Annotated in this window: 43 protein-coding genes (1 of these 43 running past the window's edge); 14 read left to right on the forward strand and 29 right to left on the reverse strand. The window is 49.8% G+C overall.

The genetic code is table 11. The features are described 5' to 3' along the window. Positions 1-96: 96 nt before the first annotated feature. The 4 genes from FFM79_RS05490 to FFM79_RS05505 all read right to left on the reverse strand — a co-directional run bounded on the left by FFM79_RS05490 (position 97) and on the right by FFM79_RS05505 (position 4862). Positions 97-399, reverse strand: coding sequence for a type II toxin-antitoxin system YafQ family toxin (locus FFM79_RS05490; protein ID WP_137642472.1), 303 nt, complete (start codon positions 397-399; stop codon positions 97-99). Continuing rightward, positions 389-667: a type II toxin-antitoxin system RelB/DinJ family antitoxin gene (locus tag FFM79_RS05495; RefSeq protein WP_137642473.1), complete on the reverse strand. Its 279-nt coding sequence runs from the start codon at positions 665-667 to the stop codon at positions 389-391. Before FFM79_RS05495 ends, FFM79_RS05490 begins: the two co-directional genes overlap by 11 nt. A 169-nt stretch (positions 668-836) precedes the next feature. Then, entirely contained in the window at positions 837-2792 is a 1956-nt protein-coding gene (locus tag FFM79_RS05500) for a sugar MFS transporter (protein WP_137642474.1), read from the reverse strand. An 18-nt stretch (positions 2793-2810) separates the two neighbouring features. Next, a complete protein-coding gene (locus FFM79_RS05505) occupies positions 2811-4862 on the reverse strand; it encodes a beta-galactosidase (RefSeq protein WP_137642475.1) in 2052 nt (683 codons plus the stop codon). Between the two features lie 248 nt (positions 4863-5110). Between FFM79_RS05505 and FFM79_RS05510 the strand changes: the two genes are divergently transcribed. From FFM79_RS05510 to FFM79_RS05525, 4 genes are all read left to right on the forward strand, one after another. Continuing rightward, a complete protein-coding gene (locus tag FFM79_RS05510) occupies positions 5111-6112 on the forward strand; it encodes a LacI family DNA-binding transcriptional regulator (RefSeq protein ID WP_137642476.1) in 1002 nt (333 codons plus the stop codon). 666 nt (positions 6113-6778) lie between these two features. Then, positions 6779-7231 carry a GNAT family N-acetyltransferase gene (locus tag FFM79_RS05515; RefSeq protein ID WP_137642477.1) on the forward strand — a complete coding sequence of 151 codons (453 nt, stop codon included), beginning with the start codon at positions 6779-6781 and terminating at the stop codon, positions 7229-7231. A gap of 104 nt (positions 7232-7335) precedes the next feature. Continuing rightward, on the forward strand, positions 7336-7596 hold the full coding sequence (locus tag FFM79_RS05520) for a type II toxin-antitoxin system Phd/YefM family antitoxin (RefSeq protein ID WP_137642478.1): 261 nt from the start codon (positions 7336-7338) through the stop codon (positions 7594-7596). Next, positions 7593-7856 (forward strand): Txe/YoeB family addiction module toxin, encoded by a 264-nt coding sequence (locus tag FFM79_RS05525; protein WP_137642479.1) that lies wholly within the window; start codon positions 7593-7595, stop codon positions 7854-7856. The genes FFM79_RS05520 and FFM79_RS05525 overlap by 4 nt, the downstream gene beginning before the upstream one ends. A 73-nt stretch (positions 7857-7929) precedes the next feature. On the opposite strand, the gene FFM79_RS05530 is transcribed toward FFM79_RS05525, so the two are convergent. From FFM79_RS05530 to FFM79_RS05545, 4 genes are read right to left on the reverse strand one after another with little or no spacing between them, the layout of a single operon-like run. After that, the gene (locus FFM79_RS05530) at positions 7930-8928 is read right to left on the reverse strand and encodes a LacI family DNA-binding transcriptional regulator (RefSeq protein ID WP_137642480.1); all 999 of its coding nucleotides are present in this window, start codon (positions 8926-8928) and stop codon (positions 7930-7932) included. A gap of 27 nt (positions 8929-8955) precedes the next feature. Beyond that, positions 8956-10422 carry a UDP-glucose--hexose-1-phosphate uridylyltransferase gene (locus FFM79_RS05535; RefSeq protein WP_137642481.1) on the reverse strand — a complete coding sequence of 489 codons (1467 nt, stop codon included), beginning with the start codon at positions 10420-10422 and terminating at the stop codon, positions 8956-8958. Next, on the reverse strand, positions 10422-11426 hold the full coding sequence (gene galE, locus FFM79_RS05540) for a UDP-glucose 4-epimerase GalE (protein WP_137642482.1): 1005 nt from the start codon (positions 11424-11426) through the stop codon (positions 10422-10424). The genes FFM79_RS05535 and galE overlap by 1 nt, the downstream gene beginning before the upstream one ends. Before the next feature lie 42 nt (positions 11427-11468). Continuing rightward, complete coding sequence (locus FFM79_RS05545; RefSeq protein ID WP_137642483.1) at positions 11469-12635, reverse strand: galactokinase; 1167 nt, start codon at positions 12633-12635, stop codon at positions 11469-11471. 299 nt (positions 12636-12934) lie between these two features. On the opposite strand from FFM79_RS05545, the gene FFM79_RS05550 reads away from it, so the two are divergent. Both FFM79_RS05550 and FFM79_RS05555 read left to right on the forward strand, forming a co-directional pair. After that, complete coding sequence (locus tag FFM79_RS05550; protein ID WP_137642484.1) at positions 12935-14827, forward strand: glycoside hydrolase family 2 TIM barrel-domain containing protein; 1893 nt, start codon at positions 12935-12937, stop codon at positions 14825-14827. Beyond that, positions 14811-15773 carry a beta-galactosidase small subunit gene (locus tag FFM79_RS05555; RefSeq protein WP_137642485.1) on the forward strand — a complete coding sequence of 321 codons (963 nt, stop codon included), beginning with the start codon at positions 14811-14813 and terminating at the stop codon, positions 15771-15773. Before FFM79_RS05550 ends, FFM79_RS05555 begins: the two co-directional genes overlap by 17 nt. Before the next feature lie 415 nt (positions 15774-16188). On the opposite strand, the gene FFM79_RS05560 is transcribed toward FFM79_RS05555, so the two are convergent. After that, the gene (locus FFM79_RS05560) at positions 16189-17226 is read right to left on the reverse strand and encodes an aldose epimerase family protein (RefSeq protein WP_371852204.1); all 1038 of its coding nucleotides are present in this window, start codon (positions 17224-17226) and stop codon (positions 16189-16191) included. Positions 17227-17596: 370 nt separating this feature from the next. Between FFM79_RS05560 and FFM79_RS05565 the strand changes: the two genes are divergently transcribed. Beyond that, complete coding sequence (locus tag FFM79_RS05565) at positions 17597-27835, forward strand: mucin-binding protein (RefSeq protein WP_137642487.1); 10239 nt, start codon at positions 17597-17599, stop codon at positions 27833-27835. 177 nt (positions 27836-28012) lie between these two features. On the opposite strand, the gene FFM79_RS05570 is transcribed toward FFM79_RS05565, so the two are convergent. Then, on the reverse strand, positions 28013-29029 hold the full coding sequence (locus tag FFM79_RS05570; protein ID WP_137642488.1) for an aldo/keto reductase: 1017 nt from the start codon (positions 29027-29029) through the stop codon (positions 28013-28015). A gap of 142 nt (positions 29030-29171) precedes the next feature. Here FFM79_RS05570 and FFM79_RS05575 point away from each other — a divergent pair, with 142 nt between their 5' ends. Next, entirely contained in the window at positions 29172-29543 is a 372-nt protein-coding gene (locus tag FFM79_RS05575; protein ID WP_137642489.1) for a pyridoxamine 5'-phosphate oxidase family protein, read from the forward strand. Positions 29544-29768: 225 nt separating this feature from the next. On the opposite strand, the gene FFM79_RS05580 is transcribed toward FFM79_RS05575, so the two are convergent. Beyond that, a complete protein-coding gene (locus FFM79_RS05580; RefSeq protein ID WP_137642490.1) occupies positions 29769-31481 on the reverse strand; it encodes an FAD-dependent oxidoreductase in 1713 nt (570 codons plus the stop codon). 225 nt (positions 31482-31706) lie between these two features. Between FFM79_RS05580 and FFM79_RS05585 the strand changes: the two genes are divergently transcribed. Then, positions 31707-32636 (forward strand): LysR family transcriptional regulator, encoded by a 930-nt coding sequence (locus FFM79_RS05585; protein WP_137642491.1) that lies wholly within the window; start codon positions 31707-31709, stop codon positions 32634-32636. 466 nt (positions 32637-33102) lie between these two features. Here FFM79_RS05585 and FFM79_RS05590 read toward each other — a convergent pair whose 3' ends face one another. The 5 genes from FFM79_RS05590 to FFM79_RS05610 all read right to left on the reverse strand — a co-directional run bounded on the left by FFM79_RS05590 (position 33103) and on the right by FFM79_RS05610 (position 38054). Then, positions 33103-34347, reverse strand: coding sequence for an MFS transporter (locus FFM79_RS05590; protein ID WP_137642492.1), 1245 nt, complete (start codon positions 34345-34347; stop codon positions 33103-33105). Between the two features lie 2 nt (positions 34348-34349). Further along, positions 34350-35234 (reverse strand): shikimate dehydrogenase, encoded by an 885-nt coding sequence (gene aroE, locus FFM79_RS05595; protein ID WP_137642493.1) that lies wholly within the window; start codon positions 35232-35234, stop codon positions 34350-34352. 21 nt (positions 35235-35255) lie between these two features. Continuing rightward, the gene (locus tag FFM79_RS05600) at positions 35256-36140 is read right to left on the reverse strand and encodes a shikimate dehydrogenase (protein ID WP_137642494.1); all 885 of its coding nucleotides are present in this window, start codon (positions 36138-36140) and stop codon (positions 35256-35258) included. A gap of 194 nt (positions 36141-36334) precedes the next feature. Further along, complete coding sequence (locus tag FFM79_RS05605; RefSeq protein ID WP_137642495.1) at positions 36335-37174, reverse strand: SDR family NAD(P)-dependent oxidoreductase; 840 nt, start codon at positions 37172-37174, stop codon at positions 36335-36337. 28 nt (positions 37175-37202) lie between these two features. Beyond that, the gene (locus FFM79_RS05610) at positions 37203-38054 is read right to left on the reverse strand and encodes a sugar phosphate isomerase/epimerase family protein (protein WP_137642496.1); all 852 of its coding nucleotides are present in this window, start codon (positions 38052-38054) and stop codon (positions 37203-37205) included. Between the two features lie 228 nt (positions 38055-38282). On the opposite strand from FFM79_RS05610, the gene FFM79_RS05615 reads away from it, so the two are divergent. Both FFM79_RS05615 and FFM79_RS05620 read left to right on the forward strand, forming a co-directional pair. Further along, positions 38283-39188, forward strand: a complete 906-nt coding sequence (locus FFM79_RS05615) for a LysR family transcriptional regulator (RefSeq protein ID WP_137642497.1) — start codon at positions 38283-38285, stop codon at positions 39186-39188. Between the two features lie 229 nt (positions 39189-39417). Beyond that, entirely contained in the window at positions 39418-40644 is a 1227-nt protein-coding gene (locus FFM79_RS05620) for an MFS transporter (protein WP_170177391.1), read from the forward strand. 379 nt (positions 40645-41023) lie between these two features. Here the strand turns inward: FFM79_RS05620 and FFM79_RS05625 are convergent, their stop codons facing one another. Beyond that, positions 41024-41824: an alpha/beta hydrolase gene (locus FFM79_RS05625; protein WP_225424388.1), complete on the reverse strand. Its 801-nt coding sequence runs from the start codon at positions 41822-41824 to the stop codon at positions 41024-41026. 94 nt (positions 41825-41918) lie between these two features. Beyond that, the gene (locus tag FFM79_RS05630) at positions 41919-43382 is read right to left on the reverse strand and encodes a glycoside hydrolase family 1 protein (RefSeq protein WP_137642498.1); all 1464 of its coding nucleotides are present in this window, start codon (positions 43380-43382) and stop codon (positions 41919-41921) included. Between the two features lie 226 nt (positions 43383-43608). On the opposite strand from FFM79_RS05630, the gene FFM79_RS05635 reads away from it, so the two are divergent. Then, positions 43609-44232, forward strand: coding sequence for an HAD family hydrolase (locus FFM79_RS05635; protein WP_137642499.1), 624 nt, complete (start codon positions 43609-43611; stop codon positions 44230-44232). A gap of 252 nt (positions 44233-44484) precedes the next feature. On the opposite strand, the gene rhaD is transcribed toward FFM79_RS05635, so the two are convergent. The 5 genes from rhaD to FFM79_RS05660 form a co-directional block, all read right to left on the reverse strand. Further along, complete coding sequence (rhaD, locus tag FFM79_RS05640; protein WP_137642500.1) at positions 44485-45330, reverse strand: rhamnulose-1-phosphate aldolase; 846 nt, start codon at positions 45328-45330, stop codon at positions 44485-44487. Positions 45331-45383: 53 nt separating this feature from the next. After that, positions 45384-46655, reverse strand: coding sequence for an L-rhamnose isomerase (locus tag FFM79_RS05645; protein ID WP_137642501.1), 1272 nt, complete (start codon positions 46653-46655; stop codon positions 45384-45386). A 16-nt stretch (positions 46656-46671) separates the two neighbouring features. Beyond that, positions 46672-46986: an L-rhamnose mutarotase gene (gene rhaM, locus FFM79_RS05650; RefSeq protein ID WP_137642502.1), complete on the reverse strand. Its 315-nt coding sequence runs from the start codon at positions 46984-46986 to the stop codon at positions 46672-46674. Then, positions 46987-48459 (reverse strand): rhamnulokinase, encoded by a 1473-nt coding sequence (rhaB, locus tag FFM79_RS05655; protein WP_137642503.1) that lies wholly within the window; start codon positions 48457-48459, stop codon positions 46987-46989. A gap of 390 nt (positions 48460-48849) precedes the next feature. Further along, positions 48850-49830, reverse strand: a complete 981-nt coding sequence (locus FFM79_RS05660) for an AraC family transcriptional regulator (RefSeq protein ID WP_137642504.1) — start codon at positions 49828-49830, stop codon at positions 48850-48852. Between the two features lie 160 nt (positions 49831-49990). Here FFM79_RS05660 and FFM79_RS05665 point away from each other — a divergent pair, with 160 nt between their 5' ends. Beyond that, positions 49991-50830 carry a sugar phosphate isomerase/epimerase family protein gene (locus FFM79_RS05665; RefSeq protein WP_137642505.1) on the forward strand — a complete coding sequence of 280 codons (840 nt, stop codon included), beginning with the start codon at positions 49991-49993 and terminating at the stop codon, positions 50828-50830. Between the two features lie 10 nt (positions 50831-50840). Next, positions 50841-51515 carry an SGNH/GDSL hydrolase family protein gene (locus FFM79_RS05670; RefSeq protein WP_225424389.1) on the forward strand — a complete coding sequence of 225 codons (675 nt, stop codon included), beginning with the start codon at positions 50841-50843 and terminating at the stop codon, positions 51513-51515. A gap of 104 nt (positions 51516-51619) precedes the next feature. On the opposite strand, the gene FFM79_RS05675 is transcribed toward FFM79_RS05670, so the two are convergent. The 6 genes from FFM79_RS05675 to FFM79_RS05700 form a co-directional block, all read right to left on the reverse strand. After that, positions 51620-51850 carry a hypothetical protein gene (locus tag FFM79_RS05675; protein WP_137642507.1) on the reverse strand — a complete coding sequence of 77 codons (231 nt, stop codon included), beginning with the start codon at positions 51848-51850 and terminating at the stop codon, positions 51620-51622. 45 nt (positions 51851-51895) lie between these two features. Further along, positions 51896-52741: a GRP family sugar transporter gene (locus FFM79_RS05680; protein WP_137642508.1), complete on the reverse strand. Its 846-nt coding sequence runs from the start codon at positions 52739-52741 to the stop codon at positions 51896-51898. A gap of 75 nt (positions 52742-52816) precedes the next feature. Further along, positions 52817-54223 (reverse strand): MFS transporter, encoded by a 1407-nt coding sequence (locus tag FFM79_RS05685; protein WP_174795728.1) that lies wholly within the window; start codon positions 54221-54223, stop codon positions 52817-52819. Positions 54224-54382: 159 nt separating this feature from the next. After that, positions 54383-55480 (reverse strand): glycoside hydrolase family 88/105 protein, encoded by a 1098-nt coding sequence (locus tag FFM79_RS05690; RefSeq protein ID WP_137642510.1) that lies wholly within the window; start codon positions 55478-55480, stop codon positions 54383-54385. Positions 55481-55880: 400 nt separating this feature from the next. Next, positions 55881-56957 carry a mannonate dehydratase gene (gene uxuA, locus FFM79_RS05695; RefSeq protein ID WP_137642511.1) on the reverse strand — a complete coding sequence of 359 codons (1077 nt, stop codon included), beginning with the start codon at positions 56955-56957 and terminating at the stop codon, positions 55881-55883. Between the two features lie 24 nt (positions 56958-56981). Next, positions 56982-57671, reverse strand: the 3' end of a protein-coding gene (locus tag FFM79_RS05700) for a mannitol dehydrogenase family protein (protein WP_137642512.1). The gene runs 927 nt beyond the window's last position; the window shows 690 of its 1617 coding nt (coding positions 928-1617); the start codon falls outside the window, past its right edge; the stop codon is at positions 56982-56984.

Here is a 57671-nt window from a genome sequence, read left to right on the forward strand (position 1 = left end):
CGAAGCTGTATCTATGCAAATTGTAGCTACTAGGTCGAAGGTCTGATCTAGCACTTACAAGCCACGGACTTTAGTCCATGGTAGTTGACTATTTGCTTATTGATTCAACACTTCATGGGAACCTGTCGCGACTAATAGCAAGATTAATTCATCTCGTTCTAAACGATAAATAACAATCCAGCCATCATACGCTTTACCGTAATGACCGTACCTTGCAGGATGAAATTCACGATACCCATGCCATTTGCCGTTCAATGCATGGTCCTTAATCCGCTTTAAGACAGCGTCATCACGTTCAATGATTGCCTTTACACAAGCTTTTAAAACCACAACCGGAAAATGTTTCTTAGCTAACTTTTTCAACTGCCGTTCGAATGATGCGGTTTGTTTAATTTTCATCTAATTTGTCTATCCAATCGTCAAAGTCGCTTAAGGTCCCAATTGTTTTCACCTGCCCTGTTTCAGCCTCCCTCTTTGCTGCGAGTGCTTCCGTAGAGTCTAAGAAGCTAACTAACCGGACTTCGTTGTTCGCGGCCTTGACCAAGGACAAGCGAATATACTCAGAAATCGTCAGTCCCTGTTTAGCCAAGTTTTTTTTGGCCCGTTCACTAATATCCGCAGTTACGCGCGTTGAAACGGTTTTGTTCTTAATTACCTTCGTACTCATTATATTCCTCCGTTCGTTTACCATCGTATTACATTATATCCTATTGAGACAAAATTGGCTCGGATGATGCATCACACTAAAATAAACTTCCCCTAATAAAAAAGTGCCCAGCACGCTAGCACCAGACACTTCCTACTCAGCCGCAGCTGAATAACCGTTTCTCAATTTCTTATTTAAACGTTACTTTCATCGCTTGATCGCCGTGCGTGACTTGTGCCGGTGCCATCAACGTTTGGTCAACGACCCGCGTTGGTTGCGTCAAGAAGGTGATCACAACGTCGTTGTACCCGCTCTGCCGAATCAGGTCGCGGTCAAAGGTCATCAACAGGTCACCCTGGTGAATCGTTTGCCCGTCTTGGTAGAAGGTCGTAAATCCGGCCCCCCGCAAGTTTACGGTTCCTAAGCCGACGTGAATAATCGCTTCGAGGCCGTCCTTGGAAACAATGCCGACCACGTGCTTCGTCGAGAAGGTAAAGCGAATCGTGCCGTCAAACGGTGCGTATAACCGCCCGTCACTTGGCTGGATCGCAAACCCAGTTCCTGGTAACCCTTGGTGGTCCGCCGTTGGGACGTCTTTAAGGGCTGCCAATTGACCACTAACTGGTGCGGGGATGGCCGTGGTAACGGTCGCCGTCGCGTTCGTTGCTTGAACTTGTTCCGGTGCGACCGCAATGTCGCCAGCCGCTAACTTGGTTTGAAGTTCGTCAACGATTTCCGCGTGCTTCTTTTCCGTAATCTTAACTTTAAGACTAAAGACGATTAGGGATAGGATAGCGCAAGCTAACGGTAAGTAAAAGGCTAAGAGTTGGAACGTGTGAATGTTTTGCGCCGTCATATCGGCAGCGGTCGCACTCCCAGTCATCCCAGCAACTAATGCAATCGATCCAACGATTCCGTTTGAGAAGGCTCCGGTAATCTTATCAAGCATTGGCCGAACTGCCAGTACCACCGCTTCGTTCCGGTTACCGTTCTTCAATTGCCCGTATTCAATAGCATCGGTCATTGAAAGCACCGTGACCAATTGGGCAAAGTTAATGTTGAACAGAACCAATCCAATCGTTAACAAGGTCATGTTTTGGTTGGCAATGATGAAGATAATGTAGGACACAATCATGAAGATTTGGCCGATCGCAAACAATACTTTTCTAGGAATAAATTTGTTTAAGATTGGGAACAGCGGTGAAGTGACAAAGCCAATCACGGTCGCAACCGCCCCGGCAATCCAGAATTCACCCGGCTTACCAATCACAAACTTGAATAGGTAGAACAGAACCCCGTTAGTTGTAACGTAAGCTAATGAGTAGAATAAGTAGCCCAGGCTGACCCACAAAATTTGGTCGTTTTTGATGATGCCCATGAACACGTCCTTGATCGACGTCTTTTGTTTGGCCGCCGCTTGCCGAATAGCGTTATTCTTTTCGGTCGTCCCGAAGGCCACGCAGAAAGCTGACAAAACGGCAATAATTCCAATAATAATGGCAAATGCTAACCAGCCTTGCGGACCCTGAGTATGTTTACCGGTGGCTAAAAAGGTAAAGTAAGTCGTAATTGGAACCACGATCATGGTCAACCCGTTCCAACCGATCGTGCCGGCGAAACTTCCTAACGAGGTGAAAATCCCACGGGCATGACTGTCTTCACTAATCGCTGGTACCATGCCCCAGTAAGATACGTCGGTCAGTGAATAGAAAACGTCCAACGTAATGAAGAGAATGACGAAGACCACGGCAAAGAGAATCCAGTTAACCTTCGCTAAGCCAAAGATCCCCGTAAAGATAACGACTAACAGAACCGAACTAACGATACTCCCAATCACTTGCCAGGGCGTAAACTTCCCCCAGCGGGTCTGGGTGTTATCCACGATATTCCCTAAAATGGGATCGACGACCACTTCCGCTAACCGAATGACCACGACTAACCCAGTGATTAACCCAATCAGCCGGTTGGCAATCTGCGGAGCGACCCCGCTAAACATGCCACTCGTGACAAAGACGATAAAGTAGGTACTCAGGGCGCCGTAAAACGCGGAGTGCCCGAGGTTCCCAAGTCCGAAGGCAATCCCTTCGTTGACCTGGTGCCAGGATAATTTCTTTTTGGTTGCTGGTTGTTCAACATTTTGTTCCATACTTTTCACCCCATTTTTCTAATTAGTTGCCATCAAGACTTGGACGCCGTAACCCGCGATTGGCTGGTCACCCGTGACCGTTTGCCCACTAAAAACGTTGGTCAACGCGGTCGTTAAGTGCACCGTTGTTGGTTGGTGACTAAAGTTAATCACAAAGTAATACTGATGATGGGCATCCGCCCGCGCTTGGATTGAGACGTGCGCATTAGCCTTCGTCATTGGCAGGCTCGGCCGCAACTGCAAGCGCGTCGTCAATTGTTGGTAAAAGTCGGCTAGAAAGTCGACGCCGGTCCGGGCCCCCAGATAGTATGCCGTTCCCCAACCACACTGATTTTTCGTGATGGCGGGGGTTCCCACGTAGAAATCCTTCTGATAGTCACCGAGCGGTTGCGCCGTCGTTACATCTAAAACGTCGCAATAGTCGTTGACCTGGTACAACTGCCCGTTAACCTTCACCGCGTTATGCTGCTGCGGGTAAAGCGTATCCGTTTCCGAAACGGTTAACCCATAGGTGCGTTCGAGGGCGGCGAGCCCGTTTCCTTCGTAAGCTAGGAAATTGTCGTCAACCACGCCGGTAATGTAAGTGCCGACGAGGTGGCCGCCCTGCTCAACGTACGCTTGTAATTTCGCGGCAAACGCGGGCGTCATTAGAAAGTGCATCGGGTCGATAACTAGGTCATAGGCCGTTAAATCGGCGTCGGTGCCGACGATTTCGACGGGAATATCGTGTTCCCAGAAGAATTGGTAGTGTTCCTGAATCGTCCGCCAGTACTTCTTGGTCTCGTTGGCGTAAGCGCGGGCATCGTCTAGGGCCCACATGTTGTCATAGTCAAAGACGATCGCCACTTTGGCCGCCACCCGTTCGGTTGACAACGCCGGTCGCAGGGCGGTCAGGTCTTGGCCGACCCGGGTCACATCGGCAAACGCCCGGGTGTGACTGCCGCCACGGTTGGTCACGACCGCGCCGTGGAACATTTCGGAAGCACCCTTCGACTGGTGTAACTGGAAGTAGAGTACCGAGTTAGCGCCGTGAGCCACTTGTTGGAGGCTACCCATTTCGTGCATTCCCGGCCGCTTAGCGCGGTTATACGGGTGCCAGTTGACCTGCGACGGCGTGCTTTCCATAATCAAGTACGGTGCGTGCTTCAAGCTACGCATCACGTCGTTCATCAACGCGGTCTTCATGGCTAAGTGAGCGGTACTCTCGTAACCGTTAGCCCAGTTAGGATAGGAATCCCAGCTCACAACGTCAACGTGCTTCGCAAATTCCTGGTAGTCCAAGTCGGTGAAAACGTGCGATTCGGACGGGTTACCACCCATGAAGTTAGCCGTCACTGGCACGTTGGGCGTTAACTCCCGGAACGGCTTGATTTCATTTTCAAAGAAGTCAATCGTCCGGTCGGTCACGAAGCGGTGCCAGTCAAGGTTTAAGGCCATCACGTTGGAATCGCCGCGAGCTGATGGCGCTTCGACCTGGTCCCAACTGGTATAATCATGGCTCCAAAACGCGCCCCAATAAGCTTGGTTCAACCGATCCAGTGTCTGGTACTTCGCTTTGACCCAGTCGCGAAAAGCGGCTTGGCATTGGTCACAGTAACAAGCGCCCCCATATTCATTGGAAACGTGCCAGAGCACCAGTGACTTGCGGTGACCGTACCGTTCTGCCAGCTTGCGGTTGATGGCTTGGACCTTTTCCCGGTAAACCGGTGACGTGTAACAGTGATTATGCCGTTCACCGTAGTGGTTACGTTGGCCGTCTTCGTTGACCCGCAACACTTCCGGGTACTTTTCCGCTAACCAGCGGGGCCGCGAGCCACTCGGCGTTGACAAGATCACCCGCATCCCGTTGGCTTCCGCCCGGTCAAAAATTTTATCAAGCCAGCTAAAATCATAGTGGCCCTCTTCGGGTTCCAACTTATCCCACGCAAAGATGCCTAGCGTTACGGTATTGATATGGGCCTGCTTAAAATGCTCAAAATCATCATCGATAACGGTGGGCCGCTGTAACCATTGATCGGGATTGTAGTCACCCCCGTGTAAAAATTCAGTCGTTTGGATTGGATTTGCCATACTAGTCACTCACTTTCACTCAATTAATTCCGCTTACTTAACGGTTCTTATCATAACGGCAAATTCGGCTGAATGAAAGCGCTTTAATAAATTAATTACTAAAAATTGGTAAACAAGTTTAGCAACGTTTACTAGTGATTAAACCTTTATTTATCAGCGATGTAAGCGTATTATTGATGCTATAGGAATTCGGTAACTAGTTAGTTTTAAACGTCCGGCTTAGTAAACAACGTTTAGGAGGCGCACCCATGACGACCATTCGTGAAATTGCGGCGAAGTCCGGTTATTCACCGGCAACAGTCTCACGTTTATTAAATAATGACCCGAGTTTTTCCATCTCAGACACCGCCCGCAAGAAGATTCTGAAAACGGCGCAAAGCTTAGATTATCAACGACCCAACGTCACCCACGGACTGGCCTATCAAATTGCCGTTTTATTCGCGGTGCAACCCCAAAAGGAACTGGAAGACGTTTACTTTAGTAACTTACGTAAAAGTATCGTTAAAAACGGCGAACGCGCCAACTTTACGTTAAATTTTTATCACAACATTGACGCCGTCCCGAACACGGTTGACGGCCTGATGGCGGTTGGCGAGTTTAGCCCGGCGGATTTGGAACGCCTAGCAGCCCGTTCACCGCACCGGATTTTTGTGGACTCCAACCCCGACCCGCACCACTTCAGCTCGGTTCAGCCCAATTTACAGGCCATCACCGAACGGGCCATCGACCTCTTCGTCCAAGCGGAGAAACAGCCCATCGGCTTCATTGGGGGCGGTTATTGGGACCTTCAATCCGCTAAGGTTCACAAAATTGACTCCCGGCAAAAATACTTCGAAAGCCACATGCGCGAACTCGACCAATTCGACCCCCGCTTCATGTTCATCGGCGGCGACTTCTCGGTTGCTAGCGGCTACGACCTCGGTAAAAAAGTCGTCGCTTCGCTCGCCCACCAACCGCTTCCGGCTGCCTTTCTGATTGCTTCGGACCCGATGGCAATTGGCGTCTTGCAAGCCTTCAATGAAAACAAGATCACCGTCCCAATCGATACCGCCATCATCAGTATCAACGACATCGACATCGCCCAATATGTATCCCCACCGCTCACGACCTTCCGAATCGACACCAACGAGCTGGCCCGGCAAGCGGTCAACACGCTCAAAGACCTTCTGATTTTTGACCGTCCTCAGGCCCGCTCGATTTTGTTGGATGCTGACTTGATTTACCGGAAGAGTTTTCGAAAACCCGTGTGAATAGCAAGCGTGCAACAAAAAGCGGTCCCAATTAGCGTTGATATTGCCGCCAGCAGCGGGGATAACCGGTTGGCTGGAACACTGCGGGCATCGATTTGAGCTCACTCAGCAAACCACTGAGCAATCTCAAATTCGAGCCTTATTCTAAGCCGGAAGCAGCCCACTTCCGACTAAGAATAATTTCGCAGTTGAGCCATGGTTATCCCCGCTACTGGCTAGACTAGCTTTAACATTGAATACCGCGGCTTACTATAATTAGTTAGCTTTGACGAAGATGGTTATGCGAGGTGCTACTAAGTTAGGAGTAGCTTCCCCGCTTATTTTGATAGTCATCAATAATTTGTTAAAAATTCAACCGGTACTTTTTTAACAGTTCAACATCAATTGTCATATAACCATTATGACAGATTACAAAAAACGCCTTATCCCAAATAGGATAAGGTCGCAGTGGTGGCTTGCTTGGCTTAAAGTCGTGTCCACCGCGCTCCAGCCGCTTTTTATTTAGGTTCGGTACCAATTGGCTTTTTTGTTACCAGATTAACATCACATATCATAGACCCCTTATTTGTTGCCGTTTAGCACGCGTATTCGTATACTAATCCTAACCTAACGAATCCAACCAAGTAGCGCCTACTTGAACAAATTAGATTTTTTGGAGGAATAAAATTGAAAATTACAGTGGTTCAAAACCGAACCAGTCCGTTGTTGGAACAATTATTAGCGGTGTGGGAAGGCGCCGTCAGAGCAACCCATTCCTTCTTATCAGAGCACGAGCTTCAGCAGATTAAAAAAATCGTTCCACAAGCCCTTGCAGAAGTGCCACGATTAATTATCGTAGAAACCGACCACCAGGCCCCCGCGGGATTTATGGGAATTAATGGTCAACACCTTGAAATGCTCTTCATTTCCCCTCAAGAACGGGGGACCGGTCTTGGAAAAGCGTTGCTCGAATACGGTCTCGCCAACTATTCAATCAATGATTTAGCGGTTAATGAACAGAACCCACTTGCTAAAGGCTTTTACGAGCACATGGGGTTTGTTGAATATAAAAGAACGGCGCATGATGAACAGGGTCAGCCTTACCCACTAATATACATGCAACCCGGTGCTAAAAACTAAGCGGTCCCGATTAACGACTCATGACCAGCTTAAACACTTATATTTAACGTACGTTAACAGCGTACGTATACTAATGTCAGCTAAACGAAAGTGAGGAAGCCAGCATGCAAGAATCCTATACACCCACTAGCGCACGCAAAAATTTATACCAGCTGTTAAAACAAGTTGCAGAAGAACATCGCCCGATAACGATTCAACAAAAAGACGCCGCTTTAGATACCGTGATTGTGCCAAAAGATGATTGGGATGCGATTCAAGAAACCCTTTATCTCTATCAAACTGGGACATTAGCCAAAGTCGCTGAACGCGAAAACGATCAAAGTGGGACAACTAATATCGATGACATTGATTGGGATAACTTATGATCTATCAAGTGGAAATCAAAAATTCAGCAAAATCAGATTTGAGAAAAATTAAAAAATCCAATTTAGTCGATTCATTTCAAAAAATTATTACCCAGTTAAAGACGAATCCCTTCGCACCCAATCAAAGTTTTGAAAAGTTAACGCCGCCAGCAGCCGGTAAATATTCTAGAAGGCTTAACGGCCAGCATCGCGTCGTCTACGCTGTTAACAAGATCGAACAACACGTAACGATTTACTCGGCTTGGAGTTATTACAACTAATACCAACACCAAAAAGTCCCCCTTTTCGTCGGCGCAACGCCGCACGAAAGGGGGACTTATTTTTACTTCGATTTTATTTTGTACTATCACGGGCCACTAAATTGGTTCCCAGCTCAATTCGTTGCGGAATCTTCCGCCCGGTTTCAAGCTGGTTTACAATCAAGTCCACGGCCGTTTCACCCATTAACTCGGTCTCAACGTTGACCGCACTAAGTTCGGGATAGACGTACGTCGCCAACGACGTATTGTTAAAACTAAATAACTTAACGCGTTCGGGCACCTTGATGCCGGCCGACTGGAGGGCCTTGAGCGCCCCGGCCGCCATCGGATCGTTCGTGACAAAGAAGGCTCGCGGTAACTGGTCACCCAGCTTCTCGATGGCCGTCTTCATCATGACAAACCCCGATTGACTCGTATAGTCGCCTTCAAAAACCCATTCCGGATGATACCGGTGCTTGGCTTCCATCACGGCTTGGTAGTTGAGCATCCGCTGATCAGGAACCGTAACGGTCCGATCGGTCGTTCGCTCAACCCCGTGAATTAACCCAACGTCTTGAATGCCCTGCCGGTCAAAATAGTCTAAGACGTGTGCGGTTGCGTACTTAAAATCAGTTAAGACGCTGTCAAACCCCGCCGCAAATTGGTCATCATCCACAAAGACCAGTTTGTTCGTCAAGTCCTGCATGGCCCGCACCTGCCGCGGACTAAACTTCCCAATCGCAATGATTGCGTCGACGTCCGGGTTTAATTCCGCCATGTTGTTTTGGAAAATCCGAATGACTTCGAACTGGTGGGCCTGGCCGCGCCGCTCGATGCCCATCCGAATCGCCATGTAATACAAATCATCCTGTTCCTTTGACTCGGAGTACCACTGCACGATCGCCAGCTTCTTTTTGGCAAGCGCCGCATTGTGACGCTTCCCCTTTGTATAGTTAAGCGCCGCCGCGACGTCTAAAATCCGTTGGCGGGTTTCGTCGCCGACCGATAAGGACCGGTCGCGGTTGAGTACCCGTGACACCGTCGCTAACGAGACGCCGACCTGATCCGCAATGTCTTTTAACGTTGTCGCCATTCCATGGTCTCCCCTATCATTTTAAACTTACACTGCTTGCACCGCGGTAATGAAGCGGTTGAACGCCGCTTCGCCATCTGCGTCCCACTTGAAGACGCCGGCGTCCGCTAACACGCGGGCAAAGACTTTCCCAGTTTCCTGGTTAACAATGTCCATGACGTTGTCCGCCGTGAAGTCGTACTGACGCTTCAACTCGTCGGCCCACGGTTGGTGCATCGCTGCCATTTGATTATGCTGGCCTAAGAGATATTTTGCAACCTCTTGAAGCTCAGTTTTAAGCCGGGCGGGTAAAATTGCCCGACCCATGACTTCAATCAAGCCGATGTTTTCTTTTTTAATGTGTTGAACGTCCTGATGCGGATGGAAAATCCCGTCCGGAAATTCAGCCGACGTCTGGTTATCCCGTAACACGAGGTCCAAGACGTACTGGTCGCCGACTTTACGCGCAATTGGCGTGGTCGTGTGGTGGCGAGTTTCATCCGTATACGCCCGGACATCGACCCGTTCATCCGAATAATTTTTCCAAGTATTGTGAATCTTAACGGCCGCGTCAACTAAGGCGGTCGAATCCGTACTCGTCAAGCGAATGGTGGACATCGGCCACTTGACAATGCCCGCAGTGACGCCCGCAACGCCTAAATCAACTGGACGCGCAATCGGAGCCTTCATCATTGGAAACTCATGGCGACCACCTTGATAATGTTCGTGGGCCAGCATTGAGCCCCCCACAATCGGTAAGTCGGCGTTACTACCAACGAAGTAGTGCGGGAACTGTTTGACGATTTCCAACAAGTTACTGAAAGTTTGCCGGTTGATCACCATTGGCCGGTGCACTTCGTCCAAGAAAATCGAATGTTCATTAAAGTAAGCGTACGGTGAATATTGGAAGCCCCACGTTTCGCCGCCGAGCGTCATTCGAATAATCCGGTGGTTACTCCGGGCCGGATAACCTAAGCGCCCCCGGTACCCTTCGTTTTCCATACAAAGTTGGCACAACGGATAACCGTTTTGCGGTTGGTTACGCGCCGCCGCAATCGCCTTCGGGTCCTTTTCCGGCTTGGACAAGTTGATCGTGATTTCCAGATCACCAAAATCGGTCGGCGTATCAAAAGCAACGTTCTTCGCAATCGCCCGCGTCTTGATATAATCGTTAGCGCGGCTCAGTTGGTAAAAATAGTCGGTTGCGGTTTTCGGGCTAGTTTGGTATTTATTCCAAAAAGTTTGGTTTAAAACCGATGGTAACGGCGTCACGAGGTCCATCAACTGGTCCGCTAAAATTTCGCGGGCCGACTGGTTGTCCTCGATACGACCGTTTTGAATCGCCGTGGCCACCAAGGCATCGGTCAGGCTAGTCAATTGGTCGTCGGCCGCCGCAACCGGTGTGTCGTCCCCAACTAAACCTAACACCCGGTTTTGGACGTAAATTCGGTCTAATTCCGTATATTGTGATGGTGATGCAATCACCCGTTCAACGAATTGTTCTACCGTCGTCATTACGCTTGACCTCCTTGGTCTTCGTAACCGTGCGGATGACTTTGTTTCCAGTTCCAAGCGGTCCGAATAATTTCCTTCACGTCGTCGTACTGGGGTTCCCAGCCGAGAACTTTGCGGGCCTTATCACTAGCCGCAATCAGGGTGCTTGGGTCACCCGCACGACGTGGTGCCATGACCGCTGGAATTGGCTTGCCAGTGACTTCACGGGCCGCGTCCAACATCTGCTTATTTGAAAAGCCGGTCGATGACCCTAAGTTGAAGGCCGCACTTGCCTGCCCCTGCTTCAAGTATTCTAAGGCTAAGATGTGCGCATCCGCCAAATCAACGACGTGCACGTAGTCGCGGACGTTGGTGCCATCCGGCGTTGGGTAATCGTCACCAAAGATTTGTAACTGGTCGCGTTCACCAGCGGCTACTTGTAAAATGATTGGGACTAGGTGGGTTTCGGGATGGTGGTCCTCACCAATCGAACCATCGGGCTTGGCACCGGCCACGTTAAAGTAACGAAGGGCAACAAACTTAATCCCGTAAGCAACGTCGGACCAGTGCATGATCTTTTCCATTGCTAACTTGCTTTCACCGTAAGGGTTGGTTGGCACTTGCGGGTCAGTTTCCTTGATGGGAACTTGCTTAGGTTCGCCGTAAGTTGCGGCGGTCGACGAGAAGACGATCCGTTTCACGTCGTGCTTGGCCATGACTTCCAACAATTTCACCATGCCGGCGGTATTGTTATCAAAGTACTTCAACGGGTTTTTCATTGATTCGGGAACCACTGAAAAGGCCGCAAAGTGAATGACCCCGTCAATTTGTTCCTGATCAAACACCCCGTTCATAAAGTCCGTATCGCGGACGTCGCCTTCGTAAAAACGCGCCGCTGGATTGACGGCTGCCCGGTGGCCGGTCACTAAATTATCCACGACGGCCACGTCGTAACCCTTTGCAACTAACCGATCAACTGCGTGGGAGCCGATGTAACCGGCGCCCCCTAAAACTAACACTGCCATTTAGAATCCCTCCGATTTATCAATTCTACTAAACTAATCTGATTAAGCTAATTCTTGTGGACCGTCCGCAATTTCAGCGATGTAGAAACTAGCATCGTAGCCAACGGCATCGCGGTAGGCTTGGCCCACGTTGGTCTTAAAGTTTTCAACCTGGTCTTTTTGAACGATCGCGATGGCGCACCCACCGAAACCGGCCCCGGTCATCCGCGCACCAAGTACGCCCGGTTGCTTCCAAGCGGTTTCCGCTAAGGTATCCAGTTCCAGGCCGGTCACTTCGTAATCAAAGTGCAAGGACACGTGAGACGCAGTCACGAGACTCCCGAATTCTTCAAGGTTATTAGCGGCTAAGGCCTTCGTCGCCCGAATGGCGCGTTGGTTTTCAAAGACCGCGTGCCGGGCCCGTTTAATTAAGGTTTCATCGTTGATTAAGTAAGCCGCTTCGTCAAATTGATCGTTCGTTAAGTCGCCTAACGACTTAATATCTAACTTAGTTTGAAGCCGTTTTAAAGCTTCTTCACATTCGGAACGCCGTTCGTTGTACTTCGAGTCTTGGAGTTCGCGGCGCTTGTTGGTGTTCATGATAACGATCACGTGGTCGCCCAACTTAACGGGCGCGTAATCGTAATCCATGGTGTTGGTATCAAGCAGGATGGCTTGGTCACGCTTCCCCATCCCAACGGCAAATTGGTCCATGATGCCGGAGTTAACACCGATGTAGTTGTTTTCACACTTTTGACCCAACTTAACGAGTTCCAATTGGGAAATATCTAAGTTAAAGCCGGTTTTAAGGACGATCCCCGTTAACATTTCAATTGAAGCGGAAGATGAGAGCCCCGCACCATCTGGTAAGTTTCCGTGAACGTAAAGGTCGAACCCGTGATCAAATTGAACCCCGGTCTTGGCTAATTCGTTCATCATCCCTTTAGGATAGTTAGTCCAGCCAGCGGCTTTTTCATAGGCCAAGTCGTTCACATCAAAACTAACGACGCCCTGACTCGGGATGTTTGCTGAAAACATCCGAACCGTTTGGTCTTTTCGGGCTGCGTAAACCCCGTAAGTCCCGATACTAATGGCACACGGGAAAACGTGCCCACCGTTATAATCCGTATGTTCACCAATCAAGTTGATCCGTCCTGGTGAGAAGAAAACGCGTTCTGGCTCGCGTTCAAAGACCTTCGTGAATTCTTGCTTTAAGTCGTTCGTTTGCATGTGAAACTCCTCCGTTCAAAGTTAGTTTAAAGTTGTTTTACTAAAATTTTATTAACTTGAATATAAGCCCAAATGTAACCGTTGTCAACCATCGCACTAAAGTTATTTTATCTAGGATGGTAGCGTTTTACAGTCGTGGCGGTGTGCGTGTTCTTTACATCCCTTTTTATTCCCAGTACCCCGCAACAATCAAACCATTTAAGTTTAATTTTTACTAAAATCATATACAAATCGGCCGTTATGTTTTATCATCGTTGTGTAAGCGTTTTATAACAATGCAATTGAAAGGAGCCACGCTCATGCAAGCTAATCTCCAATGGTTAGATGATCCCGAAGTATTCCGGGTCAACCAATTACCGGCCCACAGCGATCATCATTATTACTACGACGCTACCGAACAACAAAGCGGTCGTAGTCGATTCGTTCATTCATTAAATGGTCAGTGGCACTTTAACTTTGCCACCAATCCGGCCGACCGTCCGCTGGACTTTTTCCAGCCGGAAGCCGATCTGAGCAACTTCGACACGATTACCGTTCCGGGCCACATTGAGCTCGCCGGTTACGCGCAAGTTCAATACATCAATACCCTCTATCCGTGGGAAGGCCACCAATATCGGCGGCCCGCCTACACGCTCAATCAGGATAAATTAGCCGTCGGCGTTTTCAGTCAGGCGGCGGACAACTCCGTGGGGTCGTACGTTAAACACTTTGACCTCCCGGCAGCCTTTTTAAATCAGCGGGTCCACGTTCAATTCCAAGGCGTTGAGGAAGCCCTCTACGTTTGGCTGAACGGTCATTTTTTGGGCTACGCTGAGGATAGTTTCACCCCATCCGAATTCGACTTAACACCCTACGTGCAAGCAACCGGCAACGTTTTAGCGGTTCGAGTCTACAAGCGCAGTAGCGCAGCCTTCATCGAAGACCAGGACATGTTCCGCTTCTCAGGGATTTTCCGCGACGTCAACTTACTCGCCCTACCAGCGGTGCACGTTGACGACCTGGATTTAAAACCAACCGTTAACGCGGACTTTCAAGGGGGCGTTTTAAACGTCACGACCAGGTTAAGTGGGTCGCAACTCACCGGCGCCACCCTCCACTTATGCGTTACTGACGACGCCGGCACCGAAATTGCCGAACAAACGCAAGCCGCACAAACCACCGTGACCTTTGAACCGTTGCGGTTCGACGAAGTTCACCTATGGTCTCCGGATCAACCGACCCTGTACCAAGTAACGATTGACGTGCTAGATTCGCAGGGCAACCGCCTCGAAGTCGTTCCGTACCAATTCGGCTTCCGCAAAGTGGAACTGCGCGCCGACCACGTCATCTACGTCAACAATCAGCGCCTGATTATCAACGGCGTTAACCGCCACGAATGGAACGCGCGCACCGGCCGGGTCATCACCATGGCGGACATGCAAGCCGACATCCAGACGATGAAGGCCCACAACATCAACGCCGACCGGACCTGCCACTATCCCGACCAATTACCGTGGTACCAGTTGTGCGACCAAGCCGGCATCTACCTGATGGCCGAAAACAACTTGGAATCCCACGGAACCTGGCAAAAATCGGGCGCCATCGAACCGTCTGATAACGTCCCCGGGGACAACCCCCACTGGTTGGAAGCCGTCGTGGACCGCGCCCGGAGTAACTACCAATGGTTCAAAAACCATCCGGCCATTATTTTTTGGTCACTCGGTAACGAATCCTACGCCGGTGAAGACATTGCCGCGATGCAAGCCTACTACAAGCGCCACGACGACTCCCGCCTCGTGCATTATGAGGGGGTCGTGCACACGCCAAACTTGCGTGACCGCATTTCCGACGTTGAATCCCGGATGTATGAAAAGCCGGCCAACATTGTCGCTTACTTAGAAAGCAATCCGGACAAGCCGTTTTTAAACTGCGAATACATGCACGACATGGGGAACTCACTCGGCGGAATGAAGTCGTATAGCGACCTCCTCGACCGTTACCCAATGTATCAAGGCGGTTTTATCTGGGACTTCATCGACCAGGCCCTTTACGTGCACGACCCCGTCACCGATCAGGACGTGTTACGTTACGGTGGCGATTTCGACGATCGGCATTCAGACTACGAATTTTCGGGCGACGGCCTGCTCTTTGCGGACCGGACACCGAAACCAGCACTTCAGGAGGTGAAATACTACTATGGCTTACAACACTAATCAATTAAAGGTCGTTTATGGCGATGCCAGTCTTGGATTGGGCGGTGCCGATTTCCACTACCTTTTTAGTTACGAACGGGGCGGACTTGAATCGCTCGTGATCGACGGTAAAGAGTGGCTGTACCGCGTTCCAATGCCAACCTTCTGGCGGGCCACGACCGATAACGACCGTGGGAATAATTTTTCCGTGAAGGCCGCGCAGTGGTACGCAGCCGACCGCTTCACGACTTGTCAAGGCGTGCAATTACGCGTTGATGACCACCACTTTGACGAATTACCGGTGGCCCCCCTTAATAATCAGTTTTCGGACCACGAAACGGCGACCACGGTGACGATTACGTTCCAATACGTTACCAGTACCGTACCAAGTACGACCGTTGACGTTAGTTATACCGTGACTGCGGACGGCAACATTAAGGTGACCGTCCATTACGTTGGTCAGGATAACTTGCCTGAATTACCCGCGTTGGGGTTCCGGTTCATCATGCCGACGACCGCAACTGGCTTTGACTACGAAGGTTTGTCGGGTGAGACGTACCCTGATCGAATGGCGGGAGCGACGCACGGGCAGTTCCACGTGGATAGTTTGCCGGTGACGCCGTACTTGGTGCCACAGGATTGTGGTATGCACATGCAAACGAAGTGGTTGACGGTGACGCGGAATCTGACCCAGAATAATGCGGACCGTGACCAGACGCCGTTCAGTTTGCGCGTTGAACAGTCGGGCCAGCCGTTCAACTTTAGTTGCTTGCCATATACGGCGGAAGAGCTGGAAAACGCGACTCATATGGAGGAATTGCCGTTGGCGCGGCGCACGGTTTTGACGATTTATGGTGCGGTGCGTGGCGTTGGTGGTATTGATAGCTGGGGCAGTGATGTCGAGCCGGCGTATCGGATTCAGGCGGACCAGGCGAGGACGTTTGGATTTTGGCTCAAAAGAGTGTGAAACCAAGCGGGTTGACCTTGAGCATTGCCTAGCTAAGATGTTATTGCCCGGGTTTGGCAATGATGGCTTAGCGTAGCAAGCGCAGAGGTCAGCTTGGTTGAACACGTTTCCACTATATTGCAGAGAAGTGCCGAGCTAAGCAGTTATCGCGGGGCTTGCGATGGCTGCTTAGCGTAGCAAGCGCAGAGGCCAGCTTGGTTGAACACGTTTTACAAGAGTGCAAACTCCAGACGGGTTGGTCTGAGGATTAGCCTAACAAGGCGCTGGATGCGGTTTAGGCATCTAGCGCCTTGTGTAGCTAACCGCAGGGCCAGTCTGGCGTGAGCACGTTTCCGCTATATCGTAGAAAAATAACAACCCAAAAAGGACGCGATCCGGATCAAATTCCGGGTCGCGCCCTTTTCATTCACTTAACTTACTTATCTAATCGTTCGTACTGGTAACCAATCGTATACGTCCGGGGTTCGTCTGGCCGCAGTGCAATGTCGCCAAAACCAGCGTGGTTAATCGCATCCGGGAGCGTTTGGGCCTCGGTTGCCAACGCGACGTAATGGTGCGCCGCCTGCTTAGCATTATCAAACGGATTAGCCGTATAGATCACCAGGCCGTTGCGGTCCGAGTACAACTTAATCTGCCGCTTCCCCGCCGTATCACCAAGCGTTGCAATTGGGGCAGTTGCGCTTGGCGTCACTTCATACGCATCGTCAAATTCAATGCCGCCCGTAGTCTGCTTCAAGTCCGCTAACGCCTGCGTTACGGGGCGGGCCTGGTTGAAATCGTAGGCCGTTTGCGCCACCGCGACTTTTTCACCGGTTGGGACCTTTTCCCCGTCAAATGCAAGGTGCTGCTGACTGTTGATTTGGAGCCATTGTTGGTCCAAACTCGTCCGGTCCGCGGTCGTGTTCCAGTAAACGTGGTTGGTCGGGTTAAAGAGCGTCGCCGCGTCGGTATCACCCTTAAAACTGATGGTGACCCGGTCGTTTTCGTCCAACGTAAAGGTAATGGTGACGTCTAAGTTACCCGGATACTGGTCAAGCTCACTCGGCACGTGCTTGGTCAACGTGACGCTCGCCGTTGTGGCGGTGGTACTGAGTTGGCCGTCAAAGTTCAACGTGTTGAAGCCGTGGGCGCCGCCGTGTAGCGAATGCCCCTTTTCGTTCATATCAACGTGGTACGTTTGACCGTCCAAGTCAAACTGAGCGCCGCCAATTCGGCCGGCAACCCGCCCGACTGATTGACACAAGCAATAGCCGACCAGTTGATAATCTTCAATGCTGTCCAAGCCCCAAACGAGTGGTTGTTCGACCCCGTCTTCCACCACAACGAATTCCTGCCAAGTGGCCGCATAACTTAACACCGAAACCCGCGTTTGGTGATCGTTAATCAGCGTAAAGCGGGTCACTGGTTCACCGTTAATTTGCCCAAAAGCCGTTTGTTTTGTTTTCAAAATCAGATGCCTCCATATGTAAAGCGTTTTCATTTAGTATACCAGAAATTCACTTTAACGTAAAAAGTTTACTAAAACCGCACCCGCGCGTGAAACGGCCCTAACCTGATGTAATTCGGACGTTCACTTTAATTGACAAGAATTGCTCCTAATCGGAGCGGCTGCGATTTAGCTCAAACCGCGTGTAATTCCCTTTATTACTGACGCTGGCTAACAAAACCTTTATCGTTTTAATAATTTTATTTATATAGATAAATAATGTACGGCGCATTAAATTATGAAATTTATCATTAATAAGGTATATTAACTATACGAGCTAGTAATTATTCAAGTATTTATTTTCTAATCAACACCGTTCAATAAAGGGGGATGCACCATGCGTAGTAACGAGCAAATTAGACGTTATAAAATGTATAAAACACGTCGGGGTTGGCTCGTCGCGGGGATTACGGTCAGTTCACTAGGCTTTATGCTGACCCTTCCTAACCGGGAAATCACCGCTCAGGCGAGTGAGTCCGCAACTGTCAGCCAAACCAGTTCAACGGCTGCCGACCCGGCCAACACTGCAACTTTAAGCGCACCTAAGCAACCATCAGCTAACACAACTGTTAAAGAAGCTGTACAGCCGGGTGAGGCAACTACCAAGCCGGCTACGTCCACGAGCAACTTAACCACGGAAACGGCGCCTGTAAATTCTGGGGAAGTTACAGAAACCGCGCCGCAGTCGGTTGAAAGTCCAGTCACTGAAACACCAGATACGACTGAACAGCCAACTGAAGCTACAACTAAGCCCATTACTGAAGCCGCGACCGATGCACCGCTTGTTGATACACCAGCAGCTGCGGAACAACCGGGAGCAACTGAACCAACGACTGTGCCGAATGATGCATCTGCTGATGAACAAGCTCCGATTATCACGGACAAAACGTCGGCAACTACCAATCCAGAAGCGGCCTCCGCAACAGAAGTGCCAACGGAAACTGCAGACCCAATCGCTGAGACCATAACACCCGAAGTGGCGCCAACGATGCGGGCCGCCGCTAACGCAGAGCCGGTCACTGATGCTGTAAATGCAAGCGCTGACAGTGCACAAACCGGGGTGGTTATTAAGGATCCGAACGACTTGACGGATAACATTACTGGTCAGTCCAAGTTTAATATTCCAAAGGGTACCCAGCTTCAATACACCCTTGAGCATACCGATGCGAACGGTGTCAGTTCTGATTTGCGCGTTGTCGACGATTACAGCGCTAAATACCAAACGCAAGGCGCGGGCGTCTGGAGAGGACTGTCATACGCTAATAGTATCGCTTTAGATGCGAAGGGGGCCGATCCTAATTACGTTTATAGTGACGGCTCCCATCCATTCTACATTGACGAATGGATGCCAGACTACGCGTTCCAAACTTTCTTATGGCAAACTAGCTTTGACAAAAAGTACGCAACCATTAACGATTTCCGCGCTAACTTTACCAAGGCGGAACTGGCGACCGTTACCTCAATCTCTTCAAGCGATTCCAAGCAAACAACCGGGAGTAACTACGCACCAACCCAGTATTACTATGCTTTAATGGCTATGAAAACATTGGAAGGGCTTCAAAACGCCACTGCGTTAAAATCCATTTATATTTTTCCTAATATTATGGTCAGTCAGCAAGTTTTTGGAAGTGCCATGAAAAATGGTAACTTGTGGGATATTCGCGCGTTAGCGCCCTTACAAAATTTAGAGCGCGTTAGCATTTCACTAACATCGATTAACGACATTTCTGCACTCAGTAACAAAGAAACACTTAGAAATGTTGACCTTCCGTATAACCAAATTACGGATATTTCACCATTAGCAACGAACCCTAACTTAGACGTTTCTCAAGCTGCACTCAGTAACCAACACGTTTTACTTTCGCCAATTACACTGAATACCAAATTGGAAGCCGGTAAAAACGCGGCTGAAGGTGGCGTTTATACCTACACCACCCCGTCCTTCATTATTAAGGATCTCGTTGCCAATAACTTACCTGTTCAAGGATTTGATAATACCGCCGGCTCCCTCTACCCGTCACTATATCCATCCAGCTCAGATGCGGGGAACGTGAATGCCAACACGTTGACTTGGTATAACTTGTTGGCGGACTCCAGTACTAGGTACGGTACCATGTCCACTGTTTGGTCGGATACCAATACGAGTTTTGCCGGCTACGTTATTCAGCCTTACGCCCTATCCGTAAATGCGAGTGAAGTCGTGGTCAACATCGAACTGATTCAGCCAAACGGTGAACAGCTCACTTTGGCACCGGCAACGGTCGTTTCCGGTGAAGTTGGTGACGTCGTGGCGATTTTGACTAATCCAACCGTTGAGAGTCTCTTACAACAACAGTATTCCAAGGGCTATAAGCTTGATTTAACACTAGACGGTACCGGCCGTTATAGTGACTATTTAGCGGGTAACGGGCTCGCCAATATCGTTAGCAACTTGGAAACGGCCACTTTAACGGAAGCAACCCAGAATCTGACAATCATTTTTGGATTACCTTGGCAACTAACCGCCACTTACGGCACAAAGGATGCGGATGGCAATTTTATCGCCATTCCAGACGAAGCCGACGTCGTAGTTGACGCACTAGCGCATGACGAGGTCTCCCTTAATGAGTTTTCTCGTGACTTTCCTGACTACGTCTTCGTTGGCGTCGAGACCAGTGACGGCCACACCTGGACGGACGTCACCGGCGCGGAACTTATTCCGTTCTTAACGGCCAACCAAACGGTGCGTTTCATTTATCAAAACGCGTACCAGGCAACCGTCAACTTTTACGATGCCACCACGGAGACCGTCCTCAGTGAGCTGGACTACCAAACCTACCCAGAATTGCGCGGCGCGGTTGGGACGACCAGCACCTTCGACGCTACGACGTTAATTCAAGCGTACCTCGATCAGGGATACGTTCTTTTGGAAAACGCAACGGTAGACGCAAACGGTAACGGCGCGATTATCTTTGACGCCGCTGGTAAAGCTTATCGAATCAAGCTGGCTCACCGTTTTGACGCCGAAACGCAAGCCGTTATTGAAGACGTTACCTACGTTGATTTGAACGGCCAGTCAATGAGTACGTCCAAACGGCAAACCGCTCAGTTTGGAACCACGACCGACGCGGTAACTGGGGACCAAGTTAGCTACGTCAGCTTTTCGACGCACCCATTCGAATTAAATGAAGTGACTGGTCAACCGGATTCAGACAGCTGGGACCTTTATACCGATCCCGTTAGTTTTAGTGCCATCGTCCATCCAGAAATCCAGGGGGCCCACGTGCTTGCGGTTGAGGATGCTGCTGGTCAGTCAATCCCGGTAACGACACAGATTGCTGAACAATTAGTCTCCCCAACCACTGCCGATTTAGCGTTTACGGTCACTTACGCCCATGATTTTAATACGACGGCGAAAACCGTAACGCAAACGATTCATTATCGTGACTTGGCCGATCAGGAGGTCAGCTCCGATCATCAGCAGGGCGTTACCTTCCTAACCGTGACGGATTTATATAACAATGAAGTCACGTATTACTTCACTAATGAAGTTGGCGCGACCGTACCTGAACTAAACGACAACGGCCAGCCAGCCGACAAAGCCTGGAATCCTTACCAATTGGAAGACGTCGTCGCACTAGACGCGGTTATTAACCCGACGGTAGCGAATACCCACGTGATTGAAACTACGGACCCAGCCAACGATTTAACGCAAGTTACGGCACAATCAATTAAATTGGATTCAGCCGACTTAGAATTTATCGTCACTTACGCTCATGATTTTGAAATGAATACGAAGTCAGTTAAGGAAACGATTCAGTATATCGACTTAGATAAAAACATCGTCAGTCCGGAGCATGAACAAGGCGTTACCTTCTTAACCGTGACGGATTTATATAACGCCGAAATCACATACTACGTTGCTAATGGAATCAATGTGGCTGAACCTGAACTAAACGACAACGGTCAGCCAATCGACAAAGCATGGACAACGCATACAGCGGATGGAACCGTAGTGCTTGCTGCCGTGGCGAACCCAACAGTGAACAACGCTCACGTTATCGAAACGACGGACCCGGCGAACGATTTAGCTCAAGTCACGGCAAAATCTGTTAGTCGAGATTCAACTGATTTAGAATTTATCGTCACCTACGCTCATGATTTTGAAATGAATACGAAGTCAGTTAAGCAAACTATTCAGTATCGCGACTTAGATAAAAACATTGTCAGTCCAGATCATGAACAAGGCGTTACCTTCTTAACCGTGACAGATTTATATAACGACGAAGCAACGTATTACTTCACTAACGGAATCGACGTAGCTGAACCTGAGCTGAACAACGACGGTCAACCAACCGGCCAAGAATGGCAGCATTACCAAGATGGGAGTGCCATCGAGCTGGCAGCCATTGCTAACCCAACGGTAAACAACGCCCGCGTGATTGAAACGACGGACCCGGCCAACGATTTAACGCAAGTTACGGCACAATCAATTAAATTAGATTCAACCGATTTAGACTTTATCGTCACCTACGCTCACGATTTTGAAATGAATACGAAGTCAGTTAAGCAAACCATTCAGTATATCGACCTTAACGGTAAGCAAGTTAGTCCTGATTATCACCAAGGTGTCACTTTCTTAACCGTAACGGATTTATATAACAATGAAGTCACGTACTACGTCACTGATTCAATTGACGCGGTTGAACCTGAACTGAACAACAACGGCCAGCCAACCGATGATGCCTGGGTAACTCACCCGGTAGATGAAACCATCATACTCGCCGCCGTGGCGAACCCAACGGTGAACAACGCCCACGTGATTGAAACGACGGACCCGGCGAACGATTTAGCCCAAGTCACAGCAAAATCAATCAAATTAGATTCAGCCGACTTAGAATTTATCGTCACTTACGCTCATGATTTTGAAATGAATACGAAGTCAGTTAAGCAAACTATTCAGTATCGCGACTTAGATAAAAACATTGTCAGTCCAGATCATGAACAAGGCGTTACCTTCTTAACCGTGACGGATTTATATAATGACGAAGCAACGTATTACTTCACTAACGGAATCAACGTAGCTGAACCTCAGCTGAACAACGACGGTCAACCAACTGGCAAAAAATGGCAGCGCTACCAGGATGGGAGCGCCATCGAACTGGCGGCCATTGCACATCCGCAAGTTGCCAACCTTCACGTCATCTCAACTGATGATCCGGCCAGTGATTTAACGCAAATCGTAGGGAAAACAATAACACGACAAACAGAGCATCTAGATTTCGTCGTCACTTACGCTCATGATTTTGACGTCAAGACTAAGTCAGTCAAGCAAACCATTCAGTACCACGACTTAGATAACAATATTATCAGTCCTGATCATAAGCAAGGTGTCACTTTCCTAACCGTGACGGATTTATATAACAATAAGGTCACGTATTACTTCACTAATGAAATTGGCGCGACCGCACCTGAACTGAACGACAACGGTCAACCGACTGGCGAAGCTTGGACAGCTTACCAAGATGGGAGCGCCATTGAGCTGGCAGCCATTGCTAACCCAACGGTGAACAACGCCCGCGTGATTGAAACGACAGACCCGGCCAACGACTTAACGCAAGTTACGGCACAATCAATTAAATTGGATTCAGTCGATTTAGACTTTATCGTCACCTACGCTCATGATTTTGAAATGAATACGAAGTCAGTTAAGGAAACGATTCAGTATATCGACTTAGATAAAAACATCGTCAGTCCGGATCATGAACAAGGCGTTACCTTCTTAACCGTGACGAATTTATATAACAATGAAGTCACGTATTACTTCACTAATGAAGTTGGCGCGACCGCACCTGAACTGAACGACAATGGTCAACCGACTGGCGAAGATTGGACAGCTTACCAATTGGAAGACGTCGTCTCACTAGACGCAGTCACTAACCCAACGGTGAACAACGCTCACGTTATCGAAACGACGGATCCGGCGAACGATTTAACGCAAGTTACGGCACAATCGGTTAGTCTAGATTCAGCCGACTTAGAATTTATCGTCACTTACGCTCACGACTTTGACGTCAAAACTAAGTCTGTTAAGCAAACCATTCAATACCGCGACTTAGATAAAAACATTGTCAGTCCGGATTATGAACAAGGCGTTACCTTCCTAACCGTAACGGATTTATATAACAATAAGGTCACGTATTACTTCACTAATGAAGTTGGCGCGACCGTACCTGAACTGAACGACAACGGCCAGCCAATCGACAAAGCATGGGCAACGCATACAGCGGATGGAACCATAACGCTCGCCGCTGTGGCGAACCCAACTGTGGATAACGCTCACGTAATTAAAACTACGGATTCAGCCAACGATTTAACGCAAGTTACGGCGCAAACCGTTAATTTAACCTCAACTGATTCGGTATTTATCGTCACTTACGCTCACGATTTTGACGTCAAAACCAAGTCAGTCAAGCAAACCATTCAGTACCGCGACTTAGAGAAAAATATTGTCAGTCCTGATCATGAACAGGGCGTCACCTTCTTAACCGTAACGGATTTATATAACAATGAAGTCACGTACTACGTCACTAATGCAATTGACGCAGCCGCACCTGAACTGAACAACAATGGTCAGCCAATCGATGATGCCTGGGTAACTCACCCGGTAGATGAAACCATCATACTCGCCGCCGTGGCGAACCCAACGGTGAACAACGCCCACGTGATTGAAACGACGGACCCGGCGAACGATTTAGCCCAAGTCACAGCAAAATCAATCAAATTAGATTCAGCCGACTTAGAATTTATCGTCACTTACGCTCATGATTTCAAAACGCAGCTGAACACCGTTAACCAGACGATCAATTATCAGCAGTTGGACAAGAGTATCGCCGCGCAGCCGCACCGTAGCGCGTATACGTTCGCGCTGGTGACCGACACTTATAATCAGACGACGGCTCGTTACGTGATCAACCAAGCAACCACCAGCTTAGCGCTGGATAATCACGGGAAACCGCTAGCCGACGACTGGCGCGCTTATGACTTAAACAACGCGCTCACCTTTGATGAAGTGGCGCACCCCGTTATTGCTGGCACGCACGTCTTAACGGTCGTGGACGCTCAGGGGAACGTAATCGACGCCCCCACCGCCCTAGCGGCTCAGCCCGTTGATCCACAAACAGCGGATACTACGATTACCGTCACTTACGCACACGACTTTACCGTGGCTGCTAAGACGGTCGCCGAAACGATTCAATACCGCGACCTCGCGGGGGACCAATTAGCGGCTGATCAACGGCAAGGCGTCACCTTCATTACCGTTACTGACCAGTTTAACGGGGTTAAAACGTACTACGTCGCGGACGGCATGGACGTGACCCCACCCGAACTGGATGACTACGGTCAGCCAACGACGGCTAACTGGCAAAGTCACCAATTAGATGGTTCGGTTGAACTCGCCGCCGTGGCGCACCCGGTCATTAGCGGGGCCTACGTGATTACGACAACCGATCCAAGTGGTGACTTGACGCAGACGCCGGCGCAAACTGTCAGCTTGCAGACGCCGCCGTTCACGGTGACCGTCACCTACGCCCACGATTTTAACGTTGCGACCCACACCGTTCGCGAAACGGTCAACTACCGCGACTTAGACGGCCACGTGGTCGCTCCCGCGCACCATCAGGGACTGACCTTCGCCACCGTAACCGACCAGTATAATCAAAACGTCAGCTATTACGTGATTGACGGGCTCGACATGGCAGCACCGGAGCTCGATCAGCAGGGACAGTTGGTAACGGCGGACTGGCAAGCCTACCTTACCGGAGCCACCCTTGAACTGGGTGCGGTTACCCACCCACTTTTACCAGGGCGGGCCGTCCTCAAAACGAGTGATCCAAGTGGCAGCTTGACGCAGATTCCGGTTCAGCAAGTGACCAGCACCAGCGCCGATCTGGCGTTTACCGTCACTTACCAGCACCTGTTTACGACCACGGTCAAGCCGGTAACCATGACGATTAACTACCGCGACGGCCACGGCAACCCAATGGCCGCTGATAGCGTGCGCACGCTGACGTTTGCGACCGTGACCGACCAGGCGACGAACCAGGCGCTGACCTACGTTTACGCGGGTCTGGCCGGTGAACCGGCACTGGATGAAACGGGCCAACCGCAAGACGTTAGTTGGCAGTTAGTCGCCGACAACGGCGCGCAGTTTGAAGCCGTCGTTCATCCGCACGTTAACGGCGCCGTCGTTCAAGCAACGAGCGACCCCGCGGGCGATTTAACCCAATTAAGCGCCCAACCCGTAACGGCCACGAGTGGTGACTTAGCGTTTACCGTCACCTACGCCCATGAATTTGAAACCGCGTTGAAACACCTGACGCAAACGATTCATTACCGCGGTTTAGATGGCCGCCAAGTCGCGCCGGCGCACCAACAAGTGATCACGTTCGCCACCATTACGGACAAGTATAATCAGTTGGTTAGCGAATACGCTACCCGGGGCCGCGTGGAAGCCCCCGTGCTCAACGAATTTGGTCGCCCACTTGACGCGCAGTGGCAAAGTAGTGAACTGGACGCCCTCCTTCAGTTTATGCCGGTACTGCACCCAACCGTTACTGGTGCCTACGTTTATGCGAGTGACGAACCGGGCAACGATTTGACCCAGTTACCCGCTCAACTCGCTGACTCAACGATGGCGGCCAAGACCTTCAACGTCACCTACGCTTACCACTTTGACGTGCAAACCCGGCCGGTAACTGAAACCATTCACTACCGCAACTTAGATGGGACACCGATTGCGGCCGACCACCAGCAGACGGTCACCTTTGCCACGGTCACGAACCAGTACGACCATTCGGTGACCCACTACGTCGCTAACGGTGCCGTTGCCGCACCAAGTCTGGATGCCAATGGCCGTCCGGACAAGCAGTGGCGCGCGGCCGATGCAGCCGAACTAGCGGCCGTCACTAACCCGGTTATTGCCGGTACGCACGTCGTGGCGACCGACGACGCTGCTGGGGACTTAACCCAGGTCACTGCGCAACTGGTCACCCCAACTAGTGCCGACCTGACGTTTACGGTTAGCTACGCCCACGACTACCAGGTTGAAACCCGGGTGCTCACGCAAACCATCAATTACCGCGACCTGGCGGGCCAGCAACTGGCTGATGCGCACCAGCAGACGATCACCTTTGCGACCGTCACTGACCTGTTCAACCAGAACGTTCATCAGTACGCCGCTTTCGGGACCGTCGCCGCACCGCAACTCAATGAACTGGGACGACCAACCGATCCGCAGTGGCGCGACCTCGAATTGGACGACTTACTCCAATTTGCACCGGTAGCGCACCCAACGATCAAGGGCGCCACCGTTCATGCGACTGACGATCCGGATAACGACTTAACGCAAATTACGGCTAAGCCGGTGACGCCAACTACGCTGGACCGCGCCTTTAACGTGGATTACGCTTACGACTACGCCGTGGACTTGAACCAGGTTCACGAAACCATCAGCTTCCGCGACGTTACGGACCAGTTAATGGCGGCGCCCCACCGGCAAACGGTGACCTTTGCGACCGTCACGAACCAGCATAATCAGCAGGTCAGCACCTACGCTTATGCGGGGGCGGCCGAGCAGTTGACGTTGACCGCGGCCGGGCAACCCGTTCAAGCGGGCTGGCAACTCGTCACGCCCGAGACCGCCGTTCACTTTGAAGCCGTTCGCCTACCGCAAATTGACGGTGCCCGGGTCGTCGCGACGAGTGATCCGGCGGGTGACCTAACGCAGATTACGGCTCAGCGCGTTCACGCGACGAGCCCCGACTTGCAGTTTACGGTCACCTACGCCCATAATTTCAAGGTGACGCCGCAAACGGTCGTCGAAACGATTCACTACCGCGACACCGCGGGGCAAACGCTCGCGCCAAGTTACGAGCAGGCGCTAACCTTTATTCGGGTCACGGATCAGTATAATCAGCGAACCAGTAACTACTACCAGCGTGGAACGGTCGCGGCCCCGGCACTCGACCTAACCGGCCAACCGCAAGCAGCGGGCTGGCAACTGGTCACCGGGCCGGTTCAATTGGCCGCCGTGCCCCATCCAAGCGTTGCGGGGTACGTTGTCTCCGCGACAACCGATCCGGCTAACGATTTAACCACGACCACGGCGCAAAATGTAACCACTGACAGCGCCGATTTAACCATCGTCGTCACTTACGTTGCTGAGCAACCTGGTGGTGGTGAACAACCCGGTGGTGGTAATGAACCGGACGATAACCGCGAGCCCGAAACGCCACCAACCACGCCGCAGCCCCAACCGGAACCGCAGCCCGAACCAGAAAGCGATCCAGTGGTAACGACGCCGACTCCTCGGCCAACCGCGAAGCCAGCGCCACAGCCAGCAACCAAACCAATTGTGACGCCAACACCGGCAGCGCTAGTACAGGCCCCGGCAAAGGACGCGCCGGCTGAGCAGCCCGTGGCAACCACCCTGCCTCAGACTGACGAACGGACTTCCCGGGGAACGGTCACGGCGGGCTGGGCCCTGCTGACGACGCTACTGGCAGGACTAGGTTGGAAGCGTCGCGAACATTAATTTAACGCCCACCCCTTTTTGAACCATAACGGCCCCCAGCGCGAAACTGCGTTGGGGGCCGTTAACAATCAAATTATGTTTAAAATTTTCAACAAAAGTAGCTATTTTATGCTATGATGATTATAACTATTAGGTACAGCAGGTCGCCACTCGTTGGCGGCCTGTTTTTTTGCGCCGTTAACGCGCATCCCAGTCGATTTGCGGTTGCGCCGCTAAAATTTGCTCAATTTGGGCCAGTTCAGCGGCCGTGAAATCAAGGTGATTCAGCGCCTGCACGTTCGCCACGATTTGTTCAGGGCGGCTCGCACCAATTAACGCCGTCGCCACGACTGGTTGGCGTAGGTTCCAGGCTAGCGCCATTTGCGCTAAGCTCTGGCCCCGCTGGCGGGCCAGCGCGTTCAGCTTTTCAACCGTCGTCAGCGTTTGGGCGACTTGGTTGGCACTCAGAAACGGAATCGTCGCCTTACTGGCCCGCGAATCCGCCCGAATTCCCTTTAAATATTTATCCGTTAATAGCCCCTGGGATAAAGAACTAAAACTAACCGCCCCCAGTTGGGCTTTCGCTAGGGTTGGGAACAGGGTCGTCTCGACTTGGCGATTAAATAAATTATAACGGGGTTGATGAATCACGACCGGGGTGTGTAACTGCTTAAAAATTGCCAGCATCGCCGCCGTTTGCGGGCCGCTATAATTGGAAAGACCGATGTACAGCGCCTTACCGCTGCGAACTAACTGGTCGAGCGCGCCGGCCGTTTCTTCCGGCGCGGTGTTGGGATCCGGGCGGTGACTATAGAAAATATCAAAATAGTCGAGTCCGGTGCGCTGCAAACTCTGGTCAGCACTCGCGATAATACTCTTACGCGAACCCCAATCTCCGTACGGACCGGGCCACATCTTGTAGCCCGCCTTACTAGCAATTACGAGTTCGTCGCGGTACGGCCGCAAATCTTCGGCGAAGATCCGGCCAAAATTACGTTCGGCACTCCCCGGTTCCGGGCCGTAATTATTAGCTAAATCAAAGTAGGTAATCCCCAGGTCAAACGCCTGTCGAATCATTGCCCTTTGCGTCGCAAAATCATCATAATCACCAAAATTATTCCATAATCCTAACCCAATCGCCGACAACCGCAACCCACTGTTGCCGACCCGGTTATACTGCATCCGTGCGTATCGCTGCGGACTTGCCTGATACATTGACGCCACCATCCTTACTAAGGTCTTGCGTTTACGGTACCGCTTTCACCAACGGATTGCAACGCCCCTTTCAGCTCAATATTATGATAATATATAAGTAACGATATATTATCGTAATTTTAGTTCAAAGGAAGCGGATAGCATGGATCCAAAATTTTTAGCCGTAATCAAAGATAGCACCCCCGCTACCATCGTGACCGTCAACGGGCAACCCGCCCACGTCGTCAATACCTGGAGTCATTACATGGCCCTCGTTAACGACCAAAAGACGTTGCTGATTCCCGCTGCTGGGATGCACTCGATTGAAACGGATTTCGAACACGACCGGCAACTCACAATCGCCGTCGGCAGTTACAAGGTCGCCGGCACAACTGGCACGGGCTGCGGCTTTCACGTGCACGGGACCGGTGAATTCGTCACGTCCGGCCCTTACTGGGAACAGATGCACGCGAAGTTCGATTGGATTCGCGCGGTGCTCGTTGTGACGATTGATAATATTGAACAAAAAATTTAATTATAATTGCAAACCAGAGAGTGAGCCAAAAGTCGGTTAACCGTTAAGCGGATCTAGATGACTTTGGGAGTACGTTTCGGCTATTAACATAAGGCAACACCACTAGAGGCTGTGACATTAGTCACAGTCTCTAGTGGCGTTTTTGCATAAAAATAGTCAAAACGTGCTCGCGCCAGACTGGTCCTGCGGTTAGCTAGGCAATGCTCAATACCAACCCGCTTGGTTTCACACTCTTGCCTTCTCACTCGCCATCTTTCCTGCCACGTAACCCGAAGCAATCCCCCAGGTATTCATCATGCTCGGCATCGAGTCATGGCCGTTCGCCCCGCCGATCACTTCACCAGCACCGAAATAGTTAGCCACCGGCGTCCCCGCGTTCGTTAGGAGTTGTAGCGTCTGCGGGTCAACACTGTAGCCGCCCAGCGTAGTCGCGAAGCGGTCGCGTTGTTCAATCACGTAGAATAAATCGCCCTCAAACGCGTGCAGGTATTGCGGATCACGGTTGAAGTCGTCATCGTGACCAGCCCGAACGCTCGCCTCGTAACGCTTGACCGTCTGGGCTAACTGGTCGCCGTCAATCCCGGCTTGGCGGGCCACCGTTTGGAGGTCGCCCTTAACGAAGATTGGCCGCTGCTCCGGATGGTCAAAGTAGCCCTGAATTTCTTCGGCCGAGAAGTCGTGCAAGACCATTAATTGGTAAACTTGCTTCCAAGTACGGGCGTCCATCACGAGGTAGGCGACCTGCCCGTCCTGCTTCAAGATGGCGTCCCGAAACGTTGTGTAGACGTCGGATTCATTAACGATCCGCTTGCCATGAACGTTCACGTAAAGCGCGCCCATATCAGTGGCCTGCTTGGAGGCGTAAGTCGTCAGCTTGGCAGTGCCGGGCGCCACTTCCACGCCGTGCGGATAAATTTTGTACCAGTCAAGGTCGTGGGTCTTTAAGTCCAACGCCTGGTTAAACGCGTAGGCGTCGCCGGTCGACGTCGCTGGCCCGTAGTAGTCGATGCCCTGGCTTTCAGCCGTCCGCATCTTTTGGTTGGCCCCGTGACCGCCACTCGCCAAGACGACCGCTTGCGCCGTGATTTCAACGGTCTTTGCGTGCTGTTTAGCAACGACCCCGTTGAGCTGGTGCTGGTCATCAAAGGTCAGCGCTTCGACCCGCGTATCCAGTAAGAGCTGCCCACCCGCCGCGGTAAAGGCAGCGGCGACTTTTTGAATCAGCTCGTAACTACTTGCCGATGGTAGCTCAATTTGGCGAGTTACCGAATGTTCCGGGGTTTGCGTTTGGGCCTTTTGATACGGGAGGTTGGCGAATTGACTAATAAAATCCATCGCCGGCCCAATCTGGTGGACCATCAAATCGGTAAGCGCGGGCACGTTGGTATCTTTACTTTCACGCGCCACGTCGGCCGCGAGTTTAGCGGGCGTATCGCCCTGATCGCCGAGCACCCGCTTGGTTAGCTTGGAGCCGGTCGCCACCACGTTTGAGCCGTTCAAGATGGTCGCGCCACCCAGGTAGCCGTTCTTTTCAACCAGGGTCACTTGCCGGCCCTCTGTCAACGCCCGGCACGCCGCAACCAAGCCGGCTTCCCCGCCGCCAATTACCAGCACGTCGGTAGTTAAGCGTTGCGTTTCTGGTGCGGTTTGCGGCTGGGGAGCCGGCGTAATGTCCACGCCAGCGGCCGTAACGGCCTGATTCGCCGAGTCCAAAATGGCCCGGCTCATCACGGTCGCCCCACTAATGGCGTCCACGTCGAACGACTGATGACTAACCACGTCGTTTTTCAGCTGGTCGATCACCTGGTTAAAAATACCCGGCGTTTCCGAGTGGTTCAACACCTTTAAATCCGTAATGCGATTGTCAGCCACCGTTACTTGATAATCAATTTGGCCGTTCCGCCCCATGGCGTGGCCGGTTACTTCGCGTTTACTCATCTTTGTCACCCTTCCTAGTTCTACTAATGATAGCGATTACATTTACATTCAATCCGCATTCCGCACGGGTACCCGCATTATTCGTTAATTCAGGTCACCCAAACACTTTTTTGTTAATTTGTTACTTAATTCACTTGTCATGTTAGCAAATTAGTTTAATATAATAAATATAGACGATTCATTAAAACGATTAAATTCATTTATGAATAAAGGAGCAACATGGTCATGAACTTACGGCATTTAGCATTTTTCAAAGAACTCGCGCACACCCAGCACATGGCTAAAGCCGCCGAAAATCTTGGTATTTCGCAACCCTCCCTCAGTTACGCTATCAAACGGCTAGAAGCCGAGCTCGGGGTACCGTTATTTGAGGCGGACGGCCGCAATATCAAGTTAACTTCGATCGGCGCGATCTATTTAAAGTACGTTACGGCAACTTTAAACAATTTATCACAAGGTAACGACCTCGTTAAGCAATTAATGGACCCCGACCGCGGCCGGGTCAAGTTGGGTTTCACGTACACTCTCGGTCAACAACTGGTCCCCGAGCTAATTACCAACTTTCAAAAAGCCCCACAAAACGCAACCATCCAGTTTGAGCTTGGTCAGGGTAATTCCGGCGAGCTTTTGCAAGCGCTTGCCAACGAGCAGTACGACTTAGTCTTAGCCTCTAACGTGGAACGGCTCGGAACCCAACCAACCGCCCCGTTATTCAGCTTTGTCCCGCTCGTGCAACAGGAAATCGTCGCGGCGGTGCCCACCGGCCACCCGCTCACCCGTAAGGCGAAAGTCCGGGTCAAGGATTTGGCCGATTACCCGTTCATCTTGTTTTCTAAGAACAGCGGCTTACGACCGTTGATCGATAAAATTCTCGCGCGGGCCCATCTCCAACCCAAGGTGGCCTACGAGGTGGAAGAAGACCATACGATGGCCGGCTTTGTGCGCCACGGCTTAGGAATCGCGTTAATGCCGTACTTACCGTTGCTCGATCAAGACGAGGTGCAGTTGCTCCACCTAGAAAATCAGCCGTTGCAGCACCAGTTATACTTAATTATTCGTAAAAATGGTTTCGTGACCCCGTCGGTGCGGCGTTTTCAAGACTTTAGCCAGCGCTACTGTCAGGAGCACTATCGGGACCGCCAGCGGCTATTGTAGTGCTTGGGCGCGTCGTAGCGCCCTGCCAGCATCCAAACTGATCAGGAACTTAAACATCAAAACGAGAAGATTTGGGAATTATCCTAAAATCTTCTCGTTTTAGTTTGCTTACTACCGTGGCAGCCTAATTCAGATTCACCAGAAAACTCCACGCTAATTAACAGCGGGCCTTAAAAAAATTGGCAATTAAGGATGGCTACTAATTCTCAAGCACGCACTAATACTCGTTCTAATCAGTACAGTTCACTAATAGTGAACGGACTATCGAGCCGGTAGGGGCCTGTGACCATGGCTCAATGGCGAAGTTATTCTTTGCCGGGAGTGAATCTCTTCCGGCTTAGAATAAGACTCGTATTTGAGATCGTCGGTGCTTTTCCGAGGAGCTCAAATCGACGTCCGCCATGTTCCAGCCAACCGGTCACAGGCCCCTGCTGGCGGCAATTAACCGCACTACCATGTATTCTTGTTATTCGGTTTCAGCGACCACTTGATTTTCCTTACCGTGGCGTTTAACGATTAAGGCCAAGGCGACCCCGACTAAGGTGATGACCACGTTCATTAAGATGATCATCCGTGGTGCACCGGCCCCCGTCACCTTGGTGATGTAAGCAGCGACTGACAAAACGACGTAGTTAGCCACACTCGAGGCAATCATGACGAGTGACGTTGCCAACCCCTTGGCATCCGGGAAGAAGCCAATCGTGGTTGAGGTTGCGAGTTGCAAGACCCCACCGGCAGCGGCGTAGCCAATGACAAAGCTTCCGATGTACAGCATGACGGGTGTTTGAATGAAGTAGCACAGCAGTAACATCACAATTGAAATTGACGGGTAAAGCACCAAAATGGTGGTTTCCTTTAAGCCCATGTGAATCAGTTGGGCCGTCAATAGAACGGCAATGGCCGCTCCAACCGCGTAGAACGATTGCAGACTACTTGGATTTTTGACCCCGTAGCTCGCGCCTAATTCCTGGTTAGTGTTCAACCAAATCATGAAGGTGGCGGAACTCGTGAAGCCAATCAAGATGGAAGCAATGGCAGCCGCACTAAAGCGGTGCTTAGGTTTAGCTTCAGCCGTATCACTAGCGGTCGTTGCGGTTGGCGTTGCTTTAACCTGCTTAGGGAATGGTAAAAGCAAGACGAGAATCGCATCGACAATCATCAATACCCCACAGCCAATAAAAATGACCTTATAGGACAGGTGGGCGCTGGCAACGAGGCCGATAATGAATGGCAGCACGAACTGGGCAATCGTAATCGCGAACTTCGTAAACAGGTTCGCAATTGAGGCCGACTTCGGGAAAATTTCCATGACACTCGGTGAAACGCAGGTGTCCAAAAACGAGTTAGCAATCCCGTTAACGATTCCGACCGCGTACGCTAACCACATGCTGTGGACGCTAATCATGCCGAAGAAGAAGCCCGCGTACAGCACGATCCCAATCAGGCCACTAACCCGGCGGCCAACTTTATCGGAGACCGGCCCCGCAAACGGGTAGGCAATCAACCGACCTAGGCCGTACGCCGCAATGACGGAAACGACCATACTGACATCAACGACGCCACTGGATAAGGTTTTAGCCCCCCAGGCCGTCGCGAATTCAGTTTTGTATTGCCCCATGATCGATGACGCGATCCCTAGAATGAAGTAGGCGAAGTAGAGCGCCAACGCCGTCGGGTAAAACTTCCGGTTCGGATTAACTGTTTTGGCCATGATCACTGCCCCCCATCATCTGAAAAGAAGATCCGCGTCACGTCTTCGACCGGCATGTCCTTACCGGTATAGAGTTTGAAAGCGGCTGCCCCTTGCCAAACGAGCATGCCCTTGCCGCCAATGGTTTGGCTACCGTGAGCCGCCGCGTCGGCGAGCATCTTCGTCGTACCGGGGTTGTAGACCGTGTCGGTGACGACTAAGTCACTCCGAAAGACGCTTAAATCGTGAATGTTACTTTGGTCCACGTTGGGTGCCATGCCGGCTTTAGTGGCGTTGGCGAGGATGTCACTGGCCGCAATTGCGGCGTTGAGTGAGTCCTGGTCATTGATGTCGCCGACCGAAACCTTGCAGGTTGGCACTTTTTTCATGATTTTTTGGGCGGTCAGTTCGGCGTTCTTGTAAAAAGCATCCTTCGGGTTAAAAATATGGATCTCAACCGCACCCTCAAGGGCCATCTGAACCGAAATGGCGGTGGCCGCGCCGCCAGCACCGAGAACCGTTAGGCGTTTGCCCTTGGGTTCAACGCCGTGGTGCCGCAGGTTTTCAACGTAGCCGGCCCCGTCGGTATTATGACCGACTAGGACGCCATCATTATTGACGATCGTGTTAACCGCACCAATCAATTCGGCGGCTGGTGACAGTTCGTCGACTAACTTGGCGGCGGCTTCCTTGCACGGCATCGTGATGTTCGCGCCGCGCATATTTAGGACCCGCATTTTTTCAAGCGCCCGCGGCATTTCGTCCGCTTGGATGTCAAACGCGAGGTACGCGTCGTTGATCCCCGCCTGTTCAAAACTATAGTTATACATGGCTGGCGAGCCCGAATGGCCCACTGGAGAGCCAAAGAGCCCGAGCATCGTCGTGTGTCCATCAATCCGTGCTTCCATCGTTAAAGCTTCCTCTCTAAATTAGTGCTGTGCAGCCGCTTGCTTAGCTTCGTAAGCTTGGTATTCGTCAGTTGGCATGTCCTTCCCCGTGAAGAGCGTGTAAGCTGCGGCCCCTTGCCAGAGCAGCATGCCTTTACCAGGGGCGGTGACGCACCCAATGGCTTCGGCGTCTTCGATCAACTTGGTCTTCAACGGGTTGTAAACCGTATCCGCAACGACCAGGTCGGGCCGTAAGAAACTTGGATCGATTAAGGATTGACCATCTAACGGCTTCATCCCAACAATCGTGGCGTTGACCAAAATATCAGCACTTTCAATTTCTGCCTTTAATTTCGCTTGGTCCGCTAACGGGTAAACTTGAACGTCCACGTCGGGCTTAGCTTCTTTGATTTTAGCTTGGGTTTGTTCTGCATTCGCGTAAAATTCGTCGTCCTGGTTAAAGATGGCGATGGCTTTGGCACCGTCCAAAGCGCTTTGAACTTGGAGTGCCGTGGCCGCCCCACCGGCACCGATGACAACCAGCTTCTTGCCGGCCACGTCGACGCCGTGTTCCTTCAAGTTCCGGACAAAACCGATCCCGTCGGTAATGTGGCCGGTCAACTTACCGTTGTCATTAACGATCACGTTAATCGCGCCAATGATTTTAGCAGCGGGTGACAAGTCGTCGACTAACGTTGCGGCTACCGTTTTGCACGGCATCGTGACGTTGCTACCGCGAACTTTGAAGAGCCGCAATGCATCAATTGCTTGGGGCATCTGGTCCTTCTTAACGTCGAAGGCCATGTAGGCGTAGTCCAAGCCCTGGTGCTGGAAACTAAAGTTGTACATGGCGGGTGAACCCGAATGGCCCACTGGTGATCCTAATAAAGTAAATAGTCCGGTTGTTCCTGAAATCCGTTTTTCCATGTTCAAACACTCCTTCATTTTTTTGAAAAAAAGAGGCTGAGACGCTAGCCCCAGTCTCTTTTTCATCGACGCTCACGTCGAAACGTGTTCACGATGGCCGCCGGTTGCGGTTCCGCGGGACTTTTCCCCCGGTCGTCCGCCGACCTAGCGTCCACGGTGAGTCACGTAGGCACGCTTAATGATTTAATTAATTGTTATTTCTTTGCGGGTTGATGATGATCAATCGCGTATTGACGCCGGCCACCTGGCTTAGGAATCATGTCGGAAATCATCATGTTAATCCCACCATCAACGGTGACTTCGCCACCATTGGTGTAGTCGGAGCGGTCACTGGCCATGAACAAGACCGTGTTGGCAATGTCGTCCAAGGTCCCGATACGCCGGCTGGCAACCAGGCGCTTACGGCCGTTTTCAACGTTTGGATCACTGTAGAAGTTTTCAGAGAGCGGCGTCTTAACTAAGCAAGGTAAGACGCAGTTACTCCGAACCCCGAATTGACCCCATTCAGCAGCCATTTGCTTGGACATCATGTTGACCGCGGCTTTAGTGGTACTGTAAGCCCCACTGTAGGTTTCTGGATAACGGGAAGCAACCGTTGAAATGTGAACCATCGTCCCGTGCTTTTGTTGAATCATCACGCGGCCGAAGCGTTGTGACATCAAGAAGTAACCGGTCAAGTTAACGTTCAAGGCGGTCTTCCATTCGTCTAGGCGTAAGTCTTCTAATGGTGAGAACCGTAAGATGGCGGCGGTGTTAACTAAAACATCGATCTTACCAAACTTGTCGGTGACGGCTTTCACAGCCGCATCAACTTCCGCTTCATCAGTCGTGTTGCATTGAACAGCCAGCGTTTCAACGCCATATTCGCTACTTAGTTGCTTGGCATAAGCTTCGGTCTTGTCCTTGATCAAATCGATCAAAACCACGTTTGCGCCTTGTTTAGCAAATTCTTCACTGAACTTGGTACCCATACCACCAACGGCACCCGTAATTGCAACAACTTTTCCTTTTAATCCTAACCAATCGTTAGCCATGTTTATCGCTCCTCCTAATCAAATCAAACTAAGCGTTTACCTTGTCAGTTAAAATTTCTGGCCAGGCCTCTTTTAAGACTGAAACCGTTTGCTTGTAAGTGTAATCCGCAACGTAATCGATGCCCTTAGCCATGTACTGATCGGAAATAACTTCGACCCCGATGACCTTTGGATCAACGCCCGCGTCCTTAATCATCTTAACGAAGCCGGCCGTGTCTAAGTCACCAGCACCTGGTGCTAAGCGGTCGTGCATGGATTCGTCACGTAAGATCGACTTAGCATATGGCCGGGTGTAAGCGTCATCAATTTGGATTGAAATAACGCGCTTGGCTTGTTCCTTCGTTAATAAGTCGTATGGTTGACCCGCGCGAACCCAGTGCCACATATCTAATAACATGTAGACGTTATCGCAGTTGGCTTGTTGCATGATCTTCCAAGTCTTATCCAAGTTTGGTAGACCACTGTATGGCATTGGTTCGAGGGCGATGATCAAATCGCCGGCTCGTGAAGCTAATTCTTGTAACTTCTTGGCAGTGTATTCAATGGAATAGTCTTCCATTAAGCCGGTGTTGATGTGCTTAACACCGAAGAGTTCGCACATGTGGAAACAAGTTTGTTCCTTGTATTTTTGTTCATATGAGCGTTCAGGTTCGCACCACTGAACAATATATTCAACTTCGGTACACCGAATGTTGTACTTCTTTAAGATGGCGAGGATGTCGTCATCGGTTAAGCCTTCGTTCAATGCATCAACGTAAGTTTCAGCCCGTAAACCGATGCCGTCGTAACCAGCTTCACTAGCCGCTTTGCACCGATCTTCGAACGTGCACTTGTCGCCTAAAGTCCAGGAACTAACAGTAATTGGATGTGATTGTGTCATGATTAATTCCTCCGTAAGTTTTGTGGATACTGAAACACGCATGCTTTGTGATTCACATAATTTATTTAATAAGTTCAATCTAACCGCTTTCAGCTGAAAGTTCCAATTGCTTTTAGTTGACAATATTCATAGCTAAAAGTTATGAATTCTGCTATATTAGTAATGAAACCGGTGCCGCGCGCAATTTTCAACGGGTGCTGATCAACCGCCAAGGAGGATAATTTAATTATGAATCTCGATCATTTACGTTATTTTGTGGCCCTATCACATACGGAAAATTATACTCAAACCGCCAAGTTGTTACACATTACACAACCAAGTTTAACGAAGGCCATCCATTCATTAGAAGCTGAACTGAACGTCGACCTGTTCAAAAAACAGGGCCGCCGGGTCAGCTTAACTGCCGCCGGTCGGGTCTTCGCCAACGACGTGGAATCCTCGTTATTACTATTAGATAAAAGTATTACCAACGTTCAAAGTTTCAACCAGAAAAAAACGCTGATCCGATTAGCCGCCCTCCGCACTCTAACAATTAAGTGGTTGCCCGACATGGTTCAACGCTACCTTCAAACCGGACCAAGCTCCGCCGTTCAGTTTCAGTTCAATACGGATACCGGCCTCTCCCCCGACATCTTAGACGGGCTCCGTAACCACCTTTACGACGTTGCCTTCTGTTCACGGTTAGAAAACTACGCCGACCTCGACTTCTTCCCGGTCGCTGAACAAACGATGGTTTGCATCACTCCCACCAACCATCCGCTCGCCAACCGTTCCAGCATCTCGCTCGCTGAAACCCTGCCCTATCCCCAAGTCACCTTCTCTGAACGGAGCGGCTTATACCACATCCTCAAACGCCTGTTTAACGATTGCGGCGGCCAGCCCATTAGCGCCTATAACGTTGAAGAGGACCAGGCCATCGCCGGTTTAGTTGCCAACGGTTTCGGGATTGCGGTCGTGCCGAACATGTCAATTTTGCAAGGAATGCCGGTCAAAATCATTCCCCTCTCGTTTCCAAACTGGCAGCGAATTCTCTACATGGCAACCTTGAAACAAGGTGCCCTGAACCCCGCCATCGCTCAATTTACCAATTTTGTCCGTGGACAAAGCGAACAGCTTTCCGTTAACAACATTTAATTCATAGCTTCAGGTTATCAATAATATGTAAAGACGCTATTAGACAGCGCCGGTCAGGGTGTTAAAATTTGAAGTGAATCAAAGTTTGTGAAAATAAATTCAATCATTCATTTTATTTTATGAAATCGGCAATATCAATAGACAAACCTGATTAATCATTATTTAAGCCACTTGATGTAAGCGGTTAATTAACCAAGATTGTGAAATTAAAGAATAGGCGGTGTTCCAAATGGAGATCAAGCAAAAACAACCCCTCACCCTGACAAGCAAGCGCTACGTTCCCCTGGCTGCCGGGATTTACATCAACTATGCGATTCTCGGCATGGCAACCATCATCGTATCGCAGTACGGTACCCAGTTTCAGGCCCTCTGGCACACCAACGTCAAGGGAATCTCGACCGTTATCGCGATGATTGGGATTGGCCGCTTACTAACGATTTTATTAGCTGGTTACCTCTCCGACCGCCTCGGCCGTAAAACGACCATGCTGATTGGGATGGGCGCCCAAATCCTATTTCTATTGGGGCTCTTCTTTAGTCCGAACCTAATTAGCGCCTGCATTGCCGCACTCTTCATGGGGGCGACCAACTCATTTGGTGATACCGCCAGCTATCCGGCCCTGACCGACGCCTTCGAAACCCACGCCGCCAGCATGAATTCGCTGGTCAAGGCGGCCATGTCACTCGCCCAGTTCGTCCTGCCGTTCATCGTGGCCGCGCAACCCAATTCACGGGTCACACTCATGGCGATGGTCGTTATCATGGTTCTCGACATCGCGTTAATTTTCTTCGCTAAGTTTGCAACCCAGGGGCAACCGAAAACGGCGCCAACGAAGCCAACTGCCGCCGCAACGGTTGAAAAAACGACCGGACCGCAACCCTCCATGCTCATTGACGGCAGCCTGCTAATCATCGTCGGCTTTACGTTATCGTTTACGTTCTACATTTTCTCGCAGTATGCCCCGAACTTTGGCGCTACCGTTTTAAAGTTAGGTGCCAATAGCGCGAAGTCTCTGATTTCGTGGTACGCAATGGCATCACTGGTCTCCGTCTTCATTACGTCGTCACTCGTCACAAAAGTTAAACCAATCAAATTGATTTTCGTTTATACGCTAATTTCATTCTTAGCCCTACTCCAAATGGTCGTCCTGCCAAGCGCTGAAGGTGCCCGGATTACGGCGATTGCGATTGGGTTCTTTGCCGCTGGCGGCATTTGGCAATTGGGCTTGACCCTACTCAGCCAGTACTTCCCAGCTGAAAAGGGCAAGGTCACCGGCTACTACAGCTTTGCCACCGCGCTGACCTTCTTCGTCGGGCCGCTAGTTTCCAGTTTCATTATCGACGACACCGCCGCTAGCGTGTTGCGGGTTTTCCAAATCGATACCGGCGTGACCCTCCTTAGTCTGGTGATCGTTATCGTGTTGATGATTCGGAACCGGCGTTTTGCAACGCGTTAATTTAAATAATATGAACGGCCGCTCCCTGAGAATGCTCGTGGGCGGCCGTTTTGACTTTTGTTTTTATTGATGGAGCGTGTTCGGGCCAGCTGACGCCTGTGCCTACTACGCTAAGACCACAATGCCCAAAACCGGCATCATGGTGCTCCTTTGCTTTATAGCCGAAACGTGTGAGACCAAGCTGCCCCCTGCGCTTGCTACGCTAAGAACACGATGCCAAACCCGGGCATCATGGTGCTTTCCTGCCTTATAGTCGAAACGTGTTCGGGCCAGCTGATGCCTGTGCCTACTACGCTAAGACCACAATGCCAAAAACCGGCATCATGGTCTTAGCTAGGTAGCGCTCGACATCAACCCGCTGGCCCTCACACTCTATTTTTCACACTCTTGCCCATCTCCCTCTCACCAACCAATGCATCGCACTCGGCAACTGCTCATTCCACAACCGCCAATCATGCCAGCCCGACTGCTCCTGATACGTAAAGCGAGCCCCCAACTGACTTTCCAGCTCCGGCCGCCACTCCCTGATCATCGGACCCAAAAAGTCACGCGTTCCAGTTGCCACCAACACCCGCAACGCACTCGTCGCCGGCACCTGCTTCAACAACCACCGCACGTCCGCCGCCGTAGCCGTTAAATGCTGCGGGTTAAAATTCAAATCAAAATCCGGTATCAACTTCACCTGTTCCTGTCGAAAACGAGCTAAATCCGTCACCGGCGACAACGCCGCCACCGCCGCAAATTGCTCCGGCATCGTCAGCGCCCAGCGCAACGCGCCGTAACCGCCCATCGACTGCCCCATAACGTAGTTTTCCTGCGGGTCAGCACTCAGCGGAAACACATAGCGCATCCGCTGTGGCAACTCGGTCGTTAAGTAGGTCCAGTAATCCAAACCGTGGACCATGTCGGTGTAAAAGCCCCGTCCCGTCTGCGGCATCACCACCGCAACCCGGTACTGGTCCGCTAGCGACTCGATCGTCGAACGCCGCAGCCAACTCAAAGCGTCGCCGCCTAAACCGTGCAACAACCACACCGTCGGTAACGGTTGTGGTCCCCGGACGTAGCGCGCCGGAATTTGACCATCCAGTCCCCGCGGTTCCGGCAAAATCACCTCGACCTGCGTGGGCTGCCGCAACACGTTCGAATAAAAATTATTATGATGAACCGACATCCGTTCCATCCCTCTCACTCAGATTGTTTTGCGAGCTGAACGCTCGCGTTTGGGCGTAAAGAAGGGAAGGTGCCACTGGGCAACCTTCCCTTCGTTCGTCCACTTATGCTTGTTCTGAATCCTTGTTCGGTTTTTCTAAGCCGTTGTTCTTAATCACGTCTTGGTACCAATAGAACGACTTCTTCGGGTAGCGCGCCAGCGTACCGTTGCCCGCGTCGTCCAAGTCAACGTAAATGAAGCCGTAGCGCTTACTCATTTCACCGGTCGAGGCGCTGACAAGGTCGATGCAGCCCCACGGCGTGTACCCCATCAGGTCAACGCCGTCCGCGATGGCGCCGGCCATTGCCTGGATGTGGGCCTTCAAGTAGTCGATGCGGTAATCGTCGGTGACGTAGTGATTCTTGTCGGGCTGATCAATTGCGCCGAGGCCGTTTTCAACGACGAATAGCGGCTTCTGGTAGCGGTCGTACAGCTCGTTTAAGGCGATTCGCAGGCCGGTTGGGTCAATCTGCCAACCCCACTCACTGGCCTTTAAAAATGGGTTCTTAACCCCACCCATCAAGTTACCCGCGACCTGGTCCGTCGTGGCGCCGGTGGTTTCAACAGCGGTTGACATGTAGTAGCTAAAACCAACGTAATCAACCGGGTTCTGCTTGATTAACGCCAGCTCGCCATCGGTCGTCTTTAAATCGGCAAACGTCAGGCCGTATTCCGCTAACAACCGCTTCGTGTAGGCCGGATATTCGCCACGGACTTGCACGTCGGCGCAGAAGAAGTTGAAGTCCTGGTTATGTTGGAGGTTCGCCAACTGGTTAACCGGGTTCGCGTCGTAGCTGTAACTAGTTGCGTAGATGATCATGCAACCAACTTTCAAGTCCTTCTTTAAATCGTGGGCAATCTTAACGGCCTTCGCACTGGCAACAAACTGGTTGTGCCAAGCTTGGAACACGTTCTTTTTGTCGTTGGCGCCGGTCGCTGGTACCATCCCCTGGCCCATCACTGGAAATTGCGCGGCACTGTTGATTTCATTGAAGGTCATCCAATACTTAACCTTGTCGGCATAACGGGTTAAAACCGTGCGGGCAAAGTTGGTGTAAAACTCAACGAGGTAGCTATTCTTCCAGCCACCGTAGCGTTGCGCCAAGTTTAACGGTAATTCGTAATGCGAAATCGTTACGATTGGCTGAATATCATGGGCTAAACATTCATCAATGACGCGGTCATAAAATTTCAAGCCGGCTTCGTTCGGTTGCGTTTCATCGCCATTTGGAAAAATTCGGGACCAGGCAATCGAGAACCGATAACACTTAAAGCCCATTTCCGCGAACAACGCGATATCTTCTTTATAATGGTGGTAAAAATCAATCCCCTGGTGGTTCGGGTAGGTGTACTTGTCTTCATCGATCGTCCAATCAAAATCCGGTTGGTTCACGATGGCGAAGCGCTGCTTCCCACCAGGAAGTGCGTCGGCGATTGAGAGCCCGCGCCCGTCTTCTTGGTAGCCACCTTCAATTTGGTTCGCGGCGGTCGCGCCGCCCCATAAAAACCCTTCTGGAAATTCTGCCATGCAAACAACACCCTTTCTGGCTGATTAGTTGAACCAAATGACAGCCCTTACATTTTAGTATAACCAACTAGCGGGTCTTTTTACAAATCCCAGCCTCAATTTTAAGTTCTAAAGGATTTTGAAAAATTTTGGTTTTTTCATTTAAAAATAACGTCGAAACTATCGTTCAAATAAACTGACCATCCGTGCTAAAATAGAAGAAATCTATGTAGAGAGGATCCACCCAATGTCATACAAAACCATACTTTTCGACGTCGACAACACTTTGATCGACTCCGCGACCATCGCATCCAATGTCTTACACCAAATCACGGCGAACTACGGCTTTGATGTCCCAGCCGCCACGGTGCGCCAACTGGTCGGCATCCCCACCGATAAAATTTTACAGCAACTGAACTTAAGTCACGTGGACGAAATTACGGCCGACTTCACGACCGCGATCGCGGCCCACAAGGACGAATTACGCTACTTTAACGGCATCCGCGACCTCCTAGCCCAACTTCCCCAGCGCGGCGTTGAGGTCGGCATTGTGACCTCCCGGACGGCCGTTGAAATTGAAAGTGACTTAGGCGCGTTCCCCGAAATCACGAGTGCTGACATTATCGTGACGGCGGACAAGACGACCGAACACAAACCGAGTGGTGCGCCGCTCGAATACGCGGTCAACGCCCACCACTTAAATAAAGCGGAAACGATGTACGTGGGTGACGCAATCTATGATATGCAGGCCGCTTTAGACGCCAACATGGCCTTTGCGAGTGCGACTTGGGGCGCTTTACCGACGACTGATTTCTCGCAGGCAACCTTTACACCCAAGACGCCGGCGGACTTGTTGCGGGTGATTGCCTAACTAACTTAAGCTAGTGTTTAATGAGAACAAAAAACCTGGTAAAGACTGTTAATAAGTCCAAAAGATGGGCTTGTTAGCAGTCTTTTTATTAGCATCATTCAGATGAATAACGTGTTGTGCTAGTTAATACTAAGCTAGCCCATCTGTAAAAAAATACGAGTCCTAAACGGGTCGCCACCCGTTTAAGGCTCGTATTTTGCCTAAGAATGAGAAAATATAACGCAGAATTACTAACGGTGAAAGCTGAGAGGACTATTCAACCGTTTCAGTTTGAGCATCCGGAGTTAAGAAGGCTTCGTTAGCCGTTAAGTCGAAGCGCTTGATTAAGTCACGGAAGTCTTTGTCCGTTAAGGATTGTAAGATTTCGCCGCCTTGGGCCCGAATGGTCGTGTAGATCAACGCGGACTTTTCAACGGTTTCAACTAAGCCGTAAGTTTCATCGAGGGAGTCGCCAGCGGCGAAGACCCCGTGGTGTGGCCAAACAACAACGCGGAAGTCGTTCATCTTAGCAGCCGTCTTTTCACCAATTTCGTTAGTCCCTGGGCACATGTAAGGAATAACACCCACGCCTTCTGGGAAGACTACGATTGATTCTGGGTGCATCTTCCAGAGGGTCCGGCTAAAGCGCTTGGATGATAGCGGCACCGTAAAGGTCATGGCAACGAGGTTCGTTGGGTGACAATGCATGATGACCCGTTGGTTAGGATCTTGCTTCAAGCGGGAAATATGGCTCATTAAGTGGGATGGGAATTCACTCGTTGGTTCGCCACCGTCGTTAAAGCCCCACATTAAGTCAACTTCGTTCCCCTTATCGTTGATCCGGATCAAGCCCATGTCGCGTTCTGGGAATTCAACCATGTTCTTGAAGTAGCGGCCGGTCCCGGTAACTAAGTAGTACTTGCCAGCTAATTCGCTTGCGTCAAAAGCGATTGGAATTTGACGAAGAACTTTGTCGGTGTCGCTGAAGGCGCCAACTTCTTCAGCCGTCAAGCGTAAGCTGACGTTCCCACCGTTCCGTTCGTCCCAGCCGTGCCGGTATAAATTGTTGGTCGTTTGGGCCATATCATGTACGTATTGTGAATCAATAAATTTTGTCATTATTGCCAACCTCTTTTAGTAGTTTTGTTGTAACAAACCGTATTACCAATTAATTAGTGCTTTTCGCGTGGGAATTGAACCTTTTGTTCATAGTCATGAATGTTGTTCAACCAATCCGTGCCAACTGGCGTATCGTTTTGTAAGCAGAATTCGTCCCAAACCGCGCCGAATGGGAAGGACTTTAATTCTTCCGTAACGGCTAAGCGTTTCGTAAAGTCGAAGTTTAATTCGGCCTTCTTTAAATCATCGATAGGCGCAAGCATGGCTTGAAGTAAAGCCTTCTGCGTTGCACGGGCCCCAATGACCCAAGCGGCAACCCGGTTGATCGTGGCGTCGAAGAAGTCCAGGCCAATGTTAGTCCGACTCAATTGATTGTCACGAACCAGTGAACGGGTAATCCGCGTCAAGGCGTCGTCGAAGATCACAACGTGGTCACTGTCCCAACGAACTGGCCGGGAAACGTGCAACATTAAGCCCTTGCCGAATGGTAAGAACGCTGAGAACTTGTCGGAAACGTCTTCGGTTGGGTGCCAGTGACCGGCATCGATCGTCCAGAGCTTGCCGCGGCTGATAGCGTAGTTGTTGTAGAATAAGTGGGAACCAACCGTGTAGGATTCGATCCCGGTCCCGAACAATTTACCTTCAACGGCTTCGATGGTGTTCTTTTCGTCGTACTTCTTAGCAAAGATTTCATCCAAGGAAGCAATTAAGCGTTCCCGTGGGCTTTGCTTGTCGATTGGGTTATCCTTGAAGCCATCTGGAATCCAGAAGTTGTTAACGGATTGTTGGCCTAATTCTTCACCAAAGTAGTTGGCGATTGCCCGGGATTGCTTCCCAACTTCGATCCAGTAGTCCCGAACGTCTTTTTCAGGACTTGCTAAGGTGAAGTTGTGCTTAACCATTGGGTGGGAGAAGAAGGTTGGGTTCATATCCAAACCAACCCCTTCTTGTTTAGCCCAGTCAACCCAGTACTTGAAGTCTTCGGGGCCAACTTCGTTCAATTCCTTCTTCTTGTCGGTAACGGCGTAGATTGAGTGTAATTGAACCTTGTGCTTCCCAGGGATTAACGAGAGGGCTTCGTGTAAGTCACCCGTCAATTCATCAGGGGTGCGGGCAATCCCAGGATAGTTCCCGGAAACGCCGATCCCACCAGTTAATTCTTGGTCGGGGTTTAAGAAACCGTGAATGTCGTCCCCTTGCCAAGCGTGAACGGATAATTTAACCTTCTTTAATTCTGCTAAGACCTTGTCCGTGTCAACGCCTAATTCTGCGTAACGTTGCTTAGCAACTTGATAAGCTTTTTCAACTTCGTCTGTTTTAACCATGTTGTGTTCCTCCTCGTTAATCTAAATGAAAGACTTCTTTTAAATCGGTGGTAACGGGACTGTTATCCGGATTGGTATCCATGAGTGGTTCCATGTATTGCCACCATTTCTTGCAAATTTCGGTATCGGCGATCTTGTTATAGGTCGCTTCGTCGGGAACTTCCAAGTAGGCAAAAGTTTGCCCGGTTTTTTCGTTTAAAAAAATTGAATAGTTGGTGGCGCCATATTCCTTGAGCGCCTTTTTCATTTCCGGCCACAAAGCAGCGTGCCGTTTTTGATATTCATCGTATGCGTCTGGATGTAAATACATCACTTGACCTAATCTGACCACTTATACCAACTCCTTACTATGACCGTTTAAAAAGTCCTGGTACCGTTTCAAAACGCCAGCGTATTGATCTGCTTCTGGCTCAAAGCGTTTGAGGTCAAACGAATTAGCGATCATTTGCCGCCCCGCTTTGAGATCCTGGACGTCGCCGGTGCTGATCATCTGGACGAGGGCGTTTCCAACCGCGGTCGCCTCATTCGGACCAGCCACAACGGTGACGTTAGCCAGCGTGCTGGTCATTTGGTTGAGCAGCGCGATGTTACTGCCACCGCCGACGATGTTCAGGGTGTTCAGATGACAATCAAGGATCGCGTCTAATTTCTGAACTTCGTTCGCATAGAACAACGCGAGGTTACTGTAAATCGCCATCATAATTTCGCCCGGCATTTCGGGAACTGCTTGGCCCGTTTCGCGGCAATACTGTTGAATTTCTTCAATCATATTGTCCGGATTGACGAAGCGTTCATCGTTAATGTCGATGAATTGCTGGAACGGCTTTTCTTGACCCGCTAAGCTGGCTAATTCGCTGAAGCTGTACTGGTCACCGTAAATCCGTTTGACGCACTGCGCGATCCACAGCCCCATAATGTTCTTGAGGAAGCGGTACGTCCCGTAGGCGCCCCATTCGTTGGTGTAGTTGTTTTCAAAGGCCAACTGCCCATTTTCAGGGGTGTTCAGTTCAGTTCCGAGTAAGGACCAGGTCCCCGAGCTGAGGAACGCCCAGTCGTGACCGACGCCCGGCGTGCCAACGACCGCCGACGCGGTATCGTGGGTTGCCACCGTAATCACTTGGGTTTCTGGCAAGTCGAAACTTTCCATCCAGTTAGCACTAATTTGACCGAGCGGCGTGCCGGCTTCGACCAACTTGGCGAACTGCGAATCGTGCACGTTAACCTTAGCTAGCAGGTCTTCGTCGAAGAGCCGCCCTTGCAAGTTCAACATTTGCGTCGTGGACGCGTTGGTCACTTCGGTCACCGCTTTGCCCGTCAAGACATAGCCAATGTAATCCGGAATCATCATGATTTGCTTGGTTTGTTCCAGCAAAGCTTCGTTTTCTTCATACAATTGGTATAGCGTATTGAAGTCGAGGAATTGAATCCCGGTCTTCTTATAGAGGTAACTCTTCGGCAAATCACTCGTTAAATCCGCGATGGCATGGTCGGTCCGGTGATCACGGTAACTGATTGGGTCGGCTAATTTCTTGCCGTCCTGACCAACTAGGACGTAATCGACCGCCCAGGTATCAATTCCTAGGTAGACCTGCTGATAACCAGCGGCCTTAATCTTTTCCAGCCCGGTTAAGATCTCATGGATCAAATAATCGATGTTCCACCGGTCGTGACCGTCCGCCTTCTTAAATCCGTTTTTAAAGCGGTGCATTTCTTTAAGTTGTATTTGCTGTTGATTATTAATTTCAGCTAACATCAAGCGACCGCTGGAGGCGCCAATGTCAACCGCAACGTATGCATTTTCCATTTTTCTTTCCACCTTGCTCAACGCTAGCCGAACGTGTAATCGCTTTCTAAAGGTTGTAAAAAAATAAGCCGAAGCGTTACCCGCGTTGCCGTTGTCTTGATTACATGTTTAATTGTATGCGCTATCACGCAAGGCGACAATGTCACAAAATACGAGATAAAGTATCAAATTTACAGGCATAATTTTCTTACTTGGAAAATTGGTCTAAAACCGCAAGCCCACTTAAAAACGGGCCATCTACTTGGTTAACGCGCCGCTAATCACCCGGCCGGCCCCGCTTGAGCCGCCTTGAACGCTTTTCACGAGTAACACCCCTCCAACGCAAAAAACCGTCCGTTTAAGCAGTTGTTCTACTTAAACGGACGGTAACGGTTTTCACCAAACGACTCGTTAGCGTTGATTCCGGGTTGCGGTTGGCAAGTGGCCGTATTTTTGCTGGTACTTATTATAGAAATAATTCTTATTGGAAAAGCCGACTTGCCGAATAATTTGCGAGATTGGCAACTTCGTCGACGTAATTAGCAGTTGCGCTTGGAGTAGTTTTTGCTGATTAAGCAACTCGGTAAAGGTTTTACCGGTCTTCTTCTTAATCAAATTACTAAGGTAGTAGCGGTTGTAGTTCAATTTTTTCGCCACGGATTGTAACGAAACGGTTGCGTAATCGGTTTCAATATCCTTCAGCACCGTCAGCATCACCGGATCATTCAGGCGTTGCTTCGACTTATTCATAATTTCGCTTTGATAATCCCGGACCAACGTAATCAGCAGGATGGGCAAGTAGCTACTAATAATTTGGTTGGAGAACTTTCTAGAAAAATAGTACTCCGACAAAATTGTATCAATTATGTGGGTCACGTCCGAATTACCGCGCTTCCGGAAGTAGATAAACAGCGGCTCCGTTTGGTTGCGGGTCGTTGTGTTCATCAAAAAATTAAATAGAACACTGTCCGAATCATACAATTTATCTAACAAATCTAAATGAATTGATTTATTCCGGAATAAAATATTGATCAGAATATCGTCGTCGCCGAGGGCCTCCAGGCTGTGCGAACTCCCAATATTTAATAACACCACGTCGCCAGTGTGCAGTTCCACGCGGGTGCCATCGATGTGTTCCACACAACTGCCAGAATACATATAATTCAATTCCAAAAAATCATGGGTGTGGCGGGGATACGGCGCGTAACGGTTATGCTTACTAACGTAAATGTCTTTGTTGCGGAAAAAATGCCGGTTATTTAACAGGATCGAATCGGACTGACTACTGTCAATCGTGTCATCGGGTAAATCTTGAACGAATTCGTGGGTTTGTTGCTGTATCTTCTCAATACTCGTCAATTGCCGGAGCAATGTATCTAATTGTTTATCCAATTTAAACACCCCTGTAAATCAAATACAAACAAGATTGAAATCCTATATTGTAAATACTATTGTATCATTGTTTAATATAATTGGAAGCGGTGTCAGGAATTTTGACACCACGTTTGAACTCGTTTCACCATCAAATAACTTTTAGGAAGGCGATTATTTTATGCAAATCGGAATTCGTGCTCATGATATTCATATTTTTGATGATCCAGAAAAACTCGCGGCGAGCTTGAAGGACCACCAGTTCCGCTACGTTCAATTTGCGCCCCGCGTTTCACTAGCCGGTTTAACTGACAACGGCGCCAACATCAACTTCGGTCTCGGTAACCGGGTTAAGCAGGCGTTCGATGCTAACGGCGTCAAGATTGCGGTTCTCGGCTGTTATTGCAACATTATCGACCCCGACGAAACGAAACGCGCCCAAGTATTAGCGCAATTCAAGAAGTACCTCACCGTCGCCCACTCGTTTGGCGCCGACTTAGTCGCAACCGAAACCGGGAGCGCTGACCCGACGTTCCACAAAACGGTCAACAACTTCACTCCGGTTAAGATTGAAGAAACGATTGCGGTTATTCAGGAATTAGTCACGGCCGCTGAAAAGGTCGGCTGCCTGGTCGGTATCGAACCCGGTGTTAACCACCCAATTTATTCGCTAGCGGTCACGAAGCAACTTTTAGCAGCGATTCCATCACCGAACCTTCAAATCGTACTCGATCCCGGTTCGTTAGTCATGGAAGCAAACGATGACCCGGTTGAAATTCTTAAGCAAGGCATTGCCGAATTCGGCGACCGGATCTACGCGTTCCACCTAAAAGACTTCGTTTACAAGCAGGACCACATCGAGATCACACCAATTGGCGAAGGTTCGGCGGACATCGAAGCCATGCTACGGGTGATCAACGCCCAACAGCCAAGTGCCTACGCCATTGCGGACGAACTGTCCAGCACCGACATCGAACAATCGTTGACTCATTTACAGACCATGGCACAAGCCATTCAGTGAGGTAATTAAAATGACAAATCCTTTATCCGGTAAATTATTGTACGCCTTTGGTTCCAGCATCGTAAACGGCCACCTCGCCAACGTTAGTTTCGTGGAAGACGTCGCCCATGATAACGATATGCAATACCGCAAGTTTGCAATCAACGGTGCCACGACGCGCACTAGCGACCCGAACAACATTTTAAAGCAAATCAAGGCCGCGCCAAGTATCACCCCGGACTTCATTATTTTTGATTCCTGGGCGAACGACGCCTACCCCGAAATCGCCGACGATCCCGCACAATTTGGTGAAATCACAACTGGTTTTGACGCTGAACTGAACGACCAAACCTACTGCGGTGGTTTGGAAACCATCTGCAAGACGCTGACCGCTAAGTACGAAGGAGCCCAGTTCATTTTACTGGCGACCCACAAGACGCCAGCCCGTGAACTGCGGATTCAAGAAAAAATGTACGCGGCCGCGATGGAAATTGCCCACAAGTGGTCAATCGACGTCATCGACCTCTTCAACGCGGGCAGCTTCAACGCCTTCATCAAGTCGTACCAGTACGATTATTCGTACGATCAGGTCGACGCGCAGGGCGGCAACCACGCGTACGGCGGCTCTGGTACCCATCCGAATGCCGACGGGTACCGCCGCTTCTACGATCCAATCATTACAAACAAGTTGTTATCGTTCGTTTAAAAATACGCATAACCGCGCCCCGTCAATCATTTTGGTTGGCGGGGCGTTTTAGACAACAAAAGGTCCGGGAACGAATTCCCGGACCCCGTGGCGCCTAAAAATGATTACCGTAACGTAATGGCATCGATTCCAGAAGCCAACAGACTAAAGTCCATGCCCTGGTCAAATTGACGGTCTTCCAATTTGTTGAACCGTTCCGCCATGTAGTAAGCCGTTAAGTAGCGCTTTAAGACGGCCTTCGAAGCCTTCAAATCGTCCGCTTCTTGGGGGTCAAAGTTGCTCACAACCGCGTACGCAAACTTCTCTTCGTTTAACTTCATTTTGTCTTTTGCCATAATTAACACTCCATTCATCTGAATTTAAAACCGACTCATTAATTATTACAGCATCACTAAGCCGGTCGCGCCGGTTAGCAGAATCACTAACCCAAACACCGACCGCCTAGCTTGGCCGTGGATAAACTCGTTTAAGACGAACCCACCAATCAAAGTTGACACGATAACGTTTAGCTGTGACAAGATGAACGCGTTGACCATCCCGTTTAAAGACAGGGAAACGAGGTAGGTCGCCGCGGCCGCGGAGAAGATAATCCCCGAGGACACGTTCTTGCCAGTGGCCGGGCGCCACACTTCACGCGTTTTCGTCGCGCCGATCAATAGTGCCGCACTCAGCATTCCCAGGGCTTGCGGTAAGAAGCCATTTAAATTCGAACCGACCTGGGCGTAATGTGGTAAGGCGGAATAGCCCCAGTACCCAATCGTGCTCACCGCTAAGATCAGGTAGTAACGGGCCTGCCCCGCTTGAAGGTGGAGTCGCTGATTCGTTAATGCAACCCCGAATAAAATAATGAGCAACATGACCAAACTTAGGAGGATGTCGGGCAACCCGGACCACTCGTGAAACAAGAGCCCGCCGATGATACTATTACCAACGATTTGCATCGCCGTGGATAGCGGCATCGTCGTACTGACACCCAACTTTTCGTAACCATAATACTGACCACCCTGACCAAAGCTCCAGCAAAAACCGGACGCAAAGAAGAGTAGTGCCGCCGACCATTGGCAGTGGAGGTGCAGCCCCCACGTCAGGCCAGCCGCCACGATCGTAATCCCGACCGTGGTCCCAATCAACTGTTGCCGAAACGTGCCGCCCGCAAATTTACGAATCCAAATTGGCAGGACGCCCCAACACAGCGCTGGAATTAATCCAATTGTAATCGCCCACATAATTTATTCTGCCTGCATTTCAAAAAATAAACGGTGCTGTCAACGAGCACCGTTTATCTTTAAATCTTTACTGAACTAGTTTTCAGAACTTGCTTCTTTAGCACGGCGCGCTGCTAATTCAGCATCAACCGCATCAATCTTCTTCTTGCTCAATGGGTACCAGAAAATTAAGATCAGGCAACCAATGGCTAAACAAGCCGCTGGAAGAAGGTTGGCGATTCCGTAAATCCGGTTAACAACGGCAGCTGATTGAGTTGCACCACCGGTACTTGAAGAAACGTAACCAATTGCAGTTAACATGAAACCACCGATGAACCCACCAATGGCTTGGGCAACTTTACGGGCAAAGGAGTTCACACCATAAACGGTACCGTCTTCACGGAAACCAGTTAAGTATTGATGGTAATCAATAACGTCGGTGATGAAGGCCCAAACCATCAAGTTGAACATCCCTGAACCTAAAGTAGCTAAGAACAAGAGAACCAAGTATAACCATGGGTTCGTAATGTGCATGAAGTACATTAACAAGTACATTGCAGTCCCAAAGGCCAAGCAAACGATGGAAGCTTCACGCTTACCAAATGTCTTGATCAACTTCGTTGCAAACGGTGCTAACACAACCACGGTCCCGTAAGTGAACAGTAAGGCGATTGAGAGCGCTTGCTTGTTACGGAAGTAATCGGTGAACAAGTAAGTTGCTAAAGTCCCTGATAAGTTTTGGTTAATAACGATGAATAAGTCACAAACAACTAATGACATCAAAGCGCGGTTGGTGAATAAACCTTTGATTAATTGACCAGCGCTAACCTTTTCAGTCTTTTCAACTTGAACACGTTCCGTCGTTAAACGGTAAGTGATGTTGTAAGCGATGAAGGCGATGATGGCACATAACATGGAAACCATGAAGAACCGGTTAGTTGAAACAACTTGTTGGCCGTTTGCCAAAGTTTTGTATACTAACAAAGGAATCATGAAACCAGTCGTAGCACCACCAATGGCGGAACCAACACTCCGGAAAGTTGAGAGTGAAGCCCGGTCATCAGGGTTATCACTGATGGCACTCGCCATTGAACCGTAAGGAATGTTAATACATGAGTTAACGATCCCGTATACTAAGTAAGTGATGAAGATGTAAACGACCTTAGCAGTCATGTTCCAGTTGTTTACGAATGGTAAGAACAAAATAACCGTAATCGCACAGAACGGGTATTTCATCTTACGAATCCAAGGACGGAACCGACCAGCGGAAGTTAACTTCGCAACGTCGGCTAACCGACCAACGGTAACATCGGCAAAGGCGTCGATGATCCGCGCAGTTAAGAACAAGATCCCAACGACCGCACCAGAAATCCCTAACGCGTTCGTATAATAAATCGTCAAGAAACTGTTAACTAAACCAAGAATAAAACAGTTCCCTAAGTCGCCAAACATGTACCCAATCTTGTCGCGAAGACCGAATGGTTTGAAGTTCTTTTGAACCATTTGGACCCCAGCAGCGGTTGGCGCAGCGCTTGACGCAGAATTTGTATCTGCTTTCATATTAAGGTACCCCTTTAATTTATTTGAAACGGTCGTTGTAACTGGGATTTAATCGGATAATTGCAATTGTAATCGGTTACAGCAACCGGTATCATTTATTGTTTAGAAGAATTCTTTCAAGTATTCCGTTAAGGCTAAGGCTGCCATTGATTGCCCATAAGGCATGTTGGAAGTCTTAATGCCGTTGTAGAAGTCCTTGGTTTCACCCATTGGTGTTCCGGCAGAAGTCTTAGCCAACGCACCAGTTTCGTCGATGTTAGCGAATAAGGCTTTGATCCCCTTCAAGGCAACGTCGCGGTAACTATCATCGATGTAGTGTTCGTGCATCGCTTTTAAGATCCCGTAAGTAAAGCCGGCGGTTGCAGAACCTTCAAGGTAAGTCTTCGGATCGTCAACTAACGTATGCCAGAGACCAGTTTCTTTGTCTTGGTACTTCGCTAAGGCTTCGATTTGATACTTCAAGTTCATAATCATGAATTCGCGGAAAGCGTCGCCTTTTGGTAAATCTAACAGGCAAAGTAATTCTGGGAAGGCAATCGTAATCCAAGAATTCCCACGGCCCCAGAACGCACCAGCAAAGTTGTCGCGACGTTTGAAGCTCCAGCCATGGTACCAAAGACCCGTCTTCTTATCTTGTAAGAATTGGATGTGTAGTAAGACTTGCTTCTTAGCTTCTTCAACGTATTCAGGCTTGTTCAAGGTCTTCCCTAATTTAGCTAAGGTCAAGACACTCATCATTAAGGTATCAGCCCACATTTCGTCGGGGTTCAAATCACCAAAGGTAACGTGTTGGAAGCCACCCTTTTCAGTCCGTGGTAAGCGGTAGTATAACCAGTCGCCCCAGGCTTCCAAGTGCGGTAAGTAACTCCGGTTACCGGTTTCCTCATAAAGATAAGCCAACGTTAACATTTGAACCATCGTGTTGATGTTCTTTTCAACGGGTTCTTCAGCGAAGTGATCATCGTACCACTTAATAATGCGGTCGAGAACCGGTTTCTTCCGCGTCAGCTTGTAGTACTTCATCATCCCGTATAAACCAACACCGGATGTCCATTCCCAGAAGTCAAAGCTCTTGTTATCAATAATTGAACCATCAGCCACCTTGATGGAGAATTCACCGGTTGGGTCACTCAAGTGAATTTCATTGTCAATTAGTAAATCAACTTCGCTTTCGACGTCTTGCTTTTTGTAATCTGCCATTATATTTACACACTCCCTGCATTTGTAGTAATGATAATTATTATTAATAATATTTCGATTGCAATCGCTTACAAGCTTATTTAATAACATTTTCACATTCGTCGCAATATCTAACTTACAGATAAGAGTAACACTTTTACAGGTAACCCTTTCAAAACGAAACTTTTTTTCATTTTTTATCACATCTGCATGTAAATTGTACCATATTTATAGGCAACCGGTTTCCGGAAAAGCCTTAATTGGTCTAGTCCCGGTGGAAAAAGGACGCAAAAACGCGCGCCCCAAATTTTAAGTGTCATCGGGGCGCGCGGTCTTGCTCATTATTTAGATAGAAGCGCTTACATTTTAGACAAAAAATAAGGACGGCTAGCCACTAACCGTCCTTACTCGTTGTATTTAATTACTGATTGTCCTTTTCCAAAGCTTCCCATAAACCATTGAGGTAAGCAATCCCTAAGGCCCGGTCATATAATCCGTAGCCTGGAACACCGTCTTCACCCCAAATGTTACGCCCATGGTCTGGACGAATGTAGCCATCAAAGTTGGTGTCGTGTAACGCCTTCATGATTTCGTACATATCGAGTGAACCTTCGGATGACAAGTGTGCAGATTCGTGGAAATCACCCTTGTCATTCATAAACTTAATGTTCCGGGCGTGAATAAATGGTGCCCGGTCCTTACCAACGAATTCGCGAATAATTGCGGGAACGTCGTTATTCGGGTTTTCACCCAATGAACCGGTACAAATGGTAAAGCCGTTGTACTTAGATTCATGCATTGCTTCAATCTTACGCATGTCTTCGGCATTCTTGTAGATCCGTGGTAAGCCAAATAATGGACGCGGCGGATCGTCCGGGTGCATTGCCATCCGAACATCACATTCCTCACACACTGGAATGATGGCGTCTAAGAAGTACTTCATGTTTTCACGTAGTTTAGCTTCATCAACGTCTTTATAAGCGTGGAATAAGTGTTCAATCGTCGCTAACCGTTCTGGTTCCCATCCTGGTAAGGTGTAACCGTTAGAACCGTTCCGGGTGGAATCAATGATTTCTTGCGGATCATCAGCTAACTTATCCGCTTCAAAGGCCATATCATTCGAACCGTCTTCAAGAACGTAGTGTAAGTCCGTCCGTAACCAATCAAAGACTGGCATAAAGTTGTAGCAAATTACTTTAATCCCGTATTCGGCTAAGTTCCGAATCGTTTGCTTATAGTTTTCGATGTACTTATCACGCGTTGGTAACCCAATCTTAATGTCATCGTGGATGTTAACTGATTCGATGACTTCCAGCTTCAGGCCCGCGTCTTCAACTTCTTTTTTTAATTCAGCAATTTTTTCTTTTGGCCAAACATCGCCAACTGGTACGTCGAATAACGCCCCAACAACTTGGGTCGTACCAGGAATTTGGCGAATGTTTTGCAAGGTAATCGGATCATCTTTAGGTCCGTACCAGCGAAATCCCATGTTCTTCATAATTATCGTATTCCTTTCAATTAACTAAGCGCCAACAACGGCATGCAAGGTCTTAGCCACTGCACCAGGGCCCGCGATCATGGCCGTAAAGTTATCTTCAACCTTCTTGGTCAAGTTAACGGCGTCCAAATCGACTGGGAAGATGGACTTGTTCGTTAAGATTGGCTTCAAAACAGCGTGTGCGTCAACCTTGTCACCCAATTTAACGTCAGCAACGTATGGTTGTAATTCGCTCAACAATGGATCACGGCTTGGTTCAAAGGCTTGTCCATCATCTTGAACTGCCATCAAGAACCGGCACCATCCAGCAATAATCAGTGGAATTGCCTTTAAGTCGGCCGTTGATTTACCACTATCTAAGTAGTGTTGCAACGTTACACCATAACGAATTGGCATCTTCTGCGACGTATCACTCGCAATCCGTTGCGGCGTATCCGGAATGTTCTTATTTGGCAAACGCTTATTGATCAACTCGTCGATAAAGGCCTTTGGATCAATAATCTTTGGATCCTTTACAACTGGGAGGTCTTCGTTGTAGCCCAACTGCTTAATTAAAGCAACCAAATCTGGGTTTTGCGTTTCTTCAGCAATACTCGTGTAACCGAGTAATGAACCAAAGATGGCCAAACTCGTGTGGAGTGGGTTCAAGCAAGCCGTCACCTTCATTTGATCGGCATCGTTAACGATATCGCGGCTCGTTAAAATAACGCCCGC

The organism is Lactiplantibacillus modestisalitolerans, assembly GCF_005405425.1.
GTDB classification, from domain to species: Bacteria; Bacillota; Bacilli; order Lactobacillales; family Lactobacillaceae; genus Lactiplantibacillus; species Lactiplantibacillus modestisalitolerans.

Excerpts from the sequence above, each read along its gene's own strand:
- FFM79_RS05570 (WP_137642488.1), bottom strand. The coding sequence starts at position 29,029 with ATGTATCAGGCAAGTCCGCAGCGATACGCACGGATGCAGTATAACCGG.
- rhaD (WP_137642500.1), bottom strand. The coding sequence starts at position 45,330 with ATGACAAAATTTATTGATTCACAATACGTACATGATATGGCCCAAACG.
- FFM79_RS05500 (WP_137642474.1), bottom strand. The coding sequence starts at position 2,792 with ATGGAACAAAATGTTGAACAACCAGCAACCAAAAAGAAATTATCCTGG.
- FFM79_RS05535 (WP_137642481.1), bottom strand. The coding sequence starts at position 10,422 with ATGACGACGGTAGAACAATTCGTTGAACGGGTGATTGCATCACCATCA.
- FFM79_RS05615 (WP_137642497.1), top strand. The coding sequence starts at position 38,283 with ATGAATCTCGATCATTTACGTTATTTTGTGGCCCTATCACATACGGAA.
- FFM79_RS05605 (WP_137642495.1), bottom strand. The coding sequence starts at position 37,174 with ATGGCTAACGATTGGTTAGGATTAAAAGGAAAAGTTGTTGCAATTACG.
- FFM79_RS05495 (WP_137642473.1), bottom strand. The coding sequence starts at position 667 with ATGAGTACGAAGGTAATTAAGAACAAAACCGTTTCAACGCGCGTAACT.
- FFM79_RS05670 (WP_225424389.1), top strand. The coding sequence starts at position 50,841 with ATGACAAATCCTTTATCCGGTAAATTATTGTACGCCTTTGGTTCCAGC.
- FFM79_RS05610 (WP_137642496.1), bottom strand. The coding sequence starts at position 38,054 with ATGACACAATCACATCCAATTACTGTTAGTTCCTGGACTTTAGGCGAC.
- FFM79_RS05645 (WP_137642501.1), bottom strand. The coding sequence starts at position 46,655 with ATGGTTAAAACAGACGAAGTTGAAAAAGCTTATCAAGTTGCTAAGCAA.
- FFM79_RS05530 (WP_137642480.1), bottom strand. The coding sequence starts at position 8,928 with ATGGCGACAACGTTAAAAGACATTGCGGATCAGGTCGGCGTCTCGTTA.
- aroE (WP_137642493.1), bottom strand. The coding sequence starts at position 35,234 with ATGGAAGCACGGATTGATGGACACACGACGATGCTCGGGCTCTTTGGC.
- FFM79_RS05580 (WP_137642490.1), bottom strand. The coding sequence starts at position 31,481 with ATGAGTAAACGCGAAGTAACCGGCCACGCCATGGGGCGGAACGGCCAA.
- FFM79_RS05690 (WP_137642510.1), bottom strand. The coding sequence starts at position 55,480 with ATGGCAGATTACAAAAAGCAAGACGTCGAAAGCGAAGTTGATTTACTA.
- uxuA (WP_137642511.1), bottom strand. The coding sequence starts at position 56,957 with ATGAAGAACATGGGATTTCGCTGGTACGGACCTAAAGATGATCCGATT.
- FFM79_RS05525 (WP_137642479.1), top strand. The coding sequence starts at position 7,593 with ATGATCTATCAAGTGGAAATCAAAAATTCAGCAAAATCAGATTTGAGA.
- FFM79_RS05665 (WP_137642505.1), top strand. The coding sequence starts at position 49,991 with ATGCAAATCGGAATTCGTGCTCATGATATTCATATTTTTGATGATCCA.
- FFM79_RS05630 (WP_137642498.1), bottom strand. The coding sequence starts at position 43,382 with ATGGCAGAATTTCCAGAAGGGTTTTTATGGGGCGGCGCGACCGCCGCG.
- FFM79_RS05510 (WP_137642476.1), top strand. The coding sequence starts at position 5,111 with ATGACGACCATTCGTGAAATTGCGGCGAAGTCCGGTTATTCACCGGCA.
- galE (WP_137642482.1), bottom strand. The coding sequence starts at position 11,426 with ATGGCAGTGTTAGTTTTAGGGGGCGCCGGTTACATCGGCTCCCACGCA.
- FFM79_RS05620 (WP_170177391.1), top strand. The coding sequence starts at position 39,418 with ATGGAGATCAAGCAAAAACAACCCCTCACCCTGACAAGCAAGCGCTAC.
- FFM79_RS05575 (WP_137642489.1), top strand. The coding sequence starts at position 29,172 with ATGGATCCAAAATTTTTAGCCGTAATCAAAGATAGCACCCCCGCTACC.
- FFM79_RS05520 (WP_137642478.1), top strand. The coding sequence starts at position 7,336 with ATGCAAGAATCCTATACACCCACTAGCGCACGCAAAAATTTATACCAG.
- FFM79_RS05625 (WP_225424388.1), bottom strand. The coding sequence starts at position 41,824 with ATGGAACGGATGTCGGTTCATCATAATAATTTTTATTCGAACGTGTTG.
- FFM79_RS05685 (WP_174795728.1), bottom strand. The coding sequence starts at position 54,223 with ATGGTTCAAAAGAACTTCAAACCATTCGGTCTTCGCGACAAGATTGGG.
- FFM79_RS05680 (WP_137642508.1), bottom strand. The coding sequence starts at position 52,741 with ATGTGGGCGATTACAATTGGATTAATTCCAGCGCTGTGTTGGGGCGTC.
- FFM79_RS05550 (WP_137642484.1), top strand. The coding sequence starts at position 12,935 with ATGCAAGCTAATCTCCAATGGTTAGATGATCCCGAAGTATTCCGGGTC.
- FFM79_RS05585 (WP_137642491.1), top strand. The coding sequence starts at position 31,707 with ATGAACTTACGGCATTTAGCATTTTTCAAAGAACTCGCGCACACCCAG.
- FFM79_RS05555 (WP_137642485.1), top strand. The coding sequence starts at position 14,811 with ATGGCTTACAACACTAATCAATTAAAGGTCGTTTATGGCGATGCCAGT.
- FFM79_RS05635 (WP_137642499.1), top strand. The coding sequence starts at position 43,609 with ATGTCATACAAAACCATACTTTTCGACGTCGACAACACTTTGATCGAC.
- FFM79_RS05600 (WP_137642494.1), bottom strand. The coding sequence starts at position 36,140 with ATGGAAAAACGGATTTCAGGAACAACCGGACTATTTACTTTATTAGGA.
- FFM79_RS05545 (WP_137642483.1), bottom strand. The coding sequence starts at position 12,635 with ATGCAAACGAACGACTTAAAGCAAGAATTCACGAAGGTCTTTGAACGC.
- rhaB (WP_137642503.1), bottom strand. The coding sequence starts at position 48,459 with ATGGAAAATGCATACGTTGCGGTTGACATTGGCGCCTCCAGCGGTCGC.
- FFM79_RS05565 (WP_137642487.1), top strand. The coding sequence starts at position 17,597 with ATGCGTAGTAACGAGCAAATTAGACGTTATAAAATGTATAAAACACGT.
- FFM79_RS05505 (WP_137642475.1), bottom strand. The coding sequence starts at position 4,862 with ATGGCAAATCCAATCCAAACGACTGAATTTTTACACGGGGGTGACTAC.
- FFM79_RS05675 (WP_137642507.1), bottom strand. The coding sequence starts at position 51,850 with ATGGCAAAAGACAAAATGAAGTTAAACGAAGAGAAGTTTGCGTACGCG.
- FFM79_RS05590 (WP_137642492.1), bottom strand. The coding sequence starts at position 34,347 with ATGGCCAAAACAGTTAATCCGAACCGGAAGTTTTACCCGACGGCGTTG.
- FFM79_RS05490 (WP_137642472.1), bottom strand. The coding sequence starts at position 399 with ATGAAAATTAAACAAACCGCATCATTCGAACGGCAGTTGAAAAAGTTA.